Here is a 57,671-nt window from a genome sequence, read left to right on the forward strand (position 1 = left end):
TTCTCGTTCCCAAGGTCAAAATCAATTTTTGGCGTGATGGAAGTTTTGGCTAACGACGTGAATTGATCATCTTTGTAATAGTTCACGTTAAATAACGGCAGCGTTTCGAAAGCAGCGCCAGTCAACGCCTTAATATCGTTCACGTCCCAAGGATGTCCATCTGGATACGCAATCCCATGGAAAGGCATAGCCGGCTCCGATGTTAGTGGATTCGTGTCTGAGCCCCAAGGGAAACGTGTGTTATCCCGGCCAATACCGAACTCCCACATGACGTAGCCAATCCCTTTATTGCCATAGTGTTCCACAATGCCTGGAACGGTTTGCGTTGATCGGTTCATCGCTTCATCCGCAAGAATTCCCTTGCTTACACCATAAGGAGTTGGGTAGTCCGACTCATAAGGATGCCAAGTAATGAAGTCTGAAGTCGCTTCACCGCTAAATTGGCCGGCAGTTGAAGACACCGGGTGCACGGTATCGATTTCTTTGATCCAAATCCGCGCATCGTTCATAATCTGCTTCGTCATTTGATCCATAAGGCCGCTCTCGCCATTGCTTGGTTCATTATAGATGTTCCAGAAGGCAATTCTCGGATCATTCTTGTGCGCAGTTACGATGCCTTGCACGTACGCTTTCAAATCTTGTTTGTTAGCCGCATAGTCGGCTTTCACGGCATCACCCGGACCTTCCACCCAACGGCTGTTATGCGCACCGTATCTAGGTGCCGGTTGAGGTCCCATAACCGGAAAGTCATCCCAGCAATCGTCGAAGAAAGCGAGCTCAACCTTGATGCCGTGTTTATCGGCAAGGGCCAGGAAATCCTCTAGATTAGCAAGCAGCTTCGCGCTGTTATCTTTCCACAACAAGTTATGCACGAATACCCGCACAAAATTGATGCCATACATTTCCGCGTATCCTAATTCACGATCGTTAATCTCATGATCGTACTCATTCCATTGCTGAATCTGATTCACAACATTTGTTGGCACGAAAACTGCGCCTTTTACCCAAGACCAATCATAGGTCGGCTGCTGAACCTCGCCCAAGTCTTTGACATACAGATTATCATAGCTGGTCGCCACATAGTGCGCTCTGACACCAATAGCGCCAGTCGTGTAGGACGTATCTACCGCACTTACGATATGTTCACCATCGATATAGATGTCGATATGGCTGCCTACTGCCGTCACCTTCATGTGATAGGCTCTATTTTGCTGGATTGGGTACAAAATGGAGGCAAGTTCTTTCCAGTTGTTGTTGAATTTGCCCAATTGAATGCGCCCATTAGACGTGATGCCGGCAAAATAACCTTTTAAATTATCTCCGCCATTGCTAGGATCTGTAACGCGGAAGATTAAACCCGCATTATCGTTATTCACGCCGTCTTTCATGGTTATGTCTGCTTCGTATTCAAAATTGCTGAACGAAGTGCCATCCGCCACGGATTTGAAGCCAGGACCTTTATCCGTTATTTGATAGGCTTTGCCGGAGACATTCCACGTGCCTTGGTAAGTCTTCCAGCCGCTGGCATTATCATCGTTAAAATCATCCGAGAAAGTCCGGCTGACTAACGTAAACGTCGCGCTTTGCACCGCTGAGTCGAGCATACCGCTTTTGGCTGCATAAGCATTCACCGTTGTTGTCGCCGTCAAAGTAATAGGTCCACTGTAGACAGGTGATGCAGCTGTAGGGGAACTGCCATCCAAAGTGAAGTGTATATCAGCACCTGTTGTCGAGCTCGTCAATGTGACGATCTGTGTATCGGGAAAAGTACCTGATGCTGGATTAATGACCGGCGCTGCAACTGGCAGCAAGACTGTCGTCAACCGCTTCAAAGAGACATTGTCATATGTAACCGCTTTATCGTCATTCCATGCTCTGAGCCCCACCGTACCTGATGCATACGTTGCGTCTGTGAAATCAAAGGCAAGCTTCTCATTCACATAAATGTAAAAGCGAGTTCCGATACCGATCACTTTCAGATGGTTATAAGCATTCGGGTTGACACCGCTCACAACTGTTGAAGCGATTGGCGTCCAGGTGCCAGATGTACCTGCTGTGCTCATTTTGCCGACTTCAAGCTTTCCGGCAGCGTTCATACCTGCGTAGTACGCATTTACTTTATCTACCCCATCAGCAGGTGCCGTTGCTCGGAAAATGACGCCGCTATTATTAGCGACCGCATCCTGCGGGTTCACATCCACTTCAAATACAAAATCTTGATAAACCGCATCTACGACGGACTTCGCACCTCTTGGATTCACAGCCAAGTAGCTGTAGACGCCTTGTGTTACTGACCAAGATGTCGGCGTGCCAACTGCCGCTCCCATATAATTCGTCCAGCCATCCGCAACCCCATCGTTAAAATCATCCGTGAATACTTGCTCACTCTCTGCGATGATATAAGAGGACGTAACCACATCCGAGACCATTTCCCCTGCTTTTTCGGCATAGGCTTTAAGAATCGTGTCGGATGTTACCCCGATAGGTGATGTATAGACAGGTGAAGCAGCATTCGGCAGCGTCCCGTCAAGTGTGTACCGAATCGTCGCACCTACTGTCGCCGAAGTGATTGCAACGTGCTGCGACGTAGCATAAACGCCTGATGTTACACTGAATTCAGGTGCAGCCGTCGCCTCAGCACTATACGCTTTGGCTTCAAGATTATCGAAGGTCGCCCCACCCCACCAAGTTCGAAGACCAATCGAACCGGAGGACGTAATCTGCTTACCGTCATTATCGATAAAATCAATCTTCGGTGTATGCATATCCTCAACAAAGATTTGAATGTGATTGCCTACCGCGACTACTTTCATATGACCGCTCGCATAAGGATACGATACTTTCTGTAATTCCTTATATTCATTGCCGCCTGCCCCAGTTACTCTGGAAAGCATAATGGTCTTGTCCACTCGTAAAGCAGCGAAGTAGCCATTATAACCATCCGGGACGTTACCCGTTGGCGTTGTGACTCGGAACAATAGCCCGGATTGATCATCATTGCTCCCCGCAACTTGGAGATCCGCTTCATAAACCAAATCCTTGAAGCTCGTGCTTCCAACTACCGTCTTTAGACCCGGTGCTCCACTTGATTTATACTGCTTAGCTGCGTTGACCGTCCAAGTGCCTCTATTCCCCGCATCCGCTGACCCATAGGTTGTCCAGCCATCTGCATTGCCATCGTTAAAATCCTCTCTAAATACAGGCAATGGATCTCCTGCTGCCGCCGAAACGGAAGCAACAGGCAGATACGAAACGGCCATACACAAAAGCAGCATATACGCCCATACTTGTCGAATCTGTTTGTGTTGAAAAGCAAATACTCTGTTCAAACGAAATCCTCCCCCTTAAATCGCCTATGTAACCATGCTGTGGTTATCTTAATAATGAAGGACAAAGCACTTTTTGTATTTAGATTATTTGGTTTTCCTTTATACTTTTCAGACAAGAATCCGATCTTGTGAAATAAGGGAATATAGTTCCCCAAAATCCATCCATTCTATCAAAAGAAAGGCGTTCTGGACAGAACCACCTAGTGGTCAGTCCAGAACGCCTCAACGTACGTTTATTGCAGAATTTTTTGTGCCAGGATAGCTAAGTCAACAATGTCTACTTTGTTATCGTTGTTCAAATCTGCTCGCTTGTACTGCTCCCAATCCGCATTCGCAGAAGACTTCCCATATGCTGCCGCTGCAATGCCTAGATCTGCGATGGAATATTTCCCATCTCCATTCGAATCTCCAGGGCTGGCAGGTATGACAGACGCCAAGAAGCTGTTTAGAGCCTCGCGCAAGGCTACGATTGCTTGCTCAACTTCACCTTGTGTCGATGAAGCATGATCAGCCACTGCTTGCGCTTGATGAATCGCCGACAGGAGAATCGCTTTTGAGCCGGCAGGGTACTGGCCTGGGCTTGTGCCTTCTGTTGCGGCTCCATGCTTATCTTGTGCCTGAGCAATCAAATTGTTCAAGGCCGCTTTGTCAACGACGGTTGTAATTTGCAAGCTGAGGGCAACACTTTCGAGTTGTGTTTCTACCCCGGACGCATCAGCCATTACAGCTTTCGTCAAAGTGATGTTTGTGCGGCTCGGCTCGGCCAAAGATTTCGCCTTCCACTTCAGCTTGAGCAAGTGATCATTGATATTGCCTGCTCCCAAATTGACCATAATGATGCGAATGTGACCAGGTGTTTGCAATTGATCTACAACCTTAAATCCTTCTTTCAGCTCATCGACACCTACATATTCCACTAAATCAGGGTCATAGGTAACGTTCAAATCCTCAGCGTATACACGCTCAGTAACGCTTGTGAATCCTAGTTCAACGTTAAACGATTCACTCGCCTGAACGGCGGCAGGACCTGTCAAAGTCGCAGAAGCTGGCGTCGTTGGTTCTGTCACAGCGGCTTGCAGCGGTCTGACGACAATATAGTCCAGCTCGTAGAAGCCAGTGCCTTTCATGAACGTGATCACGTTGGAGCCCTCGTTCAATTCGACTTCCACGGGAATCGCCATGAACCTTCCCCAATTTTGAGTGCCTTGGAGCTTGAGCGACTGTTCCTTGCCGTTTACTAGGATTTTACCTGTCGCAGCCGTAAAATCACTGCCATTGGCAAACCATACATCCACATTATAGGTACCAGCAGCAGCAACTTGAATATCACCAAACTTCACATAACTATCCGCGTAGTCAATTTCACCCACATAACTTTTACCGGACGCATAATTGTTGTTTGTATTCACTTTCGCTTTGAACAGCTCGGCTTGTTCAGCCTCGTATTTGATGGATACGGCGGCATCTGGATGATCGGTCACTTCCGGGAAATAACTGACCCGCAAGTTCTCCGCTCCGAATGGAACCAGCGTAATGTTCTCCGTTGGCTCTGTTGAAAGCAACGGCCCAACTGGCGGTTCAGAAGCTTCTACATTGTTGGCTGACTTGCCCCATGTAGGAATTTTCTTCGCTTTTGCAATCAGCTTGACTGGACTTGTCGCCTGAATGAACGGGTTCTCAGGCATGGGTCCCTGCACAACCTCAATGGATTCTTCCGGATGTTCACGGTCAATCAATAACCCGTAGTTCCATGGTGTTTTGGATATCACACGGAATTGGCTGAACCCAAGCGCTGCGGCATTAAATCCTGGCACTGCCGCAATTGGATTGGATTGTACTTGCCAATCTTCTTGCACTTGCAGAGAGAACACGAGTGGACCGCGTTCGATCCCAACGGAGTTGTTTACCCATGTCGATGTTTTCAGCTTCATTGGCACTGTCAGAACAACATGATCGCCTGTCGCCCATGTTCTGTCGATCGTTAGATACTCTCCAGCTTTCACAGCTGGCTGAACTTGACCATTCACCGTTACCGTCGGTTGATCCGCCCATGCCGGAATTCTAAGCTTGAGTGGGAAACTTACGGATTCTGATGTGTTCACTTCAAAGCCAATTTGATCTTCAAACGGATAATTCGTTGTTTCTTCGACCGTTACATTGGCGTTCTTAATTTTCGTCGATACACGGCTTGGACCATAAGCAATGACGCCAAGTCCGCCATCATTCGTAGCTGCCCACATATTTTTCACAAAATACGGCCAACCCATATGCATATTAAAACGACAGCAAGGGAAACCGGAAGTTGGGGATGGCATCATCCCGTTATCATAGTTTTGTTTGAAGCCATGATCCGCTATATTACTCTCCACCTGATTAGGCAACGAATAGTACTGATGAAGCTTCAAGTCCTTATCCATCGCGCCTGGCAATGAATTGAAGGCAATTTTCTCAAGCGCATCACCAATGTGCGGATCCCCGAGGATCATAGCCGCCTCTTCATTGCTTTGCATCCGCTCGGTAATCGCGCAGAGCTCTACTCCTTGCGTAGATGCGATACCAGCCAGCATCTCCGTGCCGGAAGGCATTCCTGTAATTTGTGTGTGTTTGTTCAAATTCGTAACGCCTGCCTGGAACGCATCACGATCCACATTGTCGTGTGATCTTTGATAGTAAACAGCTGGCATTTTAATGGCTTCACTCACGTTGACAGAATGAGTCGGTTGGAAGTCATTGCCAAAATTCTGGAAACCGTCATTTGTAAACGTATCCGCAATCGGATAGCCTTGATCAGCAAGTGTATCCGCCAACTGTAATAAGAACGCATCATCTGTTCGGTTGTACAACCAAAGTACCGTATCAATGTTGTCGCCCACACGCACTTTACCCCAGTCTCTGAGTGGTCGTGCTGGTAATTGTGCAGCTTGATAATGGAAATAGCCTGTCATGAACGTAAGCACACGAGCATCATTCGTAGCTTCATAGTAGTCCTTCATGACATAAAGCGCGACCATGCGAGGCCACCAGTCATCACTGCTTTTGGGACCAAAGGAACCGTCCGCTTGCTGGCTCGCCAAGATGGCTTCAATCCACTTCTGGGATTTTGCAATTAAATTCTGGTCTTTCAATGTATAGGCTAGAGGGACTAACCCCTTCAAATAATAAACTGGACGTTCCCAGTCCGAGTCTGGCGCTGTGCCGCCAAGCCAAGCAGCATTCGTACTAAGCTCTCCGTATAGATCTTCGGCATATCCGGTAGCCCCGTCGCGCTGAAGTTCAAGCTGCTTCAGCAGCCAGCCTTTGGCCTCAACCGAACCAAGCGGCAGCGGGATAAAAGGGGTTTGCACCAGCGGATCCTTGTTCGCTACAGGTGAGGTAAACGCTTTGTCAGGCACCACATATTCGCTTGCGATGACATTATCGAAGCTCGGCTGCGCACGGTAACTTCTTAATCCAATTCCGCCTTTGGTATATTTCTGCGGGCTATCGTCCGTATAGACGAGAACTGGTTTCTGTGAATCGTTGACATACACTTTAATGTCATTCTGATAAGTAATAACCTTCATGTGATAGTAACGATTCGGATCGATGGTGTCGAACACTTTTACTTGCTTCAGAGGGGTCCAGTTATTGTTCATGCGTCCAAGGGTAATCTTGCCATCACCGCTTAAACCAGCGTAGTAGCCCTGCACATTATCGGCCCCAGGTGTTGCGCTTTGTGTCTTAAAGAGCAGTCCTGCATCTCCTGTACCTGTATCGCTCGGCAGTTTAATGTCGCTTTCCAGCGTCATATCTTGGAATTCGGCGTCTTGAGCAAGTATTTTGAAACCGTCACCTTTATTAACCGTTATGGCTCCGGATTGCAACTTCCAGCTTCCATCCACTAGATTCCAGTGTTCAATCGCTTGTTCTGCCGGCGTATCGAAGTTATCTGATAACAACGTATCGCCTCCCACGGATTTCACCACTATATTATCGTACGAAGGCATCGAATTGTACATCCGTACGCCAACACTTCCTTGCGTGTACGTGCTGTCCGTTTGCTGCAAAACTAACACATCATTGACATATACGTTAATTTGACTGCCTACAGCAGAAACTTTCAGACTATAATCGGTATTCGGATTAATTGTTACAGCCGAACGCTTTAATTCTGTCCAATTATTGCTCATACGTCCGAGCATGACAGCCCCTGTTCCAGCAGCGCTGAGCCCTGCATAATAGCCACGCACATTATCAGCGCCCGGTGTTGCGCTCACTGTCCGGAATAAGAGACCCGCATCTCCGTTACGATCAGCCACACGAATGTCAGACTCTATCGTAAAGTCGTTCATGTCATCCTTGTTAGAAATGGCCTTGTAACCTTGTCCTTTCGCTACCGAAAGTTTACCAGCATCAATGGACCATGGGCCTTCAATGGCATTCCATGTATCGTTAATCTTCATTTTATCAAAATGATCTGCAAAATAACCCGGTATTTTCTCCGCCTCCGCTGCTTGTACCGGATAGGGAGACAACATGGTCATATATAAAGCAAAAATAAGTAGTTGGACGATTACCGTTTTTCCTTTAAACACAGGACACCTCTTTTCCTAGAATAAATCAAACCTTATCTCATGCTCACATCAATCACTTTTGTTTGCAGGTCGTCAGCCGTCAAGCTGTCTCCTCCTTTCTAAATAGTAGAGAGCGTTTAAGGCTCCGCAAGATGTTTAATCTTTTCTTCCAGTTCTAGCGGATCTACCATATGAAACGTATCCAACACAAAGCCATTTTTATCGATTAGAAAAACAGTCGGCAGCGCATGAAGCTGATACAGATCAGCGGCATGTTTGTGCTCATCCAATAGAATTGGATACTTGAGATTGTTCTGTTTAACGAATTTCTCGATATTTTCCGGTTTCTCTTCGGTGGATACATTAATCCCAAGGAAATCAACCTGATTCTTATACTGCCCATACAGCTTGCGCAGTGTAGCTACTTCTACTGAGCAGGCTTCACACCAGCTGGCCCAGAAATGGATGACAACCGGCTTCTCCCGTTTGCCTCCGATCGTATGATACGAGCCGTCGAGTGCTTTTAATGTAAAAGAAGGCGCCTCAACATCACCCTTTCCTGCCTTCTCCCCCGAGCTTGCCAAATTTACGATGCTCTCCAGCTTGTGAACATCCAATCGTTGCCCCTCGCCGCCTGAACTAGGTTCTGTACTCTTGTTTGCCAGATGCAGGTAAAATGGCAGGCAGCTTAGCAACATAATGCCAACTAGCACACTGATCATCTTCTTCATGTGAACCTCTCCCTGAACGTTGTTTACTCTGATTATATCCGCGCGAAAAAAAACCGTCTTTACGCGATTAGGCGAAACTTTGCGCGATTCTGACATAAGTTCAGGGCAAGGCACATTTCCTCATAAAAAAAGCCGCCTAACCCCAATAGAACCTGAGGTTAGGCGAGCTTTACTAGGCGTTTATTGCAAAATTTTCATTGCCAACGCTGCCAAATCGACAAGGTCTACGCGACCATCGTTGTTCATATCTGCTTGTTTGTATTTCTCCCAATCTGTGTCTGTCGACGTTTTACCGTAAGCGGCTGCAACAATGGCCAAATCGCCGATCGAATATTTACCGTCACCATTCGTGTCCCCGGAATTTCCTGAAACGACCGACTGGATAAAGGTTTGCAGCGCTTCTTTCAGTTCAACAACAGCTTGTGCGACTTGCGCATTCGTCGCATGCGCATCGTTAGCAACAAGGGCAGCTTTATCGATTGCTGCTTGTAGCAGCGCTTTGGCACCAGCAGGATACTGACCAATGGCTGTACCTTCTGTCGCACCATCATGCTTGCTTTGTGCGCCAGCGATGAGCGTGTTCAGCTCCGCTTTGTCCACATTAGCAAGAATGCGAATGCTCTGAGTGGCACCATCCACGGTTGTTTCTACACCCTCTCCGTTTGCCAAAACAAGATTGGAGAGTGTAATGGTGCTGGTCATATCCTCTCCTGTAGCTTTAGCTTTCCAATGAAGCTTCAGCAAATCGCCATTTATGCTCGTACCGTTCACATTCACTGTAATGAGACGAACCGAACCTGGCGCTACTTTCTTATCGAGGAGGGTCAAACCATCTTTCACGCTTTCAGCGGATACAAATTCGAGCTGATTCTCATCATAGGTAACGCTCAAATCCTCTGCATACACACTTTGCGTGACACTGTTCAAGCCAATTGTCGAATCAAACGATTCCCCGCTTGAGACCGATGCAGGTCCCGTTAACGACGACGTCGGATCATTCACAATCGGGCCGACCGAGAAGTAGTCGAACTTAGCCGGGATGGACGTTCCATCGCTCGCCGAGAAAGCGTAGAATCCAACTTTTGGATTCGTTAATTGTACCGTCACAGGGTCAGCAGCCTGCTTCCAACTGGAGCCGTCCCAATAATAGGTCGTGTACACATTACCAACCTTACGGATTTGCAGGTACGATGTATCGTAGCCTGGATGTGCCGCCATATGACCCGCTTTGGTGTATGTGCCACTTTTCTCAAAAGCGGATTCCAGCGATTTGCCCGTGGCGCCATCTGTATCCCACACATGCCCAAACTTCACATAATTATCTTCGTCCTGCCAAACAAGCAGACCGGCTTGCTGATAATTTTTCCTCACTTGCGCATCTACCTTCGTCGTGATGACAAAATCACCGCTAGGCGCGTTTTGCAAAAAGGCGTTTTTCAATGCATTTGAATTGCCGAAGCTGTCGCCCGTGAGTGTCTGAATCGTTAGCTTGCCAGGATTCGAAGTCAGACTCCAGTTGGCATTATTTTGACGATAAATGCTCCAATTGCTGTTTAATGTGCTGCTGTCGAAGTTATCCACCGTGGAACCTTTTGGAAGTGGGTCGTTCACACCAGCGTAAACTTTCTCCTTCTCAGCCGTTAGGTCAGCAAGTGCTTGCTGGTAGTTGCTAGCGGTAGCTTGAGTATCTGCAAGTACCTGCTTAGCGGATTGAATAACACCTTGGAAATGATCCACCACAGCTTGCGGATATTGGCCAGGCTTCGTACCTGCGGTGAGCTTGCTGAATAGCTGCTCCGCTTCTTGGATGCCGCTGGACAAATCGCCCGCTGTTACCGTGCCGATTAACTCGCGGTGTGCTTTGGCAATCCGGTCGAAATCGAGCTTTTCCACCTTGCGGTCATAAGAAAGCAAGCCGTTAATCTCATATTCGACATCTGTGATTTGGGTATAGATTGCTGCGCTTAAGCCAGGATTTCCTTTGAGATTTTTCAATTGGTTGATGTAATCGATGTATTTATCGGTAATCTCTTTTTTACTTTTCATCTCTTGATACGAGAATACGAGCGGACTCCATTCATGTCCTGGCGTATGTAGACCAAGACCTCCGTATTCCCCGAGTACAGCAGCACGGGAATCCGATGGCTTCGGCGAGTTCGGAGCAGGGTAGGAATGAAAATCGACCAAGTCGCCTGCGCCGGAATCCTGCCAACCGCTCGCGTTATTAATTAAGCGCGTTGGGTCTAGGCTTTTCACGTAATTGGTCGCGTCCTTCGTCTGCTGTCCGCCCCAATCGAATTCGCCCCAGCCTTCATTGAAGACTGTCCATTCGATGATCGACGGTACACTGCGAAGCTGATCGACCATTTCCTTATATTCCTTGAGCCATTGGGTTTTGGCCGCTTGCGTAATATCGGCGCCGTGGTTGTTCTGACGATCCTCCAAGCTCGGCATATCCTGCCAAACCAGGACGCCCAGCTTATCTGCCCAATAATACCAGCGGGCCGGCTCTACTTTAATATGCTTACGAATCATATTCATACCGATTCGTTTCACCGCTTGAATATCGAATTTCAATGCATCTTCGGTCGGCGCTGTATAAATGCCATCCGGATAAAAGCCCTGATCGAGCGGCCCCATCTGGAACACGAATTTGCCGTTCAGCAGCGGTCGAGTAATCCCGTCTACTTTCCCTAGCTTGATCTCCCTCATCCCAAAATAACTGTTAGCCTGATCGACAACTTGATCACCATTTTTCAAACGGACTTGTAAATCGTACAGAAAGGGATCATCCGGCGTCCAAAGCCTTGGATTAGGAACAGGAACCTGCAGCTCGGTGCCAGCGGGACCGCTGATTCTTCCTACTTCCTGACCGTCCTTCATCGCAATCGCTTCTACAGTCAGATTGTTAGCAGCTCCTGCAGGAACGGTTAATTTCAGCTTTTGATTCGTAAGATCTGGCGTCATATCCAGCTTCTCGATATGAGCCTGAGCGACAGGCTCCATCCAAACAGTTTGCCAAATACCGGAGACGGATGTATACCAAATGCCTCCAAGCTTTTTCACCGTTTGCTTACCGACAGCTTGATCTTCCCCATTATCCGTATTATCCAGCACATGAACGATCAGTTCATTGTCGCCTGCTTTTAGTTGATCGGTGATATCAAAGCTAAACGATGTGTAACCGCCTTTGTGCTCACCAACCTTAGTACCATTGACATAAACGGTCGTCAAATAATCGGAGGCACCGAAGTTCAACATGACACGCTGGCCGTTCCAATCACTCGGAACCGTAAACGATCGCTTGTACCACATCAGATTCTCTACACGTTTGATGCCCGAAAGTACCGACTCCGCTGCAAAAGGAACAACGATTTTCTCCTTCAACGTTTGCCCGGTTGGGAGCGCCTCGCCGACTTTAGCCGATTGGAACTGCCATTCCCCGTTCAAATTCTGCCATTTATCGCGAACAAGCTGTGGCCTAGGATATTCAGGAAGTACGTGCTCCTTATCTACTTGGCTCGCCCATGGCGTCGTGATTTGATAGGTAGAGTCGTTTTTCAGCATTTTATCAAATGCCTGGACCACTCTGCCATCCTGATCCTCAAGACCGCTTTGCCCGTCATAGCTCGCCTTAACTAACCAAACATCCTTCGAATATACCGGATATTGGAAAGTAACCACGATGGTGCTGCTATCGCCTTGTTTGAGCGCTGCCGAAGCAATCGGCCAGTCGCTGCCCATAACATTCACCTTCAAATGATTAACGAAACCTTCTGGAAGCGATTGCAAAGGTTTATCCAGTTTAACCTCAGCCGTCGCTCCATCAACCGCTACACGGCCTCCGTAAGAGTAACCGCTTGGCGGGGTAAAGGCCTCCGTCAGAATGGCTGATTTCGGTACGGAAGGACTCGACCATCGCATGTGGAAGTTAGACCCGCCATTATTTTCGAAATACTCAACCTTAATGGCATATTTCTGCCCGGCAACGAGCGGAATCGGCGCTGCTACCTGCTCCTTATCCCAATCGTTGACCCAATGATCAATGACCAGTTTATTGTCAATCCAGAGTCGGAAGCCATTGTCCCCACTGATGGAGAACGTGTAATCTTCGGAAAACTGGGGCTCAATGAACCCACTCCAGCGTACATTCACATTATCCTGCTGACCGGTTAAAATCCCAAAAGCAGGTTCCAAGTTGCCGAAGTCCAAATTGGGATCAAGCACGGTTGACTTTAACGTGCCAAAGCTAAACTGCGGAGAGCCCAAACCTGTGTAGTACTCACCTTTTAAGCCATGAACGACAGGCTCATTCGCTACTTCTGCCGCTTGCGCTTGAAGGGTCATGAGCGGAGCCGTTGAGATCGTACCGAATGCACAAGCAGCAATAAGCAGCTTATTAAACGTCTTCTTTAACTTCATCCTATTCTAGCCTCCTGATCACATAAATGATGAATGGGCGAGAGCTTGCAGGAGCCTCACCTTTTTCTGCACATGAACTCCTTTCATCCTATTCATTGGAAGATTACAGATACATTATGTAACAATAAGAAGAGGAAGTATTTAGGTTATTCCGCCTTTTTTTACGTTTTCTTGCCATTTCATTCGTGAGGTGTAACACAGGTATAGCGACAAACAAAAGGAGGCAGCTCTTAGGCATTTTCTGCCGCTTAAGCCCCTCCTGATGTTATATCCAACCTAATTATCTAGATCGATTCATTTCGTATTCAACAGTTTATAAATCAACATGGCAGCTTGAGCACGATTCGTAGTTTCCTTCGGATGAATGCCCTCATCATAGCCATCTACTAAGCCCATCTCTACTAGTGTTGTAACACTTTGTAGCGCGTAATCTGCAATGTCATCTGTATCTTTAAACGAATCAGCCAAAGAAGTCCCTTTGCTTGCTGGGAGCTTATTCAGCGCTTTTAAGGTACGCGCCGTAAGGGTCATCATGTCCTCTCTGGTCACAGACGCTCTCGGATTGAAGTTATTATGCTCGTCTCCCTCAACAATGCCTAAGCTTCTCGCAGCAGATAGGTGCTCATCGAAGTACTCACCTTGCTTCACATCGTCAAAGCGCTCACCTGCCCCGCCTTTTACCTCCAAGGCTCTCATCAGAAGAACCACATAATCGGCACGAGTAACAGGCTGCGCCGGACTGAAAGTGCGCGCCGCTGTTCCATTCACAATCCCTTTCTCAGCTAGGAAGGCAATCGCCGTTTTGGCCCACGTGAAATCGCCAAGATCGTCGAATGGGAAAGAATCGTTAATCTCAACAGCAACCGTGGCATTCGACTGCTGATCCGTGCTAGCTAGAATAGAATCGACCAATTTGACCTTGCCGATTGCGAGTTCAGCCTTCCCGTCATCGATCGCTTCAAATTTTAGCTTGTACAAAATCTGCTCGCCGTCATCGCCCTTCGTTCGACCTACGCGCGTATGTGCGAGTTGAATATGGTTATCTTTCACAATTGGATTCACTGAAAATCCAGGAATCTCCGTTGTTGCTTCTTTTAATTTGAGCTGCTTCGGATTGAAGTCCAAATTGATTTCGTACGCATAGACATCCTTTAGCTGATGCCCCTTTATGAGTACTTCCACATTTTCTCCCTTGGACGGCTTTTCAGTAAGAACTGTCAGCGTATAGGAGGGTGAATCCTCTGCTGCTGCTGCTGAACCTCCTACTATCATCGTTGCAGCGAAAACGGTCATTAAACTACCTGTCATTATTTTTTTTACTTTCACGTTGGACTGCCCCTTTCATTTCATTAACTCCAATATAAAAAAATCTAGCCTGCATGTATTTAGACTATCAGGTGTAAATTTGCTATTTTCGGATATTTTGCGTAAAACGGTCAGGTGCGGGCTAGTGTATCGGTGTGTTGTCTTGATGTACCCTGTACAGCCCTCTCCACACACGCTCGTTTTTGCTTTACACCGTGCTGTCCATCTCGATGCTCAGACTAGTCCTAGCTTGTCTTGCTCTGTCTTGCTCTGTCTTGCTCAGCTCCACCTTGACTCCCCCCGCTCTGCCCTGCACGGTTGCCTGCCCCCACCCCGCCTCGCCATAAATAGTGGAACTCCGTTCCCTTATTTAGCCGAAAAGCGGCGTTTCGCATGTTGGAGGGGAACTCCAGGGTCTTATCCGCGCTAAATCTTCCAATATTCCGTCCAAATGCCGAAATAGCGGACCCTAGTTCCCTCCACTCGCTCAAACGCCTGTTTTCAGCAAAATAACGCCCTGTAGTTCCCCATCGAGCGGACTAGCGGCGCCATAGCGTCTTGAAACCAACCGCCGCCGCATGAACATAAAAATAAAAACCGGACACAGGAAATTAATTCCCATGTCCGGCCACTCTTATCTCTATTAACATGTCGTTTTGAGCAATTCTTCGTGCCGAGAAATGACGATATCGATGATACATCTATAAATGTCCGAAGCATATTCAGGGTTCAATCCATGCTGTGCCGAAAGCTTCGCAATCTTCTGAAACTGTTGATTCTCACGGCTAACATCTTGCGAGTCAAGGTGATTCTCCGCTTTGTAGATGCCAACTTCTTCTGTATATTGAAATCTTTGAGCTAGTAGGGCAATCATTTTTTGGTCAACTTCGTCTATGCCTTTTCTTAATTCATCTAGCTTTGTCATCTGCTATACCTCCACATGTAATCCGATCTTTGTCAGTTACCATATTCGTTTCATTTTAGAGGATAACAGGGGAACTTTCAATATCTAACACATGAGCGATGGCGCGTCATAAGGGCCTAATCGCACTCATACTCATACTCATACTCATACTCATACTCATACTCAAGCCAAAATAAGGAGCCGCAGATCGCGACTCCCTCCTCACACCTTACTCTACGGCTAACGCGCTTTCAATTGAATCCGATTGTAAACTTTCGTATCCGCCAATAAGGTAATCCGATCCACCCAGGCAATGCTCTAACCTTTGATTGCGCCAGCAGCAATTCCTTTGATAATAAATCTCTGCATAAACAGGAAAAATACAATGATCGGGATCATCCCCATAACGGCATAGGCAAATGCCAGATTCAAGTCACTGCTGTACTGGCCGAAAAAGAAATACTGCTGCAGCGGAATCGTGCGGTAATGCTTATCCTGCAGGTAAAGCAGCGGAAGCAGGAAATCATTCCAAATATAAAGCACATTCAACACCAAAACGGTCGCCGTAACCGGCTTCAGCAAGGGCATAACAACACGGATAAAAATGCCGGGGGTTGAGCATCCATCGATACGCGCCGCCTCTTCAATTTCCCGTGAGATTCCCTTGACGAAGCCGGCATAGAACAAGACGCCCGTCTGTACGCCGAAGCCTCCATAAATAAGAGCGATTCCCCAGTAGGAATTCACGAGTTGGAGCATCTTACCCAGCTGGTATAAAGGCAGCATCGTCACTTGAAAGGGCACCATCATTCCTGAGAGAAAAACGATAAATATGAAATTATAAATCGGCTTGTTCCTTCTAGCAATCGCATAACCTGCCAAGGCGGAAGTGAAAATAATCAATACGACAGAAATAGCCGTCACGATGAGACTATTCATCACTGCCTCCGGATATTTGGAAGTATCCCAGGAATGTATGTAATTGGACAAATTCAGGCTCGAGGGCAGCGCATAAAATGAATCAAACGTTTGCTTTGCTGACTTAAGCGACATTAATAAGGCCACATACATCGGAAACACGAATAATATGGCCAAGAGCGTAACGACAGCTAACACAGCGACTCGGGTTGTTTTCATCACAACTCCACTTCCCGTCTTCTAAAAATGGAAAGCTGCACAATCGTAACGATCACTAATATAACGAAAAATATCATGGATAAAGCCATACCATAACCCGCTTTAAAGGAATTGAAAGCCGTTTTATAAATAAAAGTGGTAATGACCTCCGTCGCAAACCCTGGACCGCCTTGCGTAGTGACCCAGACGAGATCGAACACTTTCAACGAGCCCGTCAGGACAAGCAGCATGTTAATGGTGACAGACGGGGCTAGCAGTGGCAATGTAACGTTCATGAACGTGCGCGTCGTACCTGCTCCGTCCATTCTAGCGCTTTCGATCAGTTCGTTAGGGATGCTCTGCAGCCCGGCAATATAGATGATCATTGGTGTCCCAATGCCTTGCCAGACAGCTATGATAACAAGTCCAAACAAAGCGTAGTCAGGATGTCCAAGCGGACTTGTAACGTCTAATCCGAAATAACTGAGCAGCTTCGGGAACCCCGTGCTGAAGTTATATTTCCAGATAAACCCCGCCAAAACAGTGGACAGGATGCTCGGCAGAAAAAAAACAATTCGAAACACGTTCTTAAACTTTAAATAGGAATCAAGAAGTAAAGCCAGCAGAAGAGAGATTACATTTACGAGGACCATCAGAATAAAAGCATATTTAAACGTGTTTCCAAGTACCTTCCATAAGTCAGGATCTTGAAAAGCATGCATGTAGTTTTCCCACCCGATAAACGTCAGCTTGGTAGAAACACCGTCCCAGCTTGTGAAGGAATACCGGGTTCCCATTATGAATGGAATGATGACAGCTACCGTAAAGAGGATCAAACCTGGAACAAGAAAGAGGATATACCATATTTCGTTACGGATCACCCGTTTTAAATTTCCCATAGCTGAAATTCCCTTTCTGTTAAATAACGGCATAGGCAGGGCCTACACCGTTATCGCTGCTTAGCATTTTGTTATTTGTGGTTTTTGGCAACCCAGTCGTCCAAATCCTTAATAACTTGTTCCGGGGTCGCTTTATTGAAAAATACTTTTTGCACATATTGCGAAAATTGACTGTTCCAATCAATGGTCGTTGTAATGAAAGCTTGCGAGTCATACGTTAATGCTTTATCAAAATATGGCTTCAAGTCATTAACCGCTGGAGCAATATCCGTCGAAGCGCCCTTAACGTAGCTAAGTGAATTAATATTTTTCACCCAAGCGTCTCCGCCCTCTTTGCTCGCCATGAATGCAAGGAATTTCATTGCCGCTTCCTTATGCTCTGATTTGCTGTTAACCGCCAGTGAAGCATCCGGGTTAAATTCCAGCTTATTCAGGCTCTCGTCATTACTGAACGGGTACGGGAAATAGCCAATGCCGGTGTTATACAAGTCTGGATTTTTCTTCTGAATATCTGCCAAAGGCCAAGTCCCCATATACATCATGCCGACCTCGCCTTTGGCGAACAAGTCCACGATTCCGTTATAATCAACACCCAGTTGATCTTTATTGCCTAAACTGAACAAATCCTGCGCATGTGCAATGACCGTCTTCGCTGCTGGGTTATCTGCAAATTTGACCGTGCCCTTTTCCAATTTGGTAAAGAAATCAGGCTGCTTCTCCACGAGTGCTGTGTTGCTTGGGAAGTCCCGGGTAAGCCACATGCCGAGCGTCCAGTTGTCTTTCCATCCGAGCGCAAAAGGCGTTTTCCCTGCTTCCTTTATTTTCTTGGCTGCGGCAATCATGGCATCATAGGTTCTTGGCACTTGCAAGCCCAGATCACTGAAAATTTTCTTATTATAAAACACGGCGATCGGCGTTGCATTCACTGGCATAATGTAGTTTTTGCCATCAGTTGCCTGGGCCTTCAACACATTTGCATCAAAGTTAGACATGAAATCTTTGCCTGTTAAATCTTCCAGATACCCGCCATCATGCAGTAATTTGGTTTGGCTGCCTGCGTTTAACGTGAAGACATCGACAATGTCGCCACTCGCTATTTTCGTCTTCAGGAGTGTATAGTAATCATCGTACTTCACAGGCTGTACGTCGACCTTAATGTTAGGGTTCTTGCTCTCAAACTGCTCAACAATTTTGGCTACGCCATCGGTGACATCGCTTTTGAAATGCATGAAGGAAATGGTAACCGGTTTGTCTGCCTTTGTAGGTGCAGGCGTACTCGAGGCGTTGTCTGCCTTCGCAGGTGCAGTCGTTTCCTGATTAGCTGAGTCGTTACTGCTGCTCGCACACCCCGTCATCAATAGTGTCAGCATACTAACTGACATACCGAGATAAATCATTTTTTTCATCCCTATGCCCCGCTTCCTGTATACGATTTAGAACGAATATCTAGTGTTCTGCCATTATCTTACACTCCGCAAAGGGTTATCGTAATAAAATAAATTGCGTTTTCAATGTTCAAAATTTTGTTGTTCCGCCCTCTCTTCTGCGTGCTCCCGATACTCGGATGGCGTTTGTCCCGTGAACTTTTTGAACACTTGACTAAAGTAACGCTGATTCTCATAGCCCACAAGTTCGGAGATGTCGGTGATTTTCCGTTCGGACAAGCGGAGCAGCTCGCATGCCATTTCCATCCGTTTGCGAGTCAAATACTCAATGAAATTCTCACCCGTAACACTCTTGAACTGCTTGCTTAAGTAACTGGGGTCCAAATGAAAGCGAGTGGCAAGATCAATCAAGCTAACGTCTTCAAAATACTGCTTATCCAAGTAAGATGTGATTTCATGTATCAACTTTGTCGAATCGCTCGCTTTCTTCCTCGTGTCCAGATCGTCAACCAGCAGCAGCGCAAATTGATCAATAAAAGCGCTAAATTGCTTCCAATCTACAATAGCTATGATGGAACGAGTATCAAAAAGCTGTGTGTAAGACAAAGCTAATTCCTTCATCTCCGAAGCCGCCATCTCCATGATCTTGCCAAGCGACCGATGTGCTTCGCGTATCGTCAAACTGTTCATGTGGCTAACTTTATGGGCATAGCCCTTCAGCAGCTTGCGACTTTCCTCGCCGTTCCTAGTCACGAAGGCCTGCTGCAGCGCTTTCAACTCAAACTGACTAACCATTTCTGATTGTGAATCCGTTGGACTCATTTGTTCCGGCAAGTTGATCGACAAACCTGAATCATGCAGTGTGTTATTTCTAAGCTGTTCATAGGCTGTTTCGAACGCTTCCGGGAGCTTTTCCAAATTGGCATAGGCGCCGCTCACCCCTACAACAACATCTAGCTTTAACATGTGGTACACGGCATCATGAAAAGTGCTAAACAATAGCCGGATTCGTCGATCGTCGTTTACTGGCTCAGGTATAAACACACAAAGCCGCAGCTTGTCATCTGATTTGAATAGAAGAGGAGCAGTCTCTTGTATCGTATCAGCGATAAGTTCGGACAAAATATTTTCAATGCTGAAAATTAACAGATCCGCATTCCCGTGAAACTTCGTCTCCGAAATTTCATGGAAACCTCTGAACATGCAGACCGCCAATCGATAACTTCCTATGCCCTCAGTAATCTGCAGTTCCACTGACTGTCCTTGAATATCGGATTGATTCGTAATCCGCCGGCTAGTCACATTTTGCAGAAACACTTCTCTTCGAAGATTCCACATGTCTTTCGTTAATCTTTTTTGCTGCAGAATACTTAAGTAGTTGAGACTTGCTTCCATTGCCTTGATCATCGCCTGTTTCAGATCCTGCATCGAGATTGGCTTGAGCACATATTCGCAGGCTTGGTAAGTAACTGCAGCTTTCAAATATTCGAACTGGGAGTACCCGCTAATCACAATGACCTTAATCTCGGCGTACTTCGTGTAAAGGGTTTCAAGAAACTGCTGACCATTCATGACCGGCATGTTCATATCGGTTACGACAATATGCGGCTTACTCATTTGAATAAGTTCTAACGCTTCTTCTCCATGCCTCGCTTCTGCGATTACTTCAACGTCTAAAGCTAACTCAGAAATCATCTTGCTAACTGACTTTCGTCCCCAGGTTTCGTCATCCACCACCATTATTTTATACACAGCTCATCGCCCCGCTTCTTGTACGGAATCTGAATACGAATCGTCGTTCCCTCTCCAGGCTTACTGTCTATCGCCAATCCGTAGGGATCGCCATAAACGAGACGTATTCTCTCCTGAACATTTTTAAGTCCAATCGACACACCGGAAAATACTTCAGATGACTTATGGGCTAGATTGGATTGCAGCGCCACAAGCTTCGATATATCAATGCCCGGACCATTATCCCGAACCGTCAGGAGGACGGAATTCGCTTCCCGCGCCACGCCGACGCTTATACGAAGTTGACTTTCTGCCTTTTTACCTAATGCGTGAATGATGACATTTTCAATAATCGGCTGCATCACGAATCGGATAATCGAACAGTCCAAAAGATCCGTCGAAACGTCAAACTCTACCTCTAGTAATTCCTCAAATCGAAGCTGCTGAATGTATAAATAATTATTAACATGCGTAAGCTCATGACCGATCGTAGACTCCATATTCCCTTCATAGAAGCTATAACGGAACATATCTCCCAGTGCTCTGCACATCTCATGAATCTCGTATTCGCCAATTAGAACGGCTTTCCCGCCAATCGTTTGTAAGGTATTAAATAGAAAATGCGGATTGATTTGCATCTGCAAGGCAAGAATTTGCGCTTCTTTATTGCGCAGCTGCATTTCATATTTCTGTTCAATTAAATTCTGAATGGTATCCGTCATAAAATTAAAATTTCGCGTCAACTCAGAAATGTCATCTCGATAATAATCATTCTGCTGCAAAGTCATATTAAAATTCCCGTTTCTAACAAATCTCATCGCTTTGCCGAGCTGTTTAATAGGTCGCGTTATATAGTGCTGCGCTAGAATTGACAAAAGTAAGATGCTCAGCATAACGAAAACAAATGTGCCTACTGTAATAACCAGTATATTTCTGCGATTATGCGCCAGCTCCGGATTTGGATACACGATCGACAGCGAGATATTCCCATTATCGAGATAGGAGGAGCTAACCAGCAGATCCTGCTTTTTGATAAAACTAACTGCCTTTGGATTATTTTTTGACTCGGAGCCCGGCACTTTGTATTTGGGTACACTGTCCGAGTAATTACCGTTCGTCTGATAAAAAATTTCACCGTCCGAATTCTGTAAGACGATAATGTTCGGAGACTGATTATTCGCTTCGATCATCTTCGTCAGTTCTTTATTTTGAATATAAAAAACCAACGAGCCGAATTTCGTTCTATAAAAAGGATCATAAATCGATAGTGAATACACGAAAAAATCCTGCTGCAACGATACGTCCTTATACGTGAACATCAAAGATTGCTGAAACGGCAAATCGAGCATGTCCTTATAGTGAGGAATGCTCGCATCAAATAGAATCGATTCATAACTTGCCGCCCTGGACCATGAATCTTCCAACACATTATTTTTACCGAAAATCATAATTTTGATGATATCTTTATTTTTATTTTGAATCAGCAAATCATAATTGTTAATGGATTCTCTTACATTGATGATGTCTGCATCATTATAGTTGGCACCATGCTCCATCAGATTGAGGATACGGGCAAAACCGTAGATTTGTAGGGCAGAAGAAGAAATATTAGTGAAATACTGGTCCAAATACCCAGATAAATACTCTGCATTTTGGTCGGAGCTTCGAACCATCGTGTTTTCTAAGGAACGGGTACTCGTCTGATAAAAGATTAAAGAAAGCACAAGCATAGGGATTAAGGAAATGAGAACGCTGCTCCATACAATTTTGGTGCGAATGCTTCTGTTGATAAACAGCCATTTGAACATGCAGTCCCCAACTTCCCTGTTCGTCCTTAGATCCTCATTTGTTTCGACAATGGCTGCTATAAATCCTTTCCTGTCGGCATGAAAGAACCTTAGTCCACCCAACCAGGGGATGACTAAGGCCTTTGATGATTCTATAGCGATTGCTGGTGACTTCCCTATTAACCTTCGTATGTATTCCTAATGCGCTCAGCAATCCAGTGGTTCACTTGGAAGAGATCCGCAACAGGTTGACGCGTGAAAGGTAATGTCGGCATATAGCCTGGTGGGCCAAACTCAGGGGTAAATGTAGCAAAAGGCTGCGTAGGAATGATTGCATTGTGCAGCATTTCATCCCACCATGTCTCGAATTGCTGCAGATAATGGGCATATTCAGGAGCTGCCGGGTGCGGCACTTGCGGTCCCTCCTCAAAGCCAACTCTTCCGTGAACATGCAAAGCCCTGCTCTTAATCAGATTAAGATCCTCTTGCTGATCGGACAGCATGGATTCGCATACGCACGTAAAGTGGCTGAAATCTGCTGTGATTTTCAACTCCGGAAACAATTTGAGTACGCTTGCAGTTGCTTTGGGAGTGAACATTATGCGTCCTCTGTGCGTTTCGTGCGCCACTTGAATACCCGCGGCTTTCTCCACGCGCAGCGCATGTTCAAAAAAGCGGTTCTGCTCATCTTCTGACATAAAATCTTTTCCGCTGTGAGAATTAATAAGCACAGGTGAGAATTGCTTCGCCCGCTCGACTTGCTCTTGAAACGTTTCTTCATGATTATTGGATGTGAAAATCTGAGGAATATAAGCCAGTTGCAGCTCGCTTAACAACTCCATAAATTCATTTTGCTGCTCTTGGCTTGGCATAGGCGCTTCAATTCCCTCGTAGCCATGCTGCTTGGCGCGATTCAACTGCTCGCTAAGCGAACCTGTCATGCCCCACAGCGCGTGAAAAAGATGTAATTTCAACGTATTCCCTCCAATGATGATAAGAATGGCTAATCATCGACTAGTTCGCCTCTCACCTATCAAAAACCTTTAAATGTGAAAATGACAATAACACTTTCTCACCTATGTTCACGATAAGACAAAGCTTCTTCTGTGATTCTTTTGATATCAACCGATGAAGTAATTTCGTCATTCACCATATCCGGCAGGATGTTTTTCAAAAAATAATCAACACAATGTAAAGGGATCGTATTTATTTTTATTAATGCCTCACGGTACATTTTAACAAATTCTTTCTCCGTATTGCCCTTTTGAAGTTCAGCAAATGCTTCATAGACTTGATCCATTTTATCTGCAACCTCTAGAATTAAACCTTCAATCGAATTATCTTTGCCCTCGCGAAGCTGATGATGGAAAATTTCTTTAAACTCCTCAGGAATCTGCTCTTCAATAAAGTTATATACCATTCCTTCTTCCACCTTTTGAATCAATGAACGAAGTTCACGGGATGCGTGTTTGACAGGCGTTTTGATATCTCCGATAAATATTTCACCATAATCATGGCTGCTTGTAATTTCATAAAGCTTTTTCCAGTCAATGCTAGCGCCGTTTTTCTCCTCTATATCTGCAAGGGTTTTGGCGTATTGTACGACTTTCCAAGAGTGAGCTGCGACACTGTGTTCCTCAAATTTGAACTTTCCCGGGCAGCGAATAATTCTTTCTAAATCATTTAAAGACCTAAAATAGGCATGGATTCCCATACGTTCAGCCTCCCATTATGTTAGAATAGCTCGTCCATCTCATTCTTGGTCTTCACAATAATTAGTTTACAATAGGCCTGTAAAATCTAGATTAAATGTGATGCGTAATCAAGTTAAATATCTGAAAATTTGCAAATGCCAAAAAGCCCTCTTTCCATTGAGGAAGAAGGCATACTTTCAACTAATCAGAATTCCGCCTATGGCTCCCGAAATTACGACGATCCAAGGCGGCAGCTTCCAGAAAACGAGCATCAAAAACAGAATCGCTGCCAGGACAAAATCAACAGGGGCTAGTATAGCCGTTGTCCAAAGCGGGTTATATAGCGCAGCAAGTAAAATACCAACAACCGCTGCATTAATGCCGATTAATGCTCCTTGGACTTTTGCACTTTGTCGCAAAGTCTGCCAGAAGGGCAGCGCCCCTACAACTAAAAGATACGCTGGAAGAAAAATAGCCGTCGTAGCAATAACGGCACCTTTCACTCCGCTAATCATTGTCCCCAAATACGCTGCAAAGGTGAACAACGGTCCTGGCACAGCTTGAGCGGCACCATAACCCGCTAGAAAGTCCGATTTACTAATCCACCCTGTCGGGACGACTTCCCTTTCTAGCATGGGGAGAACGACATGGCCCCCGCCAAAAACGAGCGACCCTGACCGATAAAAACTATCGAATAGAGATAGCCATTCTACCTGAACGATAGGCCGAAGTACGGGAAGCAGGATGAGAAGTTTGAAGAAGACACTCAAGCAAAGAATAGCCATACTTCGGCTAATGGGAACGTGGAGACTCGCCGTATTAGGAACCGTCGCATTTTTATATAACAACATCCCTACAATTCCCGCAATTCCTATAAGCAGAACTTGACTACTAGCAGTTTGCCACAGGATGCTGACAGCTGCAACAAGAACAGCAATGGTTGCTCTATTGCGGTCTGGAGCAAGCTTCTGCCCCATGCCCAGTATAGCTTGAACGACGATGGCTACTGCGACGATTTTGAGACCATGAATCCAACCCGCACTGCCAATATCAAATCCTTGCAGCAATAACGCAAACAGTACCAACGCAATTACTGATGGCAGTGTAAAACCAAGCCAAGCTATCAATCCGCCGAGCATTCCAGCGCGAATGACGCCAATTGCAATGCCCACCTGACTGCTGGCAGGACCGGGTAAGAACTGACATAAGGCAACGATATCCGCATAATCCTGCTCATTCAACCATTTGCGTCGGCGTATGTATTCATTATGAAAGTAACCCAAATGAGCAATCGGCCCGCCAAATGAAGTTACACCTAACTTCGCGGACACTGCCAATATTTCAAGGAGAGACCTATCCTCTTTCACGAATCCTGATACCTCCAATTCAAGCATAATAAAATGATTGCAACCACTTACGGAATTATTATACATCATCTTTTTTGGATTATTTGTTAATTCTAGAAAATTAGTCGTTGATGAAATAGACAAAAAACAAGCTGAGTCCATGAGCTCTCACTCACAGAATCAGCTTGCTCCCTCATCTTATTGTGCAAATTCAAGGCGTAACCGATCTTCAAAATATTCATCTATGTAGGATTTGATAAAATGATTACGCACTTCAATGTTTTCTTCTTTCTTGAACAAGCCAATTTTCCGAATTCGTTCATGCTCTGGCTTGCGATTCCAATGCTCGTACGCTTCCTTCTCTAGCGCCAGGTTAATTCTGCGAATCGTGAGATACTCATTGGTCCTCTCGCTGCGCTCTTTATCGATATCAGGCATAGGAGGAATGAGTTTTTGAATTTCCTCATTTTGACGTTTGAGTTCTTCATAATGCTGCTGCTCAAGCTTCTTCTGCTTTTCATGAAGCACCTTCACTTCATCTACAATCTCACGCTGTTGACGTTTCTCTTCTTCGATGTCCCGAGGAGCTGGAAGCATGGTTCTCAGCTCTTGATTTTGGCTTAGCAGCTGTTTATTCTGATTTGCCAGTTCTGCTACAAGACCGCTTAGCTGAGTCACACCATCTATGAGTGGTTTCATTGAAGTATGGATGCGTTCTTCCAGCAGCCCCGCAAACCCCTCTTCAAACTTCTGTTTGAAAACGTCTGAAGAACGCTCAGTTACCGCTGGGGGACCCGCTACAGGAGCCGCTGGCGCCACAGGAACGGGTACCGTTCTTGGGACGTTCTTGCGTACATGGTTCATCGTTGAGCTTGCCGCAGTCTTCATGCTTTGACCAGCATCTAGTCGTTGTTTCAGAATTTCAAAGATATCGATATCATGTTGCGTGAAAATCCGATTACCATTATCCTCTTTACGAAATTTGTAGCCTCTCGCTTCAAGCGCCATTGCATACTTGCGCAAGCTTGAGTCACTTACTCGGAGATGCTCATGCACCTGTTTTGGACTATATACCAATTCTAAATCTAAATTTACCATATCGCCATCTCCTCACTTTTTCCAAGGAATAAAATGCTAATACTAGTATTCTAGTTTCATATAATTGCAATTACAGTCGAAATAGGAGTGTCGAAATCTGTTTACCATCGCGTTCGCAAATTTATGAATTATTTCCCAAGAAATAGTTTCTTTGGATGCGGTTTTTGCGGGAGGGAACGCCTATTGTGCTCGGGGTTGTGTGGTGAGTGAGACTGACCGCAGCTGTTGCGGTGGAGGTAAGACATAGGTGAAGATGATGACGATGGCAACGTTAAGACGCATGCAACGATCACGGTTTAAGGGCAAGGGCGATGACGGAGGCGGAGGCGGAGGCGGGGGCGCAGGCGATGACGAAGGCGATGGCGATGGTGGTGGCGATCGCGACTGTAAGGTATAGGCAGAGTCCACGGCAAAAGGAAAAAGGAAAAGTAAAGACCACAGTCACAGTCAAAGCCATGCCATGGCCATTACCACGACCACGCCTACTTTGGCATCAGCTGAAATAGATGGAAAAACTACCGCTATTCTGCACTGCTCAGTCGCAATAAATGAAATAGCGGTAGAAACTCCATTTATTTCGCTAGTAACTAGCGAAATCTGCTAGATTTGATGAAATTAACGCCAGAAATTCCAGTTAAACAGGAAAAATCAGGTAAATCGTTAGGAATAGCTGGAGAAATCGGCGCTAATTCCGTGCTGTCCAATTGTCTCTCCAGTTTCACGGGGAGGATGAATGAAGATCCAAACAAAAACAAGCAGATGCCTCGTTCGCACCTGCTTGTTTTTTCAACTGCTTATCAACCTGCCTGCCTATCTGCCTACCTGTTTCCTCACTTTTGTCTGTTCCCTCACTATTATCTGTTCCCTCACCTGTTTATCTGTTCCCTCACCTGCGTGCCTGTTACCGACTCATTCCCAAGCCTGCTTCCCTGCTAGCTAATCCCCGCCCCAATCTCTCGAGGCTGACGACGACGCTTCATATTAGCTATCATAACGCCAGCCAGAATCAGAACGCCACCGCCTACTTGAGCCGCTCGAATCGGATCACCCAGCAGGAAGAAGCTCACAATGATCGCGATAAATGGCGGGATATTCATAAACATGGCGCTGGTGGACGGCCCGACGACGGCGATGCCCTGGTTCCACCAAAAACCAGCCAAGCCTTGGCCAATGACGGCTACGCTGATCAGCAATAACCAGGTCAACATATGATGGCTCGCATGAAGATGTCCTTGAAACGCTTCAACTGCGACGGCAGGTGACATAAGAATAGTCCCAATGACCGTTGAATATATCGTCACCTCATAGGAGGTCATGCCATTAGTTAGTTTGCGAATGAACAACAGACTGATCGACATCCCCAGCATAGCGAGCAGCAAATATACATCGCCTTTAGAAATTCCCAGTGTCTTCCCGCCATACAGGACAATGCACACAACTCCGACTAGAGCTACGACAGATCCTGAGATCTTTATCCATGTGACTTCTTCTTTCAGAAAAAGACGTGATAACAGCAGCGTAGCAATGGGCGAAAGCGCAATAATGAGCGCTGCGTTCCCCGCTGTTGAATGCTGCAGTCCCGTAAAATAAAACAACTGGTTAAATAATGTTCCAAAAATACCAGCAAACAGCAGAAGTCCCCACTCCCGCGAAGTTGGACGTCTTATAGATTTGTTAATGACTGCTACAGATATTAAAAAGAGCGACATAACAACGAGCCGTGCGAATGATAAAAAAATGGGTGAGAAATCTCGCAGTAAATAGGCGCTTGCAACATAATTAAAGCCCCATAACAACGACACTCCCCAAAGCTTCCATAAAACATTGCGTTCTAGCATCTCACTAAAATCTCCTTAAACTCAAAATCGTATTTGATAGTTGCATCATGCAAACAAATCATTACAAAGATATTCGCGCGAATTTCTTGAATTCCTCCCGAGAACAAGAAAACGGGACATGGAAAATCCCATGTCCGGTCTCATCACTTCACAATCCCCAATACAAACCCATCATATCCTTTACTGCCAACCGTCTGAATCGCCGTAGCCGAAATCCTCGGTTCCTCTGCCAATAGATCATAAAATTGCCTTACTCCCTGAACGCGGGGATCCTGACTCCCCTCATTAATAACTTCTCCATCACGGATCACATTATCTCCAATAATGACTGTCCCCGGCTGAGAGAAATGCAGCGCCCATTTTAAATAATTAGGATTATTAGGTTTGTCGGCATCTATAAATATGAGATCAAAAGGTTCTACTCCCTCATCATCCAGCTGGGCTAATTGTTCCAAAGCGTCTCCTACTCGCAGCTCGACAAGTTCACTCAATTGCGCGTGAGCTATGTTCGCCGTCGCTACTTGAGCATGAACCGGGTCTAGCTCCAAGGTAACTAGCTTTCCATCAGATGGCAGTGCCCTCGCCAGCCAAATCGTGCTATATCCGCCTAATGTGCCGATTTCCAAAATCCGTTTGGCACCTTTCATTTGAGCTAACAAGTTCAGAAACTTTCCTTGCGTAGGGGAAACATCATAAGCGGGCAGCCCGGCATGTTGATTCGCAACCAAAGATTTTTCCAAAACAGTGTCATGTGGAATCAGGCGTTCTGTAATATACTGATCTACTTTTTCCCAGGTGTTTGTTGCGTTCATCGTTATCACTCCTCTTTACTTTTACCTTCTGGCTTCATTATAGTCCGAATCTAATCATATAAATAATATATCTTTATGTGAGAATCATACTTATAATCTATATATCCAAAGCAAAAGGAGTATTACAAATGAACTTACATGCCTTGCGTTTATTTCATACAGTCGCGACTACAGGCAGTGTGACACGCGCTTCGGAACTCTTAAATATAAGCCAGCCTGCCATCACCGCACAGATAAAAAAGTTCGAAAAGGAATTGCAGCTTCTCCTGCTTAAACCTCAAGGAAGAGGCATCGCACTAACGGATGCGGGCGAAGAACTTACTTTGCTAGCCAAAAGACTTTTCGCAGTCGAACAGCAAATCGAGCAATTCGCCCACAATTACCGTAATGGCACGAACGGAAGTATTCGTTTAGCCGCGACCTATTTACCCGCTCACTTCCTCATTCCCACTTGGATAGCGAAGTTTAAGCAGCAATATGAACAAGTCGAAATGATCATTCATACGACCAATTCTAACGGAGCCATGAAGCAGCTTTTAAATGTAGAGGTAGATATCGCAATTTATGGAGGAATAGCCGAGACATATCCGGATACCATTCTGACCGAAGAATTGTTTCAAGACGAGTTATGGTTTGTAGTCGCTCCTAATCACAAATATGCCAATCAGCAAGTCACGCTGTCCGAAATGATGAAAGAACCTTTTGTCATGCGCGAAGAAGGCAGCTCAACTCGCGAGAGATTGCTGTCTTTATGCCGCACCTATCACTCTGCCGTTCCCGCGATTTCATTGCAATTTAACGGACTGCATGAGGCTATTACTGCCGTTATTGCCGGATATGGCGCAAATTTCGTGTCATCTCTGGTTGTACGCGAATATGTCAATCGTGGAGAGCTGTCCAGAGTTTATGTGGAAGGAGTTCATCTTACAAATACGATCGCCATCTGTACACGTAAAAATGAACCTTTATCTGCTTCCACCAGCAATCTCATTCAGATGATCCGTCAAAACCCATATAACAAACCGTCCTTGTGATCAGCGAGCACTTCATCGATTGCACGCCGAGAAATCCATGCTATTTCTCCTCTAACTCTGTCTGGTGCTCGAAAGCTTCTGTACTCTTCCCTGAGAAATACGGAACCATTAACGCGCAGACAAGCGCCAGCATGATTAATACAATAAACGCGCCTCCGTGAAGATCTTTTACCGATAAAGCCAGTATGAGCAAAAGTATTCTCGAAGCATTCAAAAAGCATTCCCGCCATAAGAAAATCCGAGCTTGCTGGATGGCCGTTTGCTTAGCAATAATCCGGAACTGTCTGGTGTTCCAAACTGTCCCAAAATAAAACATCCCAATTGTCGTTAAGATATTGGAAATAATGAGGATAGGCGCCTTAGGCAAGAGCGGCAGAAGAATACCGACGGATACAAAAACCATCCCGATGGCAAGCCATACCCCTTCACGTGTCTTCAGCTTTCGATATAACATCATAGCTCCGATGGCGAAGCAGGCATACAGCACATTAAGCATCGCGATGACCAATTTATCTTCCGATACCGAAAAGGTAAACACCAACGCAAACAGCACTTGAAATTGCAAAAATATGCCCGCCGCCAGGAGTGACGGAACCATCCATCGCAGCGCACTGGTCGAAAAAACGAGCCGAAACTGGATCCCGCGAAATAATCGCTCGGACTCACCCGCGAGGGTGATCGTAGGGATATAGAACGAAACAGTCAGTAGCAAGGCCACGAACACGAACATCAATAAAAAGGAGCCCGAGTATCCGATCCATTTGATAATGAGCGCAAAGGCTATCGGATTAATAATCGATACGACCTGATTGATGATATTGGCGATTGAAAAATACTGCTCGAAATCCTTCCCTTTCCCGTACACGCTCAAGGTAATGTTTTGCGCTGCGGCATAAAATCCCCACATGATACCGATTGGAATCGCGATAATCGTGATCCACAGCAGCCTATTTTCCAGCTCTAGCACTGATAAAAGCAGAAAAACGACTCCGCCGCAGACCGCATTCGTGCGAATCAACACACGTGTCGTATACTTGGTTAACAATCTAGATCCCACCGCAAACGCGAATGTCCAGGTGATAAACATGATGAGATTGAACCAAACCACCTCAGAAATATTGTTGTTCTTCTCCCAAATAAATAAATTGACGAAAATACCAATGTAGCTAAATATAACTGTTGATGCTGCATTCATGAGCAGCAATCGTTTCATTTGACCACTAATCTGCATTCGTTTCAGCCGCCTTCTCGAGTGTTCGTGGATATACGTCCCATGTACATTCGATTATGGCAAATTGATTTCCTGCATGAAGCGATAAGCGGTAGTAGACGATGTACAGAGAATGTTAAACTATGGAGCAAAGAGGTGAATTCGTATGACAGACTTGCTGGATGCTGCCTTGCTTCTGTTGAACATAGACAAGAAAGACATCTCCGTTCTAGGCGAAGGTTTCGAGAGTATCGTGATTGAACAGCACGATGGAACGATCTATCGGATTGCCAAAACGGTTGAAACGGCTCGTCAATATGCAAAAGAGGTTCAGCTTTTGCCTCAAATTCGTGCTTCGCTGGAAGTTGAAATTCCCCTGCCAATTTCGATTAGCTATGATCCCTCCATAATCCCTACGGGAATTATGAGTTATCAGAAATTGAAGGGAACCCCGCTTCAACCTGACAGACTCTCACCCGACAATCTGCCTGCTATCGCCCAACAACTTGCGAAATTTATTAATCAATTGCATCAAATACCCGTCCATACATTACCTTCAAGTTGTCCGCAAGAAGTAAACAACAAGGCTCATATGAGGGAGTTACGCGCAAATACACAAGATCTATTAAGCCAAGCTTTGATGGGGAGAGATCAGCTAAAGCTGGCTTCCTGGTGGGAAGAAGCGTTGGAAGATGAAGCTTTCTATACGCATCCGATCGTTTTGTGCCATGGAGATTTATGGTACGGCAATATTTTAACCGATGAATGTTGCGAGCAAGTAACTGGGATTATTGACTTTAGCGCGATGCATATTGGAGATCCGGCCACAGATCTGGCAACGCAAAGTTATATGGGAGATGACTTCTATAGGCTGCTGCTTAGAGAATACGCAATCGCTTTTCCGGAAGATACGACCATCGAACATCGTGTTAAAAGACATCAAGGGCTGCGAGAAATCAGCGGATTATTACACGCTCTGCGCTATGACCCATCAGAAATCGAAGATGCTGTATCGAAAATAAAAGCTGTCATCCTCAACTAGACCTAGCCGTTCTTAAATAGAAAAAAACAGCGCATTAAATGCGCTGCCTTGTTTTTAAACATTCATCATAGCCTGTTTGGATGAGCTCACGCCTCGGAACTTCAAGTAGCTTGTAATGCGCCAAGTCGAGATGTACCCGAAGGTAACGAGGTTGCACATAAAACTTAGTGTGCTTGGATCAATTGATTTTATAGTCGCTACGACAAGGAATCGCAGTACAAAGATCACAATCAGCAGCACGAAGACCGTTTTGTTACGCTTAATAAAAGTGCTGCCATTGTCACGGACTTCAAAGTTAGTCGTTAGGATTAGGGGTATCGAAACAACCATACCAATCACTAGTGCAATAATGACTTGCTCTTCGCGGATATGCAGCGACGGATCGAATAACTGCATGAATGAAGTAGAGATATATAAGATTGGCAGCAGCAGGCTTATTCCGGATTTTTTGAGCGGCTTATTCATACCACTTAATTGACCACGCAGGATGAAAAAGAAAATCAAGGCCGAAATCATCATCGATACAGTTGAATTCATAATTTGAACACTCCCTTAAAGGATTTATTATCTTCATTATCACCTTTAAGGGAGTGTTCCAAAAGTGAATCAAGTCATCGCTTCGAGGTGACCTTTGTCATATTCTCGCCTTCGGCCATGTTCGAATAACCATTTCCCCCACCAAGAGCAGCAAGATGATCGAACTGTATATACTAATCGTATAGCTGTTCGCATAGGACAAGCCAAACCCCTTATGGAAGAACGAAGTCAGCAGATGAATGGAGAAATTCGTAAAAACAAATGCGTAACTTCGAATCATCCACTTCCGATGTTGGTCCACATGCTTTCTCCTGATTTTTACAATCGCCATGATAGTCATGAGCAACCATAAGATATTCAATAAATTAAAAGCCACACTGCTGATCTTCCCACCCGTTGCATAAGGCGCCATGTAACCAGACGTGAGGTCAACAATCATGACGGATACGACATACAAATAACCATTCAACCGGTGGAACCTGCGGTATTTCTTAAAGATCCAAGAGGAGAAATTTATCGCCCCCGCGATCATCGCCAAGCAAGCAAATGCGACATGCACGTGCATCACCTTCAGCCAGACAGCGATATTCAAAGCTTTTTTAAGCTCCATTTTACGGCTGAGGAATCCTGTTGCCCGAGTATCGAAAACGAAGTTGGCGTAAATAACGTACACAATTAAAACTATTGTAACGAGTACCATTAGCAGATAAGCATTTTTTCTATTGAGCATTTCTACGACCTTTCACCAAGTAAGTCATTAAGTCATTATGCCATTGTACCATTTCTCACGGGTCAACCTAGCTGGAGAATGGATTGCATGACGGACTGCACATCTTCTGAATTTTTGATTACAAAAAGATGATCTGCCTCTCCTTCTGTTGGGTCAGCAATGCCCGCTTTATGAGATTCAGCCTGTTGCCGAATCAGTACTTCCTCGAACGTTGAAGCACTCCTGAAGATAGCTTTACTGCGCTGACTTTCCACAACTCGGGCCTGAAGGATCTGATCTGGGATATCAAAATGAATAAGGACACTCACGAATCCTTGATTATGAAAATGCGTTAGCATGTCCAATCGGCCTTTGCGAGAGCGATTTGAGTTGCATAGAATGAGATGTGCATCGGTCTGATTAACCGCATAATTGACGATTGTTTGAGTAATGGCATACTTAATCGCATTTGGTCCTTGCTTGGGAAGCAAAGTCTTGTAGTACGTGTTGATGAACTCTGCATGATTATCTTGGTCTATCACCAAGGAGCCCGGCAGCTGTTGTTCTAAAGCTTTGGCAAATGTCGTTTTGCCGCTGTGGGTTTTGCCAACCGTTATTATCACTAATCTTTTCATGTAGACAGCTCCATTCTTCAAAGTAATCTATAGTTCACCATTATGACCCAAAAACCTTCTTCTTCTCTTCGTTATCATGCAAAAAAAGACCCCCAGCACACGCTGGAAGTCTTTCATTGATACTAATCCCTATGGAAGCACATTGCCTGCAGCACGATAAATCTCATACCATTCCTGACGTGTCAAATGGACATCGCCCGCTTTGCAGCAATCTAATAGACGGTTAATGTTCATCGTGCCAGTAACTGGCTGCATCCGCGCTGGGTGGCGTAATAACCATGCGATGGCAATCGTCGTATTGCTCACTTCGTATTTTTCCGCGATCTCATCAATTTTCAGATTCAGCTCGGGGAACTTCTCGTTGTCAAGGAATACGCCTTCGAAGAATCCGTATTGGAATGGTGACCAAGGCTGAATCGTGATGTCGTTCAGTCTGCAATAATCCAGCACATTGCCGTCACGGTTCACAGCGGATTCATTCAGCATATTCACATTCATGCCATTGGAAATCATTGTGGAGTTCGTGATGCTTAATTGCAATTGGTTGGCTACTAGCGGCTGCTTAACCGATTTCTTCAACAATTGAATTTGCATAGGCGTTTGGTTGGAAACACCGAAATGTCTAACTTTCCCTGAACTTTCAAGAAGATCAAACGCTTCGGCAACCTCTTCCGGTTCTACTAAAGCATCTGGGCGATGCAAAAGCAGAATGTCCAAATAATCGGTTTTCAGGCGCTTCAGGATATTGTCTACGGATTCCAAAATATGTTCTTTCGAGAAATCGAACATCCCTTTGCGGATACCGCATTTGGATTGCAGAATGATTTTCTCACGAATATCATCGTTCATATGAATGGCCTCGGAGAAAATCTCTTCACAAGTGCCCCCACCGTAAATATCTGCATGGTCAAAGAAATTGGCCCCTGCATCCAGCGCTGACTGGACGAAACGTTCCGCCTCATTTTTTTCCAATGAATTAATCCTCATACAGCCTACTGCAATAACCGGAACTTCTAAGCTGCTTGTACCAAGTTTCATCGTTCTCATTGCGTTAAACATCCTCCTTCAAGGCTTCCAACTTATTCATGCGTTTATGTAACACTCCTATTGTCACACATTAGGCTAGTAGTTTTCAAGAACTGCGGTTACTAAGTAATTTTAAGTAATTGTTATTTCTACAGCTGCTTCCTTAAACGCCTCGATTAATGCTGCATCGGGGGCTTGATCCGTAACAATACGGTTAACGGCATTCAGATTCGCGAATGAAAATAAATCCTGTTTACCGAACTTCGAATGATCCATAACCATCATAGTTTCGGCTGCCTGGTTTATGACAAGACGCTTAATCTCAGCCTCGTACATATTGGAATTGCTATACCCATGTTTAGCTGTTACACCGGTCGTTCCAATGAAAGCCTTGTTGAATGCCAGCTTGGTCAACGCTTCAATAGCAACGGGTCCTACTAAGGTTGAAGTTTGGTCTACTAACATGCCGCCGATCACGATTGTCGATATCTGCTTACCTTGCAGCTCTGCAGCTATATTGAGCGCATTCGTTACAACCGTAATATTCAGGCTCGGCTGTATATATCTAGCGACTTGCAAGGTTGTCGAGCCTCCATCGAGGAAGATGGCATCTCCCGGCTGAATCAGCTGAGCCGCTACCTGACCGATCCGCTTCTTCTCTTCCAGATTAACGCCTGTCCGTTCATGCAAGGCGATATCATGGCCGACGAATATCGCGCCACCGAACGTTCGCTTGATGTGCCCCCACTGTTCGAGCTTCTCCATATCTCTGCGCAGCGTCATCTCGGTAACGTCGAACATCTCTTTCAATTCCGCAAGTCTCACTTCACCTTGAACAGCCATGTGATCCAGAATCAGCTGCTGCCGGGGATTAATTGGGTTGTGCATGTTAAAGCCTCCGTCTTCTACTTATGCCTCTTCTTCCATGAGCGGCGTCCTTATGATGCGAGGATCTGTAAAAAGATCATACTCATCTCGACTGGTGCTGGAAAATTCCGAAATGACCGCTACGTCGTCTCCTGCTTGAAACCAGTGCTTGATCCCAGGGTTTATTGTATATTGCTCACCAGGATGCAATTCTATTTCGTGAAAAACCGAATAGTAAGCTTCACTTCCTGCGGGGATTATCGCTTTCAGGCTACCCGCCGCCGCGTCGCCATCCACATACAGAAAAACTTTTCCGCGGCGGCAGCGGAACGTCTCCATTTTACCGGGATCCTCACCTACTGGTGGATGTAAGTGCTCTGGACAGGTTTGCCGTGGAAAAAGAACCAGTTCTTTGGCGCAATACCGATCTGTATTGATATAGGTCACTAATTCAAGCCCCTGTACATCCAATTGCTCGAGACCGAAATCAGCTACTTCAATATTCCTAGCTTCCTCTTCCGTCAGCACAATGCCGCTTTCTTTCAGAATCTGTGCAGCCCGCGACTGTGCTTGACTGATTTCACTTTTCTTCATCGCTTATCGGCCCCCTTCGGCTATCTTATGATGTGGTCCAATCCAAATCTGATCACCATTCATTGTCCAATTCGCCAAATCCAGCTTCATTTCACGCTGCTTCCATCCGTTATCCATCCGTTCCCAAACCTTGCTCCCATGGGGAATGCCGCTGACAGCGTCCGCCTGCTCCACATTAAACGCGCCGACACCTACTGCGGTCTGGAGTGTCTTTTCTAGCTCGAACCCTTGCAACAGACCATATATAAAACCCGCAATTGTACAATCGCCTGCTCCTGTAGTACCTACAGCGTCAACGTGGAAACACGAAACGATCATCTCGCTGTCCAGCCAATTGGCTTGCAGCTCTTTCGAAAGCAAACAGGGTCCGATCGCAGATAAGCGGCTAACTTCCTTGGTCGTACGCACGTATAGGCCATGTTCTCCAAGCTTCAAGCCAACAACGGCGGCTCCCATTTCCAGCAGCTCTTCAGCTAGTTCGGAAAGGAAATCTCCTGTCGCATAAGTCAGCAAATCCCCTGAACCAACCTCTTTCATCCATATTTCGTACCGATCCCGATGCAGCATGTAAACAATCTCTTCAAAGCTAGGCAAACATATATCTACATACGGCAAGGCTCCGGTTAAAATACTGCGCCAATCCGCACAGCCAGCCTCCGTCTCCGGATCTGGTTTGGCCAAGTCAAGAGATACCGTTAGTCCTTGTTCCTTGACCTTTTTTAATAACAAGATCAGCTCTTCCCCGGTGTTCATATACATGCTGCGCATGAGCGGCGGATAACCGAAATGAAATATACGAGCCCCCAGCAGCTGCTCAGTTCTAAGATCATCGGCCGAATAGGTATCGTTTGCCCCTGTCGCATGCAGAAAGATACGATCCGTCTGCGGAGGACTAATTACAATTGTATAGGAGCTGCTTGCATCCGGACTTATAATCATACCCTCTGTTAACGTCGGACTGTACTTATTCAAGATGGAAAGGATCGTCTCGCCAAATAAATCTTGGCCCACTTTCCCCATCAAACTTACTTGACAGCCAAGCTGATGCAGAGCAATTCCCGTATTGGATACCGCGCCGCCTGTCGAGATAACGGCTTTGCCGACATCCACAAGTTTGCCGGGAACGAACAACGCATCCATTCTTGCCGGTTTGCCATGAATCGTGGGAATAATATCCAAACAAATATGTCCGGCTACAATCACTTCCGCTTGGCGCCCGCTCAAGATTAGTTCCTCCAGTCGATGGCCATCGTTTGGCCTGTTCGATTCGATGCCAGGGCAGCGGTAAAAATCATGTGACTGCTGCCCGCTTCCTCTGGTGTGACACAGTAGAAAGGCTGTGTAGGGGACGGGTGATGTACCAGCTCATCACAAAAGGCAGCCCACATCTGCAAAATAGAATCGGAGAAGCCAAATTCAAATATGCCTCCCGTTATCGTACTATACGCTGACTTATAAGGCGCATCCGCGACATGCCAAGCTTGAACTCCGCCTGGCGTATAGGGCAAATAAGCGACCTGCTTCGGGTTTTTCGTCGTAAACTCGGCCGAGAATTCGGTCCCTGTTATGCGAATAAACCATGTGTTCGCGTGGCCTGGCGCGATTCGTTTCATCGACAGCACCATTGGGAACTGCTGACTCTCTGTTCGCACATCACAGGCGAGTATAGCATTGTCCCAAGTCTCACATGGGACCCTATTTCCCTGTCCGTCTGGACGGTTCGGCACGATGTTAGACAACAGTGCCCGAACGGTTTGGGGCTTCCAGCCAAAACGCATCGGAAGATGCAGCACATGCATGCCCAAATCGCCCATGCATCCATACTCCCCGTTCGTAGCGATTCTTCGCTTCCAGTTGATAGGCTTCGAGGGGTCCAGATCGCTGGAGTGCCAAAATCCCGCCTCCACTTCGATGATTTGACCGAATTTATGAGCCTCCACCCAGGCCACAAGCTGCTGGGCTCCCGGGAAAAATGGAAATTCCGAAGAACATCTCACAATCACATTCGGGTTATCTGCGATGGCTTGCTGAATCCGCTCATTCGCTTCTTGATCGATGCCGAACGGCTTTTCGCCTAATAAATGTTTGCCTGCCTTGATAATATCAACATAAATTTGAGCATGCAGGTTATGCGGAACTGCGCAATAAATAGCATCAACCCTCGGGTTGGCAAGAAGCTCTTTGTAATCCGTGCAGGCTTCTTCCACGCTGGGTACATGCTCTTGAAACCACGCCGTTGCTGCAGGGTTGGCATCACACACAGCTACAATGCTTGGGGCAAAATCAACTTCTGTCAAATGACACCAACGAGCCGCGGCACTTGCAAATTCTTTGCCCATGAGCCCGCAGCCGATCACACCGAAACGAATGATTGTTTTTGCCATGCAGACATTCTCCTTTGATAACAATATCTAGCGGTTTAACCGTGCTAGTGCTTGTTCGGCGGTTGCTTCATGATGAACAATGGACATCAAAGCTTGGGTCATGCCTGCAGGATTCGGATGCTGGACGACGTTGCGGCCATATACGATGCCTGAAGCACCTTGTTTCATTAGCTCAACCGTTCGCGTCATGATCTCTTCATCGCTTGCCCGGCCTCCTCCGCGTACGAGTACTGGAATCCCGGAAGCAATCTCGATCACCCGCGCGTATTCCTCGACATGCTCACAGGGATCTGCTTTGATCACATCCGCGCCCAGCTCAACCGCCTGTCTGACGAGAGGCATAATTTTGTGGATATCTCCATCAACCATGTAGCCGCCCTTATCCGCGTTCGCCATCATGACGAGTGGTTCCACCATCAAAGGCATGGCATACTTCTCACACGCCGTTTTGAGGAGCGCAATATTTTTCACACATTGGTGATGAAGTTCTGGCTGATTCGGTAAAAGCAATAAATTGACGCAGACGGACACGGCATCCATCCGAACGGCCTGTTCAATCGCGTTATGTATGAGTTCGCTGAATAAGAAATGAGGCAGCACGTTTCCATAGACATTAGCTGCATCTGCACGCAGAACTAGCCCCGGCTTCTGGCTTCCTGGAATCGATTGGAGATGCCGCGCCTGACCGATGCTGAGCTGAATACAATTCGGACCTGCTTCTACGATGGTTTCAATCGCTTTCTTCACATTCTCAATGCCAGATAGAAACGTCATTTCATTGAAAAATCCGTGATCAATAGCAACATCAAAACATTTCCCCTGCTTGCTGAACATACGGTTCAGTCTTGGTTTTAGAAAAGACATCTTCATGACTCACTCCTTTTAATGTTATTTTATAACACGTAATGTTCGTTTACAACAACTAATAGTAATAAAAAGAGCAGCATCTGCTGCCCTTTCTTGCCATTCTGAAGCTTGCCCGCATCACTTCTCACAAGCCACCCCATCGTTATCCCTATCGAGTTTGGAACTATATCCTGGTTGACCTCTGTGGATATTATACGCGCCGGCAGCTTTGGCTTCCGTACAGTTGTTATAATAAACGTTTGATTCTTTCGTAGCCGTTGGCTTCGGGGTTGGTGAAGGTGCAGCTGTCGGCTTTGCTGTCGGAGTAGCCGTCGGAGCTGCTGATGCACTTGGTTTGGCTTTCACGACATTTTCATGATACCCATCCTCTTGGGCGTAGTTCTCTACACTCCAAATGTTGACCCCTTTTAGTTGCGCTGCCTTCTGGATGTCACGAAACTTATCGACATATTTGACATTCGGCGGGTAGATATAGGCTACTCTGGCGTACCCATTTTCGAGCAGCATTTCATTGAACATTTTATCCCCTATGTATAAATAGCAAAGCAACCTACCATACTTATCCCGCTCGGATACGTCTAATTCCAGACGCACCTCTTTATCCGTTAACGTATCCTTTGCAAATTTGGAAGCTTCCAGAGCAAATGGTTGAACGGGTTTCTCCGGGTCTACACTCTCAGGCGTATCGACCAATAATAATCGGATTGTCTCCTCTTTTACTTTTCCCGATTCATTAAATGAAACTTTCATGGTATCCCCATCGACTACTCGCACGATCTTCGCTGGTATTAACTTCGCGTTGGATGGTTCTGGTGAAGCGGTTGGTGCTGATGTAACTGTTGGTACTGCACTCGGTGATGGCGTGGCAGCGGTACGAATCGCTGTTTCTTGCGAACATCCTGTAACCATGAAAACGATCGAAACCATAGTACTTATAAGAACCTTTTTAAACTTTTCATACAGCATTTGAAGACCTCCAAGTATGACTGATCTATACGACTTCGCCATTATAACAAATAGTGGGAGTAGAAAATACCACTCACATACAAAAAGGTTGGTCCTTAGTCTTAGTAGACCAATGGACCAACCTTATTTTTCTAAAGAATGTTAGGCAGGCTGTGCTGCTTTTCTCCAAGTAGACCGCAGGTAAGCAATCGCACACACGATGGCTAGAATCACAATCAGCGTAAGGCCCCAGTAAATATTGCTGTAAGCATGCGCTAGTGGGAGATCCTTCTGCCAAACAAGGGCACTAGCCGTTGCGGCAACTCCAAATGCACCGCTGAAAAATTGCAGAAGCTGAAACAACCCAAGTCCAGATGCGATCTGGGATGGAAGCAGCAATCTCGACATTTCATTGGAGATACTGCTCGTTAAGATCGTATAGCTTACGCTCATTAACATGTAGATGATCATAATGGAATAGAACGAAATGCCCTCGAACAAAGCGAAAAGGATCACGGATGCCAGAAGAAGCAGCGGCGTATAACGGATGATTGAGCTATTGCCGCGCGAGTCAATGATACGACCGACTTTACGGGAAATGATCATCGCAAGAGCTGACCCAGGGAAAATGACCAAACCTGCTTGAATCGCAGTTAAGTGATACTGTTTAACAAGAATTTGCGGCATAAGGAACAGGGTTGCGAAGCTGCACAAATACGCGGCTACACCCACAGCGCCTAAAATAAGAAACGAACGATTCGCGAATAACGAAGGAAGTACGAAAGGATCTTTTGCCGATCGAATGCGCACTATAAAGAGAACTATCGAGACAAGCCCGGCTAAGAGCGCGATGATGGAATGGTTCGTTAAGAACAATAGAAGTCCAGTAGTACCTATACCAATAAACAATGCGCCTAGTGCATCGAAGGAGCCTTTGCGTGGTTCTTCTTTGGGAATCATCTTCATATAAAAAGGCACTAGCACCAAAGTTATGGCCGTCACGACAAACAACAGATGCCAGCCTAAAAATTCAACGATAAATCCGCCTACAACAGGTCCGAAGCCAAGGCCAAACGCGACCGATGACATGATCAAGGCCATCGCCTTACCCCGGCGTTCCAAAGGAATGTAACGGGATAATAATACTAATGCCAAGGCTGGAATTGAACCCGCTCCGGAGGCTTGAAGAATGCGGACAATGAGCAGTACAGCAAAGCTGTTGCTGAATAATCCCATGATGGCCCCGATACTTAGCGACAAGATTCCGATGACGAAAAGTCTCCGTATAGGAACGAAATCGGCAAGCCGACTATAAGTAATAGATGAGATCGCGAATACAATGGAATAACCTGTTACGATCCATGAAGTGGATGCCGCTGTGAGTTTGAAGTCTTTGGCCACATCTGGTAATGCTAAGTTGAACATCATCGTGTTCATGATGACAAGTACAATCGTTAATCCGAGCAGAAAGAGAACGACTCCTTCTTTTTTAATACCATTACTCTCTTGTTCATTGTTTCTCTCCTGTATCTTTTGCATGGCGTAAATTCGCCTCCTCATCCAATTTAATAATTCGATAATTATCGAACAATAGAATAATAACATGAGTTATGCTATAATACAATCGTCAACCCGAAATAAATAAGGGGGCTCTAGAATGAAACATTTACATCATCCAGATATCACAGACATTCATTTATCCACCGTACTCTATGCTTTGAGTGATCCTATCCGCTTATTTGTCGTCTCTGAGCTCAGCACGATGAGCGAGCAAGCTTGCGGCGACTTCCATGTTCCTGTTGTCAAATCAACCATGTCACACCACGCACGGACTTTAAGAGAAGCTGGTGTTGTGAATATTCGCGTCCAAGGGACGCAGCGGCTTGTATCGCTGCGAACGGAGGATTTAGAAATACGATTCCCTGGGCTGCTTACATCTATACTTGCTGCTTATGACGCTTCTGATGAGAAAAAACGGCTTTTTTGCCCGGAGCAGGGATAACTCCCGCTGGGGAATTGAGTGGGCGAAACCGTGAATAATGTAAGCGGACGCATGGCGGCGGTTACTTCGGTTAACCCCAAAGAGTGGATTGAAGGAGTGTAGATTGAATCGGCAGACTGGTCGGCAACTGAGGGGACGGCTGCTAAAGAGAACTGGTGGACAAGCCTATCTCCCGGTACTGACTTCTTATAAATAACGCCGAATTCTCCTGCTATTTCCCGCCGCTGATCCATTTTTACGGTAGTAACTGGAATTTCTACCGCTAATTCGATCAACTACTGGAAATTTCGCCTCCTGAAGCCGATTTAGATGGAGTTTCTACCGCTATTTCACTCAACAGGCCTACTCGGCACTGATTAACGGTAGATTTTCCAGTTATTCTGTCTAAGGCATTGGCCCGCTTCCCCGCGAAAGGGTAAATCCAAAAGGAGCTAAGCGCATAAAGCCGCTTAGCTCCTTTTCAGCCATTACTCAGCTAGAAACCCCAATCGTCACAATTTCACAAGGGCCAACCGGCAGAGTCAAACGACCAGCAGCATCCTTATCCAGACGCTCACCATGCTCCTCCAAGATCGTGCTCTTATAGAAATAGTAATACGGCGTATTCGCATTAAGCTTCAATTCAGCCGCTTGAGTTCTCATATTGTACCAACGCAGCAACAGATCGCCTGTGCCTTCATTCATCTTCAGCGAGGAGAATGCCAAGTCCCCGCCTTCCCATGCAAACGGTGAATATGTCGGAGCAATGCTTCCCGTGTGAACACCCGTCTGACTTAAAGTCCATGGGATTTGGAACTGGTAAGCCTCCGCATAAGCAGCAGTTTGCCTACTTGGCTCACCACTGTACGGAATGATTGCCATGCGAACCGTGTGCTCGCCTAGACACTGTGCTTCCGGCGTCGGGAACAAGCCCCAATCGCCAAGCTCGCCAACCGCACGAAGCAAGGTCACAGCAATCGTATTGCGTCCATCCTGCAGAACCTCGTATTCGTTCAGACCGAGATTCGCAACAACAAGGCCATCTCCCGCTTCACTAACATCAACAAAGGCTTGCTGATGCTGAGTATTGCTCGGATTTTCCCATTCCGCTGCCGGCTTATTGCCCCGCTGCGGGATTTCAAACATCGAGTCCACCTGGTGAACACTCGTGTTCAAATCCGTAGGGAAAAGCATCCGCAGACGATGATCTTTCGCCTGATTGTTGAATGTCGCTTCCATCTCTACTCCTTGTCCACCACGGCTCAAAGAGACAACCGTACGGATCGTCATAGGCACCATACGCGTGGAACGCTGCGCTTTACGATGCGGGAAGTAAACCAAATCGCGCTGCTCTTCATCCAGCTTCTCATCAGCTGACGCAGGAATCGCCCACTCGTGAATGATTTCGATTGCAGCCTGATAAGCCGTATCTTGCAGCACGCGAATTTGCGCGGCAGTCCCCTTCGTCGTAAGCGGTGTTTCGCCGTCCGGCTGTTTGTACATATACTCGTTACCGATATCGCCGGTATTCTCATATACACCCAAATCACGATACGTACGGCCACTCTTTTTATCCACAAGTGTGAACGATCCGTCGTCTGCAATTGCGATTTTCAGCACGGCATTTTCTAATACGCGCTCTCCCGCAAGTAGCGAAGACCCTGCAACTGTCGACTCCTTTTTCACCCAAGCATACGTTTTCAGACCTAAGGCAGGAACCTTCTCCGCCTCAAAAGTCAGCTTCACCTTGCGGCTCATATACGGCTGACGGAACTTGTCATCCGGCAAATCGTAGCCGAACTGCAATCCGAGATCTTCCACAGTGCAAGCAAGCTCAGTCCCCTGCTCGTCCACGAGTACACGTCCAGTGAGATCCACTTCCTTAGCAAGGCGGCTTGCTTCTTCGAGTTTATAGCCGTCACGGAAATACAGACGAAGCGCATCAAGCTCTAGAGTGACAACGCCCGTACGTTCCCAACCCGTCGTATTGAATACAACCACTGGCAAGGCATCCGCACCTATTTCCGCAAAGCTCGCAGTATCAACCGCTTCCGCAAGCGCGCGGGTGCTATCTTCTACAATCGCTTCCGCCACGTGCCTGCTTTTCTCGAAGCGAGTGACCATTTCGCGATGCACTTCATCTACACTGCACCCGCAAATACTGTCATGCGGATGGTTCTGCATGAGCGTTTTCCAAGCATAAGTGAATAGATGATGCGGGTATTTCTCCCCGACTCTAACGGCATGTGCGAAAGCAGCCAGTGGTTCAGCCACTTTCTCCAGCATCGCTTGCCCTAGCTGATTCATCTGTTTCAAATAAACACGCGCCGAAGCCGTGTTCACCAGCGTCGACCAACCATCCGTACGTTGGCTGCGAAGCTCGCCTTTTACGGTAGAAAGCTCATGTTTCAAAGAACGCTGAACAGATTGCAAATAATCATTAAAATTCGAATGAATAAATACCGTGTCCGGATACAGCTCACGTGCGGTTTGAATCGCTTCCGGCAAGTCAAGCTGGATCGGTTGATGATCGCAGCCATTCATGAAGAGCAATTCGCTTGTCGAAGCGTATTTCTCAGCATCGGACAGTTTCCGCTCCCAGTATGCCTTCGCTTCTTCCAGATCCACAGGAACTTCATTACCGTTCGAATACCAGTTGGCAAAAAGAATACCGAGAACCTTGGAACCATCCGGTCCTTCCCACATCAGCTCAGAGAATGATGATTCATAATCGCCATCAGAAACCGTATTGTTAAAGCCTGTAGGCTTGACCCCACGTCCGAATAGCGCATTCGTAATTCCAGATTGCTGCATCAATTGCGGCGTTTGACCGACAAGTCCAAATGTATCCGGGAAATAACCGATTTTGGCGACGGGGCCGTATTTTCTCGCATCCTGATGCCCAATCTGCATGTTGCGTACATTCGCTTCACCGCTCGTAAGGAAAGCATCCTGCAGAATATACCAAGGACCGATGATAATGCGGCCATCCTGGATATATTTCTCCAGTTTCCCCTTTTGATCGGGTCTAACTTGCAAGTAATCCTCTATAATAATCGTTTGACCATCCAAATAAAAACTGCGATAGTTCGGATCGTTATCTAATTTATCCAGCAAAGTGTCCACCAATTTAACAAGGCGAACATGATGCTTCTCGTAAGGTAAATACCATTCCCGATCCCAGTGTGTGTGGGAAATGATATGAGCTGTTCTTTTGGCGCTCATGGCTTAGCTCCTCTCAATTTGAACTTCTTCAGGTCGGTACACGGAAATAATTTCACCCTCAGAATTTGCTGCAAAGAGCACGGAGCGCTCTTTCTCCAAGGTGAAGGTATAGGTGGCCCCGCTATCCGTATCTGTCACTTCAATGTCCGCGTCCCAGGCGAACTCGGATACAAATACATACAAGAAACCGTCCTTGTATCGCAGCTTCCTTCCATATACGCCAGCGATATCGCCGCCTTGCTTCCATTGCAAGCCGCTGTCACAGCCTGCTGCTTGAATCGCGTAGCGATAAAGCTCAAGCACGGTGTCCGTCCGTTCGTTCAGCTCAACGGGAAGCGGACTCCAAATCAGCTTGCCTTCTCCAAGCGGAATCTCGATGACCGCATCTCCCCGGCCGCCGTCTCCAGCGAGTGAACCCGCGCTCGATGTGCGCACTTCCTTCGCCACCTCGGCAATGCGGCGTTGGCCATAAGATACCGGTAGCTTAACGCCTTGCAGCAGCAGCATTTCTTCCCGGCGCACATTCTGAAGCTCCGCTTCTCCTAGTACATCGGTTAAGCGTGATGCTGGATGCCAATACGCATCAAGGCTTAACGGACCCGTTGCAAGCAGCGTGGCTCCCGTTGTCTTGACGATATCTAGCAGCTTGTGCCACGCCTGCTCATCGATATTATGCGCGCTCGGAAGCACAATCAGCTTCGGCGGTTGGTCCATGAGCACATCCAGATGATACTCCGAAGCCGCTCGCAGCGGCATATTCATCTGGTACGTTAGCACGCGAATCATTCGCGTAGTTGCATCGAACGCCAATTTCCGGTTCGAGAAATCGTTCGAATAAGGGAAAATCGCGACGATGTCTTCAAGTGCCCGCTCCTTGAATAAGTCTCTGATTTCGGCCATAAAACGTCCGAAATCATAAGAAACATCAGCTTCCGGCTTCTCCGTGCCGTCCGCCCGAAGCGCACCAATATGCGATTCGTTCGCATTATCCATATAGAAGTTCGTATTCCAAATCCAGTGAATGGCGCCAGCGCCGCCGGTAGCGAATGCGTAGGCATACTTGCGTTCCAGCATGCTCCGCAGTTCATTCTCCGAACGTTTGGCGCGTCCATCAGGCGTCTCTACGTACATAATTCCTGTTTCTTGTATGACATTAGGCTTGTTATGTGTTTTGGCAAAAATACCGTCCCAAACGAGGTTGTCGTTCAACCACCACGAATGAACAGTCGTATAGTCGACGGCTTCCTGGTAAAAGAACGGCGAAGGCCGCTGCGCACCAAGCGCCTCGTCCTGTCCAACCACGACAAGGTGATTCGGACAAATTTCCTTAATTGTATCGTAAAGTTCCTTCGCCCAGCGATTATGCATATCCATCGAGAATAAGCAGTAATCGAGCCAGCGGGTTCCTTTTTTGGCACGGTGCATATCCTGCACATCAAAGTTGATTTCGTCGGCTTCAGGAATAACAGCCGCTTCGAAGCTCGGGAGCTGTTGCGGCGACATATTCCACCGCTCTTGCAGGAGCGTAATGCTTTCATGCCGCTGCTTGAGCCACGCTGTGAATGCGGTCTGCTCGAAAGCATCCCGACTGGAACGAGGTCCATTCGAGAAGATCTGCGCTGGATCGAACATCGAAGGCTCATTGATCAGGTCCCAATCCACGTGCGTAGACTCACGGTGACGCGACACAATGGAGCGAATAAACCGCTTCTGAGCTTCTACGCTTTGGGGATCCAAATACGGATTGACGCCTTCCCAAGTCTCCGGTGTAAAGGAGAAGAAGGTAAACGTCACCTGCAAATTGTGCTTTTTAGCCGTCAAGAAGAAGGCATCGATTGCTCTCAGCACTTCTTCGGAAGCATGACCATCTACCTGCATAACGTTACGGTATGCCGTCCAAATGCCCGTACGAATCCAGTTAATGCCCGCTTTCGCCATCTGAGCCATATCGCGGTCCCATACGTCCGCGTTCGGCAGGAACAAAAATTTGCGAGCGACGTCGGAGGTCATATACGTCATGCCGACTACAGGCAGCGGATGCCCGTCTTTGAAGAAATAATCGCGATCACAGGTAATCGGATTGCCCTCGGCTAGGAGAATGGGATCATGTCCCCAAAAACCTTGGCGAAGTGCACGTTTCTCTCCATCTTCAGCCTCGGCCACGCACGTTACACGATACAAACCGCGCTCAATCGTCAATGGCACTGGAATTCGCACAAGATTGAATTCCTTGTTAACAGCAGCTGTCACATGATGTGTCCAGCTGGCCCCAGCGCCATCTTCGCGCTCTACCGTTAGATCAAACTTCCATGCTTGAGAAAGGCCTTTGACTTCCGTTCCGGAATCTGTCCCGGTCCTTCCCATCAGCTGTGTTTGAAGCGTCAGCACCGCATGCTCGCCAGGCTCATAGCTGGCATAATTCGGCTTGATCGACAGCTCCGTTACCCCTTTTGCACAAAATGCGGCCCACGCGAGCAAAGCCTCTGCTCCGCCATCATGCCAGAACCCCTCGCTGAGCGGAACATTGACAAATAGCCAACGCGAACCCACAAAATCACCGCGAGAATTCTCCCATAGAACAACAGGTGCTGCAACTTCGCGGCCTTCCTTGGAGACGCCCTTCAGGAGAGGATGAATCTGCGTGCTCATCGTCCCAGCTGCACCCATTTGATGCGGCAAATCGCTGTTGCGCGTCGTATGCGGCACCATGTTCCATGTGTCTGCGGCCGCGAATAACGATTCTTGTCCCTTCAGAAGCGGCAAAGTTTCTAATGCCGCATAGCTGACAATCGGGCTCGACTCGACTCGAAGCATCTCATGGATGAAGAGCTGCTGATGATACGCGGTTTGTTCCGTTTCCACCTGCCAGCCGTCAGCCTCGCGGCGAACTGGCCGTTTGAAGGCTGCGCCGCCGACGCTTAGAAGTCCGCCCCCGCGCTTCAAGAAGGCTAGGATTTCCTGCCAAGCGGATTTTGGGAAATACGGAGCGTGCAGATTAACGAAGCACCCTCCTTCCGCTTGCCGAAGCACTTCAGCAAGAGAATCCGCATTGGCAAGGATTGCTCCTTGCTCTGCCAGCTTTGCCGTCCGAACTTCCATTGAAGCACTGATCGGAAAATCCGAATCATAGAAAATAACGACAGGACGACTCCGAATCATAGCAAGCCTTCCTTCATCGCTTTATATACGAGCTGGGAGAACAGACTGTTCGACCAAGCGAACCATTTGCGTGTGAAAATGGTTGGATCATCGACATGAAAACCTTCATGCATAAAGCCGGTGTCTGCATCCGTCGCTTCGAGCATAGCGATCATCGCTATCTTCTCTTCGGCTGTCGAGGCCGTAATTCCTTGCATGGATAATGCCATATGCCAAATATAATTATCCGGTGTATGCGGACTGCCGATCCCTTTCGCTACTTTCCCTTCGAAATAGAACGGATTTTCCTTACTAAGCGCGAATCGTCTTGTATTCTGATAGATCGGATCATCAGCAGATACATAACCCAAATACGGAATCGACATAAGTCCAGGTGTACCCGCGTCATCCATCAAACAGTAATTGCCGAAGCCATCCGTTTCGTAAGCATAGATTGGCCCAAACTCCGGATGGCGATAAATGCCATAGAGTTTAATTCCGTGATCGATATCCGCTTCCAGCGCTTTCAGCTCATTCAGGAAGTCGATATCCCGGAACACCCACTCCGCGAATTCTTGCATATGACGCAAAGCAACGACCGCGAACATATTCGCAGGTACGTTGTAATGGAAATCGCAAGCATCATCACTGGAGCGGAAACCAGACCAGACCATACCGGTATAATTCACAGGCATCCCCAGCCCGTTATTGCGCAGTGAATCCGTCGGAATACCGTTATTTCGCGTAAAACGATAAGGAGATTGCTCGAAGTGATGCTGTTCCGTCTTGAAGAGCTCAAAGATTTTGATCATTGCAGCTTTAAAGCCGGCATCGAAGATATCCGTTAGCTCTGTTTCCTTCCAATAGGCGTAAGCTAGACGCATCGAGAAGCACAGGGAATCGAGTTCAAATTTCCGTTCCCACACCCATGGTGACATCTCAGTCTTATCTGCTTTGTTCCAATGCCAATCGTTCGCCGATTCGTTAAACGCATTGGCATAAGGGTCAATATGAATATATTGCATATGCCTTTTAATTAACCCGCTAAGAATGCGCTGAAGATCTGGATCATTTTTGGCAAACGGCACATAATGCATCACCTGTTCAACGGAATCGCGCAGCCATGAAGCAGGGATATCTCCCGTAATAACGAAAGTCGTTCCGTCCTCCATCAGCTTCGTTGTCGTCTCCAGCGTGTTCGGGAAACAGTTTTTAAATAATTGCAAAAGCTTAGGACGATGCGCCAGCTTCTCTTCGGCTTCCGCTAATACCTCTTGAATCGCCTGTGGCAATTCCAGCTTTGGCATTGGAATTTTCGGCAGTCTGAATTGTTCCATGGTAAGTCCTCCAAAATCGTTATGATTAACAAATGTTGTATGAATTCGTCTGTATTACTCTTTCACTGCTCCGATTGTCAAACCTTGAATAAAGTACCGTTGGAAAAACGGATAAGCGAAGATAATCGGTCCCGTTGCAAGCACAACCATCGCCATTCGCGATGTGTCCTGCGGCAGCGATTGCAGCAAGCCCACACCAATGGATGGATTGCTTGTATTTTGCAGCAAGAACTGCATACTGTTCTCGATCCGCATAAGCATCGATTGCAAAGGCACAAGATTAGGTGAATCGATATAGAGAAGTGCATTAAACCAATCGTTCCAGTACCCTAATGTACTGAACAAGCCAATCGTTGCCAGTCCCGGAAGCGAAAGCGGCAGCACCAATTTGACGAAAATACCAAACTCACCGGCGCCGTCGATTTTCCCTGACTCAATAATCGCATCTGGCACAGAGGTGACGAAGAATGTCCGCATAATCATGATGTAAAAGGCATTTCCGGCAAGCGGCAAGACGAGTGCCCACAAGGAATCCTTAAGTCCCATCAATTGCGTAACAACAATATAGGTCGGTACGAGGCCACCATTGAACAACATGGTAAAAAAGGCGAAGAAACCGAAAAAATTGCGGAATTTAAAGCTTTTTCTTGAAATTGCATAAGCAAATGTAGCCGTCAATATCAAACTAACCAGCGTACCAACGACCGTCACTAGAATCGTGACCCCATAAGACATTAGCAATTGGTCTCCTGCTTTGAACAAATAACGATAGGCTTCGAGACTCCACTTCTCAGGAATGAGCCGATAGCCGTTGCTGCTTAGCGTCTTCTCATCCGTGAACGAAATAATCGTCACAAATAGAAACGGAAACACACACGCCAAAGCAAAGATTCCTGCAACGAGATTAAATAGGATATTCAAAGCCGGCGGTAATTTATGAAAATCACGATTTTTCATCGGTTTAGCCATCATGTTAAAGTTCCTCCTTTCTTAGCCATTCGTTAGAACAACGCATTATCTTTATCAAATTTTCGAACAATATAGTTGGAAGTCATAACGAGAATGAAGCCAATGACAGATTGGTAGAGACCCGCTGCTGTGCTCATTCCGATTTCACCGGTCGACTTGAGGCCGCGGTAGACATAAGTGTCAATAACATTCGTTACCGAATACAGTGTTCCTGAATCTCTTGGTACTTGTAGAAATAATCCGAAATCTGCATAGAAGATACGACCGATTGCGAGCAGCGTCAGAATGGTCATCAGCGGCTTCAGCATCGGGAAAGTGATGTGCTTGATTTGCTGCCATTTGCTGGCACCGTCAATCATTGCAGCCTCATAAAGGGACTTATCAATTCCCATAATGGCTGCCAAATAAACAACGCTGCTATAACCTACAGACTTCCATAAGTATACGAAGATAATAATAAGAGGCCAGTACGTTTTATCGTTATACCACCGGATCGGATCGACTCCGAACGCCGAGAGAATATGATTGAGCATCCCTTTATCAAAGCTAAGAAAGCTAAACACGAAGTACCCGACAATGACCCAGGATAAAAAGTACGGCAAGAACATCCCGGTTTGGTACAGCTTCGCCATCTTCTTGTTGACAATTTCCGATAAGACAATAGCTAATGCCACCGAAAGCACGAGCCCTGCAACGATGAAAACAATATTATACAGGAGCGTATTGCGCGTAATAATATAAGCGTCATTCGTACTGAAAAGGAATTTGAAATTTTGCAGTCCTACCCATTTGCTTTCTACAATGCTTGCCCAAAAGCCGTCTCTGCTATAGCGGTATTGCTTAAATGCGATCACCATACCGGCCATTGGTAAATAAGAGAAGAACAGGAACCAAAGCGTTGCTGGCAATGCCATTAGCAGCAGCACTCTGCTTTGTTTAACATCTTTTAGAAATGCTCCTATTCTATTCATAAAATCACTCCTCACGATAAGATTAAAAAGATCAGGCGAATGATTGACATTCGCCTAATCCGAATCCTATCTTATTTTTTGTTTGCTGCTTTCCAAGCATCGATCTGGCTTTGTGCTTCAGCAATGATTTTGTCCAGACCAGCTGCTTTGAACTTCTCGTTAGCTTGAGGAATGAATTTATCAGGATCAACGGTACCTGTCATCAAAGTTGCCCAGAACTCTTCTTTTACGTTTTGAACGGCAGCGATTTCAGCCGTTACTTTCGAAGGATCGAAGTTGAAACCAAGAAGTGGTGCCGGTACGCCAGTAGCATTAAACTTTTTGAACTCTTCCCATTTGTTCTCAGGATCTTTCTTGTCTTTGTACGTCAGTAGAACGTTACCAAGCGCGAAGGTTGGCATATCATAGTTTTTGGAATCCGGTAAGTTTTCCATTTTGTCGTTATCGAGTTTTTTGTAATGTACGCCTTCGATACCGGAATCAACCATATTGCGAAGAGTTGCATCTGTGTTCAGCAAGTTCAGGAACTCCATGGCTTTCTCTGGGTACTTCGAGTTTGCTGAGATCGCTTGCATGGAACCCATGACGGACCAGTTGTAGATCAAAGCTGGGCTAGCTGGCTTGGAAACAACAGGATAACCATAGCTTGCTGACCATAGGTTGTCTGCGAAAGGCTGATTTGTCGCTTTGTCCGCGAACCATTTGCCAGTCACTTGAACATCATTCAGAGAGCTTAGCGTTGCAGCTTCCGTAGGAATATAACCTGCTTTGTAGTATTTGTTCATCGCTTGAAGCGCCTGTTTCATTTCTGGTGTATCCAAAATGTTGATCACTTTATAATCCGGGTTGTTCACTTTCACAGCCATCGGCATTTTTTCAATCACATAGTCATAAGGCACATAAGGCATGAACGTTTTGTCCACGGCTAAGCCATAAACATTCGGTTCTTTCTCTTTAATCGCTTTCAGCAATGGCTCCAAGCTTTCGATTGAATCTACTTTATCGATATTCAAGTTGTATTTATCAACCAGGTTTTTGTTGAAACGCCATACATCTTGTGCAGGAAGCTCTTTATTCGCCGGAACACCGTAGTTGTGGCCATCTACTTTAGAGCCGTTCAAGAAAGCTGGGTCCAATGCTTTAACGATGCCTTGTCCATTTTTTTGGAGAAGCTCATCCATCTGCTTGAAAGCGCCTTTACGCGCGTTTTGCACATAATCGAACGCCCATGAAGACGTGAACATAATGTCCATAGGTGTACCTGAAGCCGTCATGACCTGCATCTTTTGCGGATAGTCGCCCCAATCAATCATGTTCATTTTTACCGTTACGCCAATTTTCTCTGCCGTGTATTTACTAACTTCAGCCATAACGCGGTCAACGTCTTTTTGCGGCGTTCCAATTGTGTACCAAATTAACTCTACTGGCTTATCTGGAGTGCCTGCCCCTTTCGTATCGCCAGCATCTTTGCTTCCACATGCACTAAGCACCATTGAAGCTGCAAGCGTAAGTCCAAGTGTTGCAACCAATCGTTTTTTAATCTTGCTCATTTGTGTATCCTCCCTATTTCGTGCTCTATTGTATACGCCCGAGGGGCTATATTTACAGTAACTCATGAAAGCATTTACAAATAGACGATAAATTAAATGTAAGCATGTACAAATCAAAGAAAAAACAAAAAAAGGACTGCACTCCAGTTTTCCCTAGAGCAGTCCTCTATAATCGGTTGGGGATATTCCCACATACTTTTTGAACTGTTTATAGAAATAACCGACTTCCCAATACCCGACATCTTTGGCAATGACATGAACCTTCAAATGCGTGGTTTTGAGCAGTTCCTTCGCTTTCTCGATTCGGTATCGATTGATATATTCCGTAAAAGACTCATTAATTTCCTTGTGAAATAGCTGTCCCAAATACACAGGGTGAATATGATAGTGCGCACCTAACATTTTGAGCGAAAGCTCATCCGCATACGATTCGTGGATATATTTCAGCACTTGCTGCACAATCGGACTTCGAACATCGGAAATTAGTAAGCCAACCGTCATTTCAGCCACTTCCATGATCGCTTTTTCCAGATCGTCGAGCGTCACAGAGCTCCTGATTTGTTGAAAAGCCTGGTTATACACGTCCTGATCTTCGGTGTGGCGGATCGCTTTCAGTTCCATTTTGAAATGAATCACCATCTCAAAAGCGATATCCTGAAAATCCTGCGGCGTAATTCCTGGCAAGGCCTGAATCCGCTTGAAATCATTTTGAATCTGCAGCCTTAAGTTTTCTTGATCTTTCCCCACGATAAGCTTGGCATAGGAGGACCAGTCAATGAGCGAGAAATCCACCTTTGGATGACCTTCGTGGAACTCTAATTCGCTTGCATCGATCATATAGAGCTCTGGGTAAACCCAGAAATACTCCTGTGCTTTCTTCGCGCTTGCGTAACTTTCTCCTGTGTGGTCAAGAAGCTGCTCTACGCTGCCTATCGTAATGCGGAGCACATGTTCATGAAGCTCGACTTGCATGTGCCGCAGTATATCCTTGAGCTCTATTCTGCCGCGATCAACATCATTCATCGTAGCGAGCAGCACGATATCGCCATCCATATCATAGAAAGACGTCAACCAGTCATAAGCTTCTACCCGCTGTGAGAGGGTATCCACAACCTCTGCCGCATCAGATTCTAGCCGTATTACGGCGACTGCCATATACGAGCAATCTAGATTGATGCCCAGCAGATCCGCTCGTTCGTAGAATTCCGTCGGAGCAATCTGATGCGTCAGCCACCGCTGTAAGGTGTTATCCTTCAAAATTTGCTTATTATAGGCTTGAACCAGTCGTGTCTCTTTAAAAGAGTTCAGCTTCTCAACGGTATTGAGAAGGGTTGCTTTGAGTTCTTTGATATTAATTGGCTTCAGCAAATAATTTTCGATGCCGAGCATCATGCCTTCTTTTAAATAAGTAAATTCATCGAATCCGCTGAGCACGATTACTTTCAGATCCGGATGGCGCACCCTGGCATGACGAATCAAATCAAGCCCATTCATTACAGGCATGGAGATATCCGTCAATAAAATGTCCACGGAAGTTTCCTGTAAGGCGTCCAATGCCTTCTGGCCGTTGCTCGCATTCCCGACAATTTCCAGCCCAGCTTCCGCCCAGTCGATGATGTCGTACAAGCCTTCAACAATAAATGGTTCGTCATCAACAATGAAAACCCTAAACATCGTAATCCTCCTTCCCGCCGTCGACAGGCAACCATACATCTATGGTCGTTCCATGCCCTGGTGTGCTTCGCAGCTCTACGCCATATTTGCTTCCGTAGAGAAGCTTCAGTCGTTGGTTAATGCTCCGCAGACCAAAAGACTCCTCCTCCGATTCCTCCGCTTGGAGGAATTGCTCAATCTCTTTCAAACGGTCCTCCGTTATCCCATTTCCGTTGTCGATCACTTGAACGTGCAGGAATTCCTCCATTTGATTCACCCGAATGTGCAGCTCATTATCGGTGCTCTCACTCCGCAACCCATGCACGATATAATTTTCAATAATAGGCTGCAGCGACATTTTCATGATACGAATAGGAGCCAGCTTCCGATCCCACTCGATGGCATACGTAAATTTATCTTTATATCGAATCTGAAACAGCTCTAGATATAAGCGGCAGGCTTCGAGCTCGTCCTTCAATGTGTACAGTTTCTTCTGCTGGACGAAACTTCGGAATAACGCCGATAAGCTGTAGATCATGTCGCCAACGTCATGAGCGCCTTGAGAAATCGCCCGCATACGGATCACTTCTAGAGTATTGTATAGGAAGTGAGGATTAACGCGGGCCTGCAGGGCTGTTAATTCCGTATGTTTCTGCTTGATATCGGCCTTATACACCCGGTCGATATATTGGTTTAATTCATCGATCATTTCGTTAAAGCTGCGGGAAATCTGGCCTAGTTCGTCCTCTCGAATGTCCTGAATCCGTGCGGTCAAATCACCTTGTTTGACCTTCCGTGTGAAGCGGATAATGAGGTTCGTTCGCTTAGCGACATTCAGCACAACGAGTGATGGCAGCAAAATCGCGAAAAAAATACAAACGGCACTAATAGAAAAAATCGTGCTCCCAATTCGCCACGAAGAAGCGGAAAGCTCCTCTTTGGGCATCAGGCCGACGACGATGAAATCCCCTTTGGCTTGTGTAAGCTTCGACACATAATTCGTTTTATTCATATCGCTGCGCTCGTACATCGCATTCACTTCATCCATATTTGGGTAAAGCTGTCCATAGTACCGATCAGAGGAGTCGAACAGTACGCCTCCCTCTGATGACAATACGAGAATCGTTCCCTTCAAATCTTTTTGCTCAGGGGATAACACTTTCCAAATACTATCGGAGCTGAAGTACACGAGCTGCTGACCTATATTTTTCAAAGTTTGCCTATCATTAATCGGTGATCGTACGGCATATAGGTGGTTGTCCCACTGATCCGCGGCTTCGCGCACCCAAATATTCGGCAGTGAGACACTTTTACTATCAAGCGCCATAACTTCCGGAATATAAGAGTGCGCCGCATCCGTGGTAATCATCCGCATCGGCCGATTATGGCTTAATACATATAAGACCTGCTGTTCCACGCTGTACAACATCACATTGCGAATATCCTCGTCATCTTCCACGTGGTTTTTGAAGTACTCCAAACCATCATTCCATGTACTGTTTCCGCCTAAATTATTCTGCTCAAGGCTATGCTGCACATATTCTTGAAAAGGATGCTGCAGCATGAAAGACACGCCAGCAGCCAGCGAACTATCCCGATATAATCCAAATAGAATCGCCTGCGCCGAATCATACTTCTGCCCTAAATAATTGTTCACATTCATCATGGCCTTCTTTTGTACATCCAGCTCACGATTGATCGCGGCTTGCGACATCGAGTGATACATGAAAAAGGAAAAGGAAATGATCGTAATAATCGTAATTAATGAGAACAGGAGCAGCAGTCTCATGAACAAGTTATTTTTCAAGTAAGCTAGGTAAATCTTCACGAACCCCATCAGACAATCATCTCCTGCTGTTAATCGGGTTCATTATAACATGTTGGGGGCCGCACAGGAAAACAGAAGGATTAGCCAGCCATCACTTCTCTTTTACCCAGACGGACATTTCACCGCGCCCCCTGTTGGCCCATGCATAATACGGAATAAACTTGGCAACAACCTCTTTCAGATGTGATTCCGCGCTGGCCATGTACAATTGGTCTCCCC

The 57,671-nt window shown here is 46.3% G+C and carries 43 protein-coding genes (2 of these 43 cut by a window edge); 4 read left to right on the forward strand and 39 right to left on the reverse strand.

What is annotated here, in order from left to right:
• The 16 genes from GQF01_RS27455 to GQF01_RS27525 all read right to left on the reverse strand — a co-directional run.
• Positions 1-3,329: the 5' portion of a family 43 glycosylhydrolase gene (locus tag GQF01_RS27455; protein ID WP_161410142.1), read on the reverse strand. Its footprint begins 2,350 nt before the window's first position; the window shows 3,329 of its 5,679 coding nt (coding positions 1-3,329); its start codon is at positions 3,327-3,329; its stop codon lies beyond the left edge, outside the window.
• A 233-nt stretch (positions 3,330-3,562) separates the two neighbouring features.
• The gene (locus GQF01_RS27460; protein WP_161410143.1) at positions 3,563-7,903 is read right to left on the reverse strand and encodes a family 16 glycoside hydrolase; all 4,341 of its coding nucleotides are present in this window, start codon (positions 7,901-7,903) and stop codon (positions 3,563-3,565) included.
• A gap of 116 nt (positions 7,904-8,019) precedes the next feature.
• Entirely contained in the window at positions 8,020-8,613 is a 594-nt protein-coding gene (locus GQF01_RS27465) for a TlpA family protein disulfide reductase (RefSeq protein ID WP_161410144.1), read from the reverse strand.
• 180 nt (positions 8,614-8,793) lie between these two features.
• Positions 8,794-13,035, reverse strand: coding sequence for a PA14 domain-containing protein (locus GQF01_RS27470; RefSeq protein WP_161410145.1), 4,242 nt, complete (start codon positions 13,033-13,035; stop codon positions 8,794-8,796).
• Positions 13,036-13,329: 294 nt separating this feature from the next.
• On the reverse strand, positions 13,330-14,361 hold the full coding sequence (locus tag GQF01_RS27475) for an S-layer homology domain-containing protein (protein ID WP_161410146.1): 1,032 nt from the start codon (positions 14,359-14,361) through the stop codon (positions 13,330-13,332).
• 466 nt (positions 14,362-14,827) lie between these two features.
• The gene (locus GQF01_RS36725) at positions 14,828-14,962 is read right to left on the reverse strand and encodes a hypothetical protein (protein WP_268894397.1); all 135 of its coding nucleotides are present in this window, start codon (positions 14,960-14,962) and stop codon (positions 14,828-14,830) included.
• A gap of 21 nt (positions 14,963-14,983) precedes the next feature.
• Positions 14,984-15,265: a chorismate mutase gene (locus tag GQF01_RS27480; protein ID WP_161410147.1), complete on the reverse strand. Its 282-nt coding sequence runs from the start codon at positions 15,263-15,265 to the stop codon at positions 14,984-14,986.
• 297 nt (positions 15,266-15,562) lie between these two features.
• Positions 15,563-16,381, reverse strand: coding sequence for a carbohydrate ABC transporter permease (locus GQF01_RS27485; RefSeq protein WP_161410207.1), 819 nt, complete (start codon positions 16,379-16,381; stop codon positions 15,563-15,565).
• Positions 16,381-17,259: a carbohydrate ABC transporter permease gene (locus tag GQF01_RS27490; RefSeq protein ID WP_161410148.1), complete on the reverse strand. Its 879-nt coding sequence runs from the start codon at positions 17,257-17,259 to the stop codon at positions 16,381-16,383. Before GQF01_RS27490 ends, GQF01_RS27485 begins: the two co-directional genes overlap by 1 nt.
• 71 nt (positions 17,260-17,330) lie before the next feature.
• Positions 17,331-18,641: an ABC transporter substrate-binding protein gene (locus GQF01_RS27495; RefSeq protein ID WP_235960556.1), complete on the reverse strand. Its 1,311-nt coding sequence runs from the start codon at positions 18,639-18,641 to the stop codon at positions 17,331-17,333.
• Positions 18,642-18,767: 126 nt separating this feature from the next.
• Positions 18,768-20,339, reverse strand: coding sequence for a helix-turn-helix domain-containing protein (locus tag GQF01_RS27500; protein WP_235960557.1), 1,572 nt, complete (start codon positions 20,337-20,339; stop codon positions 18,768-18,770).
• Between the two features lie 44 nt (positions 20,340-20,383).
• Positions 20,384-22,183, reverse strand: coding sequence for a sensor histidine kinase (locus GQF01_RS27505; RefSeq protein ID WP_161410151.1), 1,800 nt, complete (start codon positions 22,181-22,183; stop codon positions 20,384-20,386).
• Positions 22,184-22,341: 158 nt separating this feature from the next.
• Positions 22,342-23,136: a sugar phosphate isomerase/epimerase family protein gene (locus tag GQF01_RS27510; protein ID WP_161410152.1), complete on the reverse strand. Its 795-nt coding sequence runs from the start codon at positions 23,134-23,136 to the stop codon at positions 22,342-22,344.
• A 98-nt stretch (positions 23,137-23,234) separates the two neighbouring features.
• Positions 23,235-23,876 carry a YfbR-like 5'-deoxynucleotidase gene (locus GQF01_RS27515; RefSeq protein WP_161410153.1) on the reverse strand — a complete coding sequence of 214 codons (642 nt, stop codon included), beginning with the start codon at positions 23,874-23,876 and terminating at the stop codon, positions 23,235-23,237.
• A gap of 177 nt (positions 23,877-24,053) precedes the next feature.
• Positions 24,054-25,223: a chromate transporter gene (locus GQF01_RS27520; protein ID WP_328803548.1), complete on the reverse strand. Its 1,170-nt coding sequence runs from the start codon at positions 25,221-25,223 to the stop codon at positions 24,054-24,056.
• 177 nt (positions 25,224-25,400) lie between these two features.
• Entirely contained in the window at positions 25,401-26,300 is a 900-nt protein-coding gene (locus tag GQF01_RS27525) for a hypothetical protein (protein WP_161410155.1), read from the reverse strand.
• Between the two features lie 247 nt (positions 26,301-26,547).
• Here GQF01_RS27525 and GQF01_RS36035 point away from each other — a divergent pair, with 247 nt between their 5' ends.
• A complete protein-coding gene (locus GQF01_RS36035) occupies positions 26,548-26,697 on the forward strand; it encodes a hypothetical protein (protein WP_202556746.1) in 150 nt (49 codons plus the stop codon).
• Positions 26,698-27,232: 535 nt separating this feature from the next.
• On the opposite strand, the gene GQF01_RS27530 is transcribed toward GQF01_RS36035, so the two are convergent.
• Entirely contained in the window at positions 27,233-28,138 is a 906-nt protein-coding gene (locus tag GQF01_RS27530) for a DMT family transporter (protein WP_161410156.1), read from the reverse strand.
• Positions 28,139-28,281: 143 nt separating this feature from the next.
• Complete coding sequence (locus tag GQF01_RS27535; RefSeq protein WP_161410157.1) at positions 28,282-28,950, reverse strand: O-methyltransferase; 669 nt, start codon at positions 28,948-28,950, stop codon at positions 28,282-28,284.
• Between the two features lie 128 nt (positions 28,951-29,078).
• Between GQF01_RS27535 and GQF01_RS27540 the strand changes: the two genes are divergently transcribed.
• Positions 29,079-29,984: a LysR family transcriptional regulator gene (locus tag GQF01_RS27540; RefSeq protein WP_161410158.1), complete on the forward strand. Its 906-nt coding sequence runs from the start codon at positions 29,079-29,081 to the stop codon at positions 29,982-29,984.
• 40 nt (positions 29,985-30,024) lie between these two features.
• Here GQF01_RS27540 and GQF01_RS27545 read toward each other — a convergent pair whose 3' ends face one another.
• Positions 30,025-31,215, reverse strand: coding sequence for an MFS transporter (locus tag GQF01_RS27545; RefSeq protein WP_161410159.1), 1,191 nt, complete (start codon positions 31,213-31,215; stop codon positions 30,025-30,027).
• Between the two features lie 145 nt (positions 31,216-31,360).
• Here GQF01_RS27545 and GQF01_RS27550 point away from each other — a divergent pair, with 145 nt between their 5' ends.
• A complete protein-coding gene (locus tag GQF01_RS27550) occupies positions 31,361-32,236 on the forward strand; it encodes a phosphotransferase family protein (RefSeq protein WP_161410160.1) in 876 nt (291 codons plus the stop codon).
• 54 nt (positions 32,237-32,290) lie between these two features.
• Here GQF01_RS27550 and GQF01_RS27555 read toward each other — a convergent pair whose 3' ends face one another.
• From GQF01_RS27555 to GQF01_RS27605, 11 genes are all read right to left on the reverse strand, one after another.
• Entirely contained in the window at positions 32,291-32,773 is a 483-nt protein-coding gene (locus GQF01_RS27555; RefSeq protein ID WP_161410161.1) for a CcdC protein domain-containing protein, read from the reverse strand.
• Positions 32,774-32,870: 97 nt separating this feature from the next.
• Positions 32,871-33,503: a DUF2306 domain-containing protein gene (locus GQF01_RS27560; protein WP_161410162.1), complete on the reverse strand. Its 633-nt coding sequence runs from the start codon at positions 33,501-33,503 to the stop codon at positions 32,871-32,873.
• A gap of 62 nt (positions 33,504-33,565) precedes the next feature.
• Positions 33,566-34,117, reverse strand: a complete 552-nt coding sequence (locus GQF01_RS27565) for an ATP-binding protein (protein WP_161410163.1) — start codon at positions 34,115-34,117, stop codon at positions 33,566-33,568.
• A 129-nt stretch (positions 34,118-34,246) separates the two neighbouring features.
• Positions 34,247-35,164, reverse strand: a complete 918-nt coding sequence (locus GQF01_RS27570) for an aldo/keto reductase (RefSeq protein ID WP_161410164.1) — start codon at positions 35,162-35,164, stop codon at positions 34,247-34,249.
• A gap of 111 nt (positions 35,165-35,275) precedes the next feature.
• Positions 35,276-36,031 carry a DeoR/GlpR family DNA-binding transcription regulator gene (locus tag GQF01_RS27575; RefSeq protein WP_161410165.1) on the reverse strand — a complete coding sequence of 252 codons (756 nt, stop codon included), beginning with the start codon at positions 36,029-36,031 and terminating at the stop codon, positions 35,276-35,278.
• Positions 36,032-36,052: 21 nt separating this feature from the next.
• A complete protein-coding gene (locus GQF01_RS27580) occupies positions 36,053-36,604 on the reverse strand; it encodes a D-lyxose/D-mannose family sugar isomerase (protein ID WP_161410166.1) in 552 nt (183 codons plus the stop codon).
• Positions 36,605-36,607: 3 nt separating this feature from the next.
• Positions 36,608-37,828 carry a carbohydrate kinase family protein gene (locus tag GQF01_RS27585; RefSeq protein ID WP_161410167.1) on the reverse strand — a complete coding sequence of 407 codons (1,221 nt, stop codon included), beginning with the start codon at positions 37,826-37,828 and terminating at the stop codon, positions 36,608-36,610.
• 2 nt (positions 37,829-37,830) lie between these two features.
• A complete protein-coding gene (locus tag GQF01_RS27590; RefSeq protein ID WP_161410168.1) occupies positions 37,831-38,988 on the reverse strand; it encodes a Gfo/Idh/MocA family protein in 1,158 nt (385 codons plus the stop codon).
• Between the two features lie 27 nt (positions 38,989-39,015).
• Positions 39,016-39,852 carry a class I fructose-bisphosphate aldolase gene (locus GQF01_RS27595; RefSeq protein WP_161410169.1) on the reverse strand — a complete coding sequence of 279 codons (837 nt, stop codon included), beginning with the start codon at positions 39,850-39,852 and terminating at the stop codon, positions 39,016-39,018.
• 120 nt (positions 39,853-39,972) lie between these two features.
• Positions 39,973-40,821: a thermonuclease family protein gene (locus GQF01_RS27600; RefSeq protein WP_235960559.1), complete on the reverse strand. Its 849-nt coding sequence runs from the start codon at positions 40,819-40,821 to the stop codon at positions 39,973-39,975.
• Between the two features lie 141 nt (positions 40,822-40,962).
• Positions 40,963-42,339, reverse strand: coding sequence for an MFS transporter (locus GQF01_RS27605; protein WP_161410171.1), 1,377 nt, complete (start codon positions 42,337-42,339; stop codon positions 40,963-40,965).
• 118 nt (positions 42,340-42,457) lie between these two features.
• Here GQF01_RS27605 and GQF01_RS27610 point away from each other — a divergent pair, with 118 nt between their 5' ends.
• Entirely contained in the window at positions 42,458-42,802 is a 345-nt protein-coding gene (locus GQF01_RS27610; RefSeq protein WP_161410172.1) for an ArsR/SmtB family transcription factor, read from the forward strand.
• 471 nt (positions 42,803-43,273) lie between these two features.
• Here the strand turns inward: GQF01_RS27610 and GQF01_RS27615 are convergent, their stop codons facing one another.
• The 9 genes from GQF01_RS27615 to GQF01_RS27655 form a co-directional block, all read right to left on the reverse strand.
• Positions 43,274-46,006: an alpha-mannosidase gene (locus tag GQF01_RS27615; protein ID WP_161410173.1), complete on the reverse strand. Its 2,733-nt coding sequence runs from the start codon at positions 46,004-46,006 to the stop codon at positions 43,274-43,276.
• 3 nt (positions 46,007-46,009) lie between these two features.
• Positions 46,010-49,165 (reverse strand): beta-galactosidase, encoded by a 3,156-nt coding sequence (locus tag GQF01_RS27620; protein WP_161410174.1) that lies wholly within the window; start codon positions 49,163-49,165, stop codon positions 46,010-46,012.
• Positions 49,162-50,481: a glycoside hydrolase family 125 protein gene (locus tag GQF01_RS27625; protein ID WP_161410175.1), complete on the reverse strand. Its 1,320-nt coding sequence runs from the start codon at positions 50,479-50,481 to the stop codon at positions 49,162-49,164. The genes GQF01_RS27620 and GQF01_RS27625 overlap by 4 nt, the downstream gene beginning before the upstream one ends.
• Before the next feature lie 54 nt (positions 50,482-50,535).
• Entirely contained in the window at positions 50,536-51,453 is a 918-nt protein-coding gene (locus GQF01_RS27630; protein ID WP_407945430.1) for a carbohydrate ABC transporter permease, read from the reverse strand.
• 29 nt (positions 51,454-51,482) lie between these two features.
• Positions 51,483-52,421: an ABC transporter permease gene (locus GQF01_RS27635; protein ID WP_161410176.1), complete on the reverse strand. Its 939-nt coding sequence runs from the start codon at positions 52,419-52,421 to the stop codon at positions 51,483-51,485.
• A 71-nt stretch (positions 52,422-52,492) separates the two neighbouring features.
• Positions 52,493-53,971, reverse strand: a complete 1,479-nt coding sequence (locus GQF01_RS27640; RefSeq protein ID WP_161410177.1) for an ABC transporter substrate-binding protein — start codon at positions 53,969-53,971, stop codon at positions 52,493-52,495.
• 153 nt (positions 53,972-54,124) lie between these two features.
• Positions 54,125-55,645: a response regulator transcription factor gene (locus GQF01_RS27645; protein ID WP_161410178.1), complete on the reverse strand. Its 1,521-nt coding sequence runs from the start codon at positions 55,643-55,645 to the stop codon at positions 54,125-54,127.
• Positions 55,638-57,461, reverse strand: a complete 1,824-nt coding sequence (locus GQF01_RS27650) for a sensor histidine kinase (protein WP_161410179.1) — start codon at positions 57,459-57,461, stop codon at positions 55,638-55,640. The genes GQF01_RS27645 and GQF01_RS27650 overlap by 8 nt, the downstream gene beginning before the upstream one ends.
• A gap of 82 nt (positions 57,462-57,543) precedes the next feature.
• Positions 57,544-57,671: the end of a glycoside hydrolase family 127 protein gene (locus tag GQF01_RS27655; RefSeq protein ID WP_161410180.1), read on the reverse strand. It continues 1,828 nt past the right edge of the window; the window shows 128 of its 1,956 coding nt (coding positions 1,829-1,956); its start codon lies off the right edge, out of view — the gene reads right to left on this strand; the stop codon is at positions 57,544-57,546.

This window comes from Paenibacillus silvestris (genome assembly GCF_009882985.1).
Lineage (GTDB): Bacteria > Bacillota > Bacilli > Paenibacillales > NBRC-103111 > Paenibacillus_E > Paenibacillus_E silvestris.

Bases quoted from the DNA above. Each gene is read 5' to 3' on its own strand.
- GQF01_RS27465 (WP_161410144.1), bottom strand. From the start codon at position 8,613: ATGAAGAAGATGATCAGTGTGCTAGTTGGCATTATGTTGCTAAGCTGC.
- GQF01_RS27470 (WP_161410145.1), bottom strand. From the start codon at position 13,035: ATGAAGTTAAAGAAGACGTTTAATAAGCTGCTTATTGCTGCTTGTGCA.
- GQF01_RS36725 (WP_268894397.1), bottom strand. From the start codon at position 14,962: ATGGGAATTAATTTCCTGTGTCCGGTTTTTATTTTTATGTTCATGCGG.
- GQF01_RS27480 (WP_161410147.1), bottom strand. From the start codon at position 15,265: ATGACAAAGCTAGATGAATTAAGAAAAGGCATAGACGAAGTTGACCAA.
- GQF01_RS27485 (WP_161410207.1), bottom strand. From the start codon at position 16,381: ATGAAAACAACCCGAGTCGCTGTGTTAGCTGTCGTTACGCTCTTGGCC.
- GQF01_RS27490 (WP_161410148.1), bottom strand. From the start codon at position 17,259: ATGGGAAATTTAAAACGGGTGATCCGTAACGAAATATGGTATATCCTC.
- GQF01_RS27495 (WP_235960556.1), bottom strand. From the start codon at position 18,641: ATGTCAGTTAGTATGCTGACACTATTGATGACGGGGTGTGCGAGCAGC.
- GQF01_RS27500 (WP_235960557.1), bottom strand. From the start codon at position 20,339: ATGATTTCTGAGTTAGCTTTAGACGTTGAAGTAATCGCAGAAGCGAGG.
- GQF01_RS27505 (WP_161410151.1), bottom strand. From the start codon at position 22,183: ATGTTCAAATGGCTGTTTATCAACAGAAGCATTCGCACCAAAATTGTA.
- GQF01_RS27515 (WP_161410153.1), bottom strand. From the start codon at position 23,876: ATGGGAATCCATGCCTATTTTAGGTCTTTAAATGATTTAGAAAGAATT.
- GQF01_RS27525 (WP_161410155.1), bottom strand. From the start codon at position 26,300: ATGGTAAATTTAGATTTAGAATTGGTATATAGTCCAAAACAGGTGCAT.
- GQF01_RS27530 (WP_161410156.1), bottom strand. From the start codon at position 28,138: ATGCTAGAACGCAATGTTTTATGGAAGCTTTGGGGAGTGTCGTTGTTA.
- GQF01_RS27535 (WP_161410157.1), bottom strand. From the start codon at position 28,950: ATGAACGCAACAAACACCTGGGAAAAAGTAGATCAGTATATTACAGAA.
- GQF01_RS27540 (WP_161410158.1), top strand. From the start codon at position 29,079: ATGAACTTACATGCCTTGCGTTTATTTCATACAGTCGCGACTACAGGC.
- GQF01_RS27545 (WP_161410159.1), bottom strand. From the start codon at position 31,215: ATGCAGATTAGTGGTCAAATGAAACGATTGCTGCTCATGAATGCAGCA.
- GQF01_RS27550 (WP_161410160.1), top strand. From the start codon at position 31,361: ATGACAGACTTGCTGGATGCTGCCTTGCTTCTGTTGAACATAGACAAG.
- GQF01_RS27555 (WP_161410161.1), bottom strand. From the start codon at position 32,773: ATGAATTCAACTGTATCGATGATGATTTCGGCCTTGATTTTCTTTTTC.
- GQF01_RS27560 (WP_161410162.1), bottom strand. From the start codon at position 33,503: ATGCTCAATAGAAAAAATGCTTATCTGCTAATGGTACTCGTTACAATA.
- GQF01_RS27565 (WP_161410163.1), bottom strand. From the start codon at position 34,117: ATGAAAAGATTAGTGATAATAACGGTTGGCAAAACCCACAGCGGCAAA.
- GQF01_RS27570 (WP_161410164.1), bottom strand. From the start codon at position 35,164: ATGAGAACGATGAAACTTGGTACAAGCAGCTTAGAAGTTCCGGTTATT.
- GQF01_RS27575 (WP_161410165.1), bottom strand. From the start codon at position 36,031: ATGCACAACCCAATTAATCCCCGGCAGCAGCTGATTCTGGATCACATG.
- GQF01_RS27580 (WP_161410166.1), bottom strand. From the start codon at position 36,604: ATGAAGAAAAGTGAAATCAGTCAAGCACAGTCGCGGGCTGCACAGATT.
- GQF01_RS27590 (WP_161410168.1), bottom strand. From the start codon at position 38,988: ATGGCAAAAACAATCATTCGTTTCGGTGTGATCGGCTGCGGGCTCATG.
- GQF01_RS27595 (WP_161410169.1), bottom strand. From the start codon at position 39,852: ATGTCTTTTCTAAAACCAAGACTGAACCGTATGTTCAGCAAGCAGGGG.
- GQF01_RS27600 (WP_235960559.1), bottom strand. From the start codon at position 40,821: ATGCTGTATGAAAAGTTTAAAAAGGTTCTTATAAGTACTATGGTTTCG.
- GQF01_RS27605 (WP_161410171.1), bottom strand. From the start codon at position 42,339: ATGCAAAAGATACAGGAGAGAAACAATGAACAAGAGAGTAATGGTATT.
- GQF01_RS27610 (WP_161410172.1), top strand. From the start codon at position 42,458: ATGAAACATTTACATCATCCAGATATCACAGACATTCATTTATCCACC.
- GQF01_RS27615 (WP_161410173.1), bottom strand. From the start codon at position 46,006: ATGAGCGCCAAAAGAACAGCTCATATCATTTCCCACACACACTGGGAT.
- GQF01_RS27620 (WP_161410174.1), bottom strand. From the start codon at position 49,165: ATGATTCGGAGTCGTCCTGTCGTTATTTTCTATGATTCGGATTTTCCG.
- GQF01_RS27625 (WP_161410175.1), bottom strand. From the start codon at position 50,481: ATGGAACAATTCAGACTGCCGAAAATTCCAATGCCAAAGCTGGAATTG.
- GQF01_RS27630 (WP_407945430.1), bottom strand. From the start codon at position 51,453: ATGATGGCTAAACCGATGAAAAATCGTGATTTTCATAAATTACCGCCG.
- GQF01_RS27635 (WP_161410176.1), bottom strand. From the start codon at position 52,421: ATGAATAGAATAGGAGCATTTCTAAAAGATGTTAAACAAAGCAGAGTG.
- GQF01_RS27640 (WP_161410177.1), bottom strand. From the start codon at position 53,971: ATGAGCAAGATTAAAAAACGATTGGTTGCAACACTTGGACTTACGCTT.
- GQF01_RS27645 (WP_161410178.1), bottom strand. From the start codon at position 55,645: ATGTTTAGGGTTTTCATTGTTGATGACGAACCATTTATTGTTGAAGGC.
- GQF01_RS27650 (WP_161410179.1), bottom strand. From the start codon at position 57,461: ATGGGGTTCGTGAAGATTTACCTAGCTTACTTGAAAAATAACTTGTTC.